This window comes from Ruegeria sp. H3 (genome assembly GCF_056533095.1).
On sequence record NZ_JBQFOD010000008.1, the window covers coordinates 1 to 54,628 of the forward strand.

General features: G+C 58.0%; 61 protein-coding genes. 37 read left to right on the forward strand and 24 right to left on the reverse strand.

Going from position 1 to position 54,628, the window contains the following annotated elements; genetic code table 11:
* Window positions 1-83: 83 nt before the first annotated feature.
* Window positions 84-1,325: a cytochrome-c peroxidase gene (locus ACR0JE_RS10725; protein WP_480864159.1), complete on the reverse strand. Its 1,242-nt coding sequence runs from the start codon at window positions 1,323-1,325 to the stop codon at window positions 84-86.
* Between the two features lie 42 nt (window positions 1,326-1,367).
* Here ACR0JE_RS10725 and ACR0JE_RS10730 point away from each other — a divergent pair, with 42 nt between their 5' ends.
* Complete coding sequence (locus ACR0JE_RS10730; protein WP_170430854.1) at window positions 1,368-1,838, forward strand: tetratricopeptide repeat protein; 471 nt, start codon at window positions 1,368-1,370, stop codon at window positions 1,836-1,838.
* A 31-nt stretch (window positions 1,839-1,869) separates the two neighbouring features.
* Here ACR0JE_RS10730 and ACR0JE_RS10735 read toward each other — a convergent pair whose 3' ends face one another.
* The 6 genes from ACR0JE_RS10735 to ACR0JE_RS10760 are packed head-to-tail and all read right to left on the reverse strand — an operon-like array spanning window position 1,870 to window position 7,446.
* Window positions 1,870-2,931, reverse strand: a complete 1,062-nt coding sequence (locus ACR0JE_RS10735) for a TRAP transporter substrate-binding protein (protein ID WP_170533639.1) — start codon at window positions 2,929-2,931, stop codon at window positions 1,870-1,872.
* Between the two features lie 24 nt (window positions 2,932-2,955).
* Window positions 2,956-4,245, reverse strand: coding sequence for a TRAP transporter large permease (locus ACR0JE_RS10740; protein ID WP_170533636.1), 1,290 nt, complete (start codon window positions 4,243-4,245; stop codon window positions 2,956-2,958).
* Window positions 4,246-4,833 (reverse strand): TRAP transporter small permease, encoded by a 588-nt coding sequence (locus ACR0JE_RS10745; protein WP_480543262.1) that lies wholly within the window; start codon window positions 4,831-4,833, stop codon window positions 4,246-4,248. It lies immediately after the preceding gene.
* 53 nt (window positions 4,834-4,886) lie between these two features.
* Window positions 4,887-5,402: a flavin reductase family protein gene (locus tag ACR0JE_RS10750; RefSeq protein ID WP_480864160.1), complete on the reverse strand. Its 516-nt coding sequence runs from the start codon at window positions 5,400-5,402 to the stop codon at window positions 4,887-4,889.
* The gene (locus tag ACR0JE_RS10755; protein WP_480864161.1) at window positions 5,402-6,292 is read right to left on the reverse strand and encodes an aldo/keto reductase; all 891 of its coding nucleotides are present in this window, start codon (window positions 6,290-6,292) and stop codon (window positions 5,402-5,404) included. The genes ACR0JE_RS10750 and ACR0JE_RS10755 overlap by 1 nt, the downstream gene beginning before the upstream one ends.
* Window positions 6,292-7,446, reverse strand: a complete 1,155-nt coding sequence (locus ACR0JE_RS10760; protein WP_480864162.1) for an LLM class flavin-dependent oxidoreductase — start codon at window positions 7,444-7,446, stop codon at window positions 6,292-6,294. Before ACR0JE_RS10760 ends, ACR0JE_RS10755 begins: the two co-directional genes overlap by 1 nt.
* Before the next feature lie 106 nt (window positions 7,447-7,552).
* Here ACR0JE_RS10760 and ACR0JE_RS10765 point away from each other — a divergent pair, with 106 nt between their 5' ends.
* The 5 genes from ACR0JE_RS10765 (at window position 7,553) to ACR0JE_RS10785 (ending at window position 13,194) form a co-directional block, all read left to right on the forward strand.
* The gene (locus ACR0JE_RS10765; protein ID WP_480864163.1) at window positions 7,553-8,263 is read left to right on the forward strand and encodes a GntR family transcriptional regulator; all 711 of its coding nucleotides are present in this window, start codon (window positions 7,553-7,555) and stop codon (window positions 8,261-8,263) included.
* A gap of 11 nt (window positions 8,264-8,274) precedes the next feature.
* A complete protein-coding gene (locus tag ACR0JE_RS10770; RefSeq protein ID WP_480864164.1) occupies window positions 8,275-9,372 on the forward strand; it encodes a Gfo/Idh/MocA family protein in 1,098 nt (365 codons plus the stop codon).
* A gap of 159 nt (window positions 9,373-9,531) precedes the next feature.
* Complete coding sequence (locus tag ACR0JE_RS10775; protein WP_480864165.1) at window positions 9,532-10,686, forward strand: phosphoserine transaminase; 1,155 nt, start codon at window positions 9,532-9,534, stop codon at window positions 10,684-10,686.
* A gap of 57 nt (window positions 10,687-10,743) precedes the next feature.
* Complete coding sequence (serA, locus tag ACR0JE_RS10780; RefSeq protein ID WP_480550594.1) at window positions 10,744-12,339, forward strand: phosphoglycerate dehydrogenase; 1,596 nt, start codon at window positions 10,744-10,746, stop codon at window positions 12,337-12,339.
* Window positions 12,340-12,456: 117 nt separating this feature from the next.
* On the forward strand, window positions 12,457-13,194 hold the full coding sequence (locus ACR0JE_RS10785; protein WP_480826334.1) for a metallophosphoesterase family protein: 738 nt from the start codon (window positions 12,457-12,459) through the stop codon (window positions 13,192-13,194).
* Here the strand turns inward: ACR0JE_RS10785 and ACR0JE_RS10790 are convergent.
* Window positions 13,181-14,698: a malonate--CoA ligase gene (locus tag ACR0JE_RS10790; RefSeq protein ID WP_480864166.1), complete on the reverse strand. Its 1,518-nt coding sequence runs from the start codon at window positions 14,696-14,698 to the stop codon at window positions 13,181-13,183. The genes ACR0JE_RS10785 and ACR0JE_RS10790 overlap by 14 nt on opposite strands.
* A gap of 157 nt (window positions 14,699-14,855) precedes the next feature.
* Here ACR0JE_RS10790 and serB point away from each other — a divergent pair, with 157 nt between their 5' ends.
* Genes serB through ACR0JE_RS10810 form a run of 4 tightly spaced genes read left to right on the forward strand, consistent with a single transcriptional unit; the run spans window position 14,856 to window position 16,866 of the window.
* Entirely contained in the window at window positions 14,856-15,734 is an 879-nt protein-coding gene (gene serB / locus ACR0JE_RS10795) for a phosphoserine phosphatase SerB (RefSeq protein ID WP_480864167.1), read from the forward strand.
* A gap of 43 nt (window positions 15,735-15,777) precedes the next feature.
* Complete coding sequence (locus ACR0JE_RS10800; protein ID WP_480543242.1) at window positions 15,778-16,107, forward strand: ArsR/SmtB family transcription factor; 330 nt, start codon at window positions 15,778-15,780, stop codon at window positions 16,105-16,107.
* Window positions 16,095-16,523: an SRPBCC family protein gene (locus tag ACR0JE_RS10805; protein ID WP_480864168.1), complete on the forward strand. Its 429-nt coding sequence runs from the start codon at window positions 16,095-16,097 to the stop codon at window positions 16,521-16,523. Before ACR0JE_RS10800 ends, ACR0JE_RS10805 begins: the two co-directional genes overlap by 13 nt.
* Before the next feature lie 22 nt (window positions 16,524-16,545).
* Window positions 16,546-16,866, forward strand: a complete 321-nt coding sequence (locus ACR0JE_RS10810) for a YciI family protein (RefSeq protein WP_480543238.1) — start codon at window positions 16,546-16,548, stop codon at window positions 16,864-16,866.
* Here ACR0JE_RS10810 and ACR0JE_RS10815 read toward each other — a convergent pair.
* A complete protein-coding gene (locus tag ACR0JE_RS10815; RefSeq protein ID WP_480864169.1) occupies window positions 16,863-17,867 on the reverse strand; it encodes an asparaginase in 1,005 nt (334 codons plus the stop codon). The two genes, ACR0JE_RS10810 and ACR0JE_RS10815, sit on opposite strands and share 4 nt — an antisense overlap.
* Before the next feature lie 182 nt (window positions 17,868-18,049).
* Here ACR0JE_RS10815 and ACR0JE_RS10820 point away from each other — a divergent pair, with 182 nt between their 5' ends.
* The 5 genes from ACR0JE_RS10820 to ACR0JE_RS10840 all read left to right on the forward strand — a co-directional run bounded on the left by ACR0JE_RS10820 (window position 18,050) and on the right by ACR0JE_RS10840 (window position 21,519).
* Complete coding sequence (locus tag ACR0JE_RS10820; protein ID WP_480864170.1) at window positions 18,050-18,583, forward strand: invasion associated locus B family protein; 534 nt, start codon at window positions 18,050-18,052, stop codon at window positions 18,581-18,583.
* A gap of 167 nt (window positions 18,584-18,750) precedes the next feature.
* Window positions 18,751-18,915, forward strand: coding sequence for a hypothetical protein (locus ACR0JE_RS10825; RefSeq protein ID WP_480864171.1), 165 nt, complete (start codon window positions 18,751-18,753; stop codon window positions 18,913-18,915).
* A 132-nt stretch (window positions 18,916-19,047) separates the two neighbouring features.
* Entirely contained in the window at window positions 19,048-19,425 is a 378-nt protein-coding gene (locus ACR0JE_RS10830; protein WP_480543234.1) for a lysozyme inhibitor LprI family protein, read from the forward strand.
* A gap of 93 nt (window positions 19,426-19,518) precedes the next feature.
* Entirely contained in the window at window positions 19,519-20,706 is a 1,188-nt protein-coding gene (gene rlmN, locus ACR0JE_RS10835) for a dual-specificity RNA methyltransferase RlmN (RefSeq protein ID WP_480864172.1), read from the forward strand.
* 189 nt (window positions 20,707-20,895) lie between these two features.
* Window positions 20,896-21,519, forward strand: a complete 624-nt coding sequence (locus tag ACR0JE_RS10840; protein ID WP_480864173.1) for a cytochrome P460 family protein — start codon at window positions 20,896-20,898, stop codon at window positions 21,517-21,519.
* A gap of 8 nt (window positions 21,520-21,527) precedes the next feature.
* Here ACR0JE_RS10840 and ACR0JE_RS10845 read toward each other — a convergent pair whose 3' ends face one another.
* Both ACR0JE_RS10845 and ACR0JE_RS10850 read right to left on the reverse strand, forming a co-directional pair.
* Window positions 21,528-21,866, reverse strand: a complete 339-nt coding sequence (locus ACR0JE_RS10845) for a hypothetical protein (protein ID WP_480864174.1) — start codon at window positions 21,864-21,866, stop codon at window positions 21,528-21,530.
* Entirely contained in the window at window positions 21,863-22,783 is a 921-nt protein-coding gene (locus ACR0JE_RS10850; protein ID WP_480864175.1) for a DnaJ C-terminal domain-containing protein, read from the reverse strand. Before ACR0JE_RS10850 ends, ACR0JE_RS10845 begins: the two co-directional genes overlap by 4 nt.
* Window positions 22,784-22,942: 159 nt before the next feature.
* Between ACR0JE_RS10850 and ACR0JE_RS10855 the strand changes: the two genes are divergently transcribed.
* Window positions 22,943-23,326 carry a hypothetical protein gene (locus ACR0JE_RS10855; protein ID WP_480543224.1) on the forward strand — a complete coding sequence of 128 codons (384 nt, stop codon included), beginning with the start codon at window positions 22,943-22,945 and terminating at the stop codon, window positions 23,324-23,326.
* Here ACR0JE_RS10855 and ACR0JE_RS10860 read toward each other — a convergent pair whose 3' ends face one another.
* Together ACR0JE_RS10860 and ACR0JE_RS10865 are read right to left on the reverse strand one after the other, a co-directional pair.
* A complete protein-coding gene (locus ACR0JE_RS10860; protein ID WP_480864176.1) occupies window positions 23,327-24,424 on the reverse strand; it encodes a cystathionine gamma-lyase in 1,098 nt (365 codons plus the stop codon).
* 3 nt (window positions 24,425-24,427) lie between these two features.
* Complete coding sequence (locus ACR0JE_RS10865) at window positions 24,428-25,270, reverse strand: LOG family protein (RefSeq protein ID WP_170533568.1); 843 nt, start codon at window positions 25,268-25,270, stop codon at window positions 24,428-24,430.
* Between the two features lie 79 nt (window positions 25,271-25,349).
* Between ACR0JE_RS10865 and ACR0JE_RS10870 the strand changes: the two genes are divergently transcribed.
* From ACR0JE_RS10870 to ACR0JE_RS10885, 4 genes are all read left to right on the forward strand, one after another.
* Window positions 25,350-26,261: a threonine/serine dehydratase gene (locus ACR0JE_RS10870; RefSeq protein WP_480864177.1), complete on the forward strand. Its 912-nt coding sequence runs from the start codon at window positions 25,350-25,352 to the stop codon at window positions 26,259-26,261.
* A gap of 108 nt (window positions 26,262-26,369) precedes the next feature.
* Window positions 26,370-27,197 (forward strand): 2,3,4,5-tetrahydropyridine-2,6-dicarboxylate N-succinyltransferase, encoded by an 828-nt coding sequence (dapD, locus tag ACR0JE_RS10875; RefSeq protein WP_480550613.1) that lies wholly within the window; start codon window positions 26,370-26,372, stop codon window positions 27,195-27,197.
* A gap of 108 nt (window positions 27,198-27,305) precedes the next feature.
* The gene (locus ACR0JE_RS10880; protein WP_480864178.1) at window positions 27,306-27,932 is read left to right on the forward strand and encodes a LysE family translocator; all 627 of its coding nucleotides are present in this window, start codon (window positions 27,306-27,308) and stop codon (window positions 27,930-27,932) included.
* A gap of 52 nt (window positions 27,933-27,984) precedes the next feature.
* Window positions 27,985-28,332 (forward strand): hypothetical protein, encoded by a 348-nt coding sequence (locus ACR0JE_RS10885; RefSeq protein ID WP_353008923.1) that lies wholly within the window; start codon window positions 27,985-27,987, stop codon window positions 28,330-28,332.
* Here the strand turns inward: ACR0JE_RS10885 and ACR0JE_RS10890 are convergent.
* Window positions 28,329-29,387, reverse strand: coding sequence for a transporter substrate-binding domain-containing protein (locus tag ACR0JE_RS10890; protein ID WP_480864179.1), 1,059 nt, complete (start codon window positions 29,385-29,387; stop codon window positions 28,329-28,331). The genes ACR0JE_RS10885 and ACR0JE_RS10890 overlap by 4 nt on opposite strands.
* Before the next feature lie 209 nt (window positions 29,388-29,596).
* On the opposite strand from ACR0JE_RS10890, the gene dapE reads away from it, so the two are divergent.
* Genes dapE through rnr form a run of 3 tightly spaced genes read left to right on the forward strand, consistent with a single transcriptional unit; the run spans window position 29,597 to window position 33,631 of the window.
* A complete protein-coding gene (gene dapE, locus ACR0JE_RS10895) occupies window positions 29,597-30,736 on the forward strand; it encodes a succinyl-diaminopimelate desuccinylase (RefSeq protein WP_480864180.1) in 1,140 nt (379 codons plus the stop codon).
* A gap of 3 nt (window positions 30,737-30,739) precedes the next feature.
* Complete coding sequence (locus ACR0JE_RS10900; RefSeq protein WP_480864181.1) at window positions 30,740-31,315, forward strand: TIGR04282 family arsenosugar biosynthesis glycosyltransferase; 576 nt, start codon at window positions 30,740-30,742, stop codon at window positions 31,313-31,315.
* Between the two features lie 57 nt (window positions 31,316-31,372).
* Entirely contained in the window at window positions 31,373-33,631 is a 2,259-nt protein-coding gene (gene rnr / locus ACR0JE_RS10905; protein ID WP_480864182.1) for a ribonuclease R, read from the forward strand.
* Here the strand turns inward: rnr and ACR0JE_RS10910 are convergent.
* A complete protein-coding gene (locus ACR0JE_RS10910) occupies window positions 33,622-34,008 on the reverse strand; it encodes a DUF1801 domain-containing protein (RefSeq protein ID WP_480864183.1) in 387 nt (128 codons plus the stop codon). The genes rnr and ACR0JE_RS10910 overlap by 10 nt on opposite strands.
* Complete coding sequence (locus ACR0JE_RS10915) at window positions 34,005-34,703, reverse strand: glutathione S-transferase family protein (RefSeq protein ID WP_480826345.1); 699 nt, start codon at window positions 34,701-34,703, stop codon at window positions 34,005-34,007. The genes ACR0JE_RS10910 and ACR0JE_RS10915 overlap by 4 nt, the downstream gene beginning before the upstream one ends.
* Before the next feature lie 83 nt (window positions 34,704-34,786).
* Between ACR0JE_RS10915 and ACR0JE_RS10920 the strand changes: the two genes are divergently transcribed.
* The 3 genes from ACR0JE_RS10920 (at window position 34,787) to ACR0JE_RS10930 (ending at window position 37,354) form a co-directional block, all read left to right on the forward strand.
* Window positions 34,787-35,500 (forward strand): helix-turn-helix transcriptional regulator, encoded by a 714-nt coding sequence (locus ACR0JE_RS10920; RefSeq protein ID WP_480543202.1) that lies wholly within the window; start codon window positions 34,787-34,789, stop codon window positions 35,498-35,500.
* A gap of 90 nt (window positions 35,501-35,590) precedes the next feature.
* Window positions 35,591-36,883 carry a lytic murein transglycosylase gene (locus ACR0JE_RS10925; protein ID WP_480864184.1) on the forward strand — a complete coding sequence of 431 codons (1,293 nt, stop codon included), beginning with the start codon at window positions 35,591-35,593 and terminating at the stop codon, window positions 36,881-36,883.
* Between the two features lie 39 nt (window positions 36,884-36,922).
* Window positions 36,923-37,354 carry a 1-deoxy-D-xylulose-5-phosphate synthase gene (locus tag ACR0JE_RS10930; protein WP_480864185.1) on the forward strand — a complete coding sequence of 144 codons (432 nt, stop codon included), beginning with the start codon at window positions 36,923-36,925 and terminating at the stop codon, window positions 37,352-37,354.
* Window positions 37,355-37,460: 106 nt separating this feature from the next.
* On the opposite strand, the gene ACR0JE_RS10935 is transcribed toward ACR0JE_RS10930, so the two are convergent.
* A complete protein-coding gene (locus ACR0JE_RS10935) occupies window positions 37,461-38,858 on the reverse strand; it encodes an aspartate aminotransferase family protein (RefSeq protein WP_480864186.1) in 1,398 nt (465 codons plus the stop codon).
* Window positions 38,859-38,929: 71 nt separating this feature from the next.
* Window positions 38,930-39,577 carry a GntR family transcriptional regulator gene (locus ACR0JE_RS10940; protein ID WP_480864187.1) on the reverse strand — a complete coding sequence of 216 codons (648 nt, stop codon included), beginning with the start codon at window positions 39,575-39,577 and terminating at the stop codon, window positions 38,930-38,932.
* Window positions 39,578-39,753: 176 nt separating this feature from the next.
* On the opposite strand from ACR0JE_RS10940, the gene ACR0JE_RS10945 reads away from it, so the two are divergent.
* The 5 genes from ACR0JE_RS10945 (at window position 39,754) to ACR0JE_RS10965 (ending at window position 45,036) form a co-directional block, all read left to right on the forward strand.
* Window positions 39,754-40,839, forward strand: a complete 1,086-nt coding sequence (locus tag ACR0JE_RS10945; protein ID WP_480543178.1) for a polyamine ABC transporter substrate-binding protein — start codon at window positions 39,754-39,756, stop codon at window positions 40,837-40,839.
* 66 nt (window positions 40,840-40,905) lie between these two features.
* Window positions 40,906-42,033, forward strand: coding sequence for an ABC transporter ATP-binding protein (locus tag ACR0JE_RS10950; RefSeq protein ID WP_480543176.1), 1,128 nt, complete (start codon window positions 40,906-40,908; stop codon window positions 42,031-42,033).
* The gene (locus ACR0JE_RS10955; RefSeq protein WP_480864188.1) at window positions 42,033-42,923 is read left to right on the forward strand and encodes an ABC transporter permease subunit; all 891 of its coding nucleotides are present in this window, start codon (window positions 42,033-42,035) and stop codon (window positions 42,921-42,923) included. Before ACR0JE_RS10950 ends, ACR0JE_RS10955 begins: the two co-directional genes overlap by 1 nt.
* A complete protein-coding gene (locus tag ACR0JE_RS10960) occupies window positions 42,920-43,738 on the forward strand; it encodes an ABC transporter permease (protein WP_480550639.1) in 819 nt (272 codons plus the stop codon). The genes ACR0JE_RS10955 and ACR0JE_RS10960 overlap by 4 nt, the downstream gene beginning before the upstream one ends.
* A complete protein-coding gene (locus ACR0JE_RS10965; RefSeq protein ID WP_480864189.1) occupies window positions 43,735-45,036 on the forward strand; it encodes an NAD(P)/FAD-dependent oxidoreductase in 1,302 nt (433 codons plus the stop codon). The genes ACR0JE_RS10960 and ACR0JE_RS10965 overlap by 4 nt, the downstream gene beginning before the upstream one ends.
* A 7-nt stretch (window positions 45,037-45,043) precedes the next feature.
* Here ACR0JE_RS10965 and ACR0JE_RS10970 read toward each other — a convergent pair whose 3' ends face one another.
* From ACR0JE_RS10970 to ACR0JE_RS10980, 3 genes are read right to left on the reverse strand one after another with little or no spacing between them, the layout of a single operon-like run.
* A complete protein-coding gene (locus ACR0JE_RS10970; protein ID WP_480864190.1) occupies window positions 45,044-45,910 on the reverse strand; it encodes a phosphotransferase in 867 nt (288 codons plus the stop codon).
* 58 nt (window positions 45,911-45,968) lie between these two features.
* Window positions 45,969-46,631 carry a flagellar hook capping FlgD N-terminal domain-containing protein gene (locus tag ACR0JE_RS10975; protein ID WP_480543168.1) on the reverse strand — a complete coding sequence of 221 codons (663 nt, stop codon included), beginning with the start codon at window positions 46,629-46,631 and terminating at the stop codon, window positions 45,969-45,971.
* 2 nt (window positions 46,632-46,633) lie between these two features.
* Complete coding sequence (locus ACR0JE_RS10980) at window positions 46,634-47,866, reverse strand: flagellar hook-length control protein FliK (protein ID WP_480864191.1); 1,233 nt, start codon at window positions 47,864-47,866, stop codon at window positions 46,634-46,636.
* Between the two features lie 113 nt (window positions 47,867-47,979).
* On the opposite strand from ACR0JE_RS10980, the gene ACR0JE_RS10985 reads away from it, so the two are divergent.
* The 6 genes from ACR0JE_RS10985 to ACR0JE_RS11010 all read left to right on the forward strand — a co-directional run bounded on the left by ACR0JE_RS10985 (window position 47,980) and on the right by ACR0JE_RS11010 (window position 51,702).
* Complete coding sequence (locus ACR0JE_RS10985) at window positions 47,980-48,249, forward strand: rod-binding protein (RefSeq protein WP_170533505.1); 270 nt, start codon at window positions 47,980-47,982, stop codon at window positions 48,247-48,249.
* Window positions 48,239-48,598, forward strand: coding sequence for a flagellar biosynthesis protein FlgN (locus ACR0JE_RS10990; protein ID WP_353008959.1), 360 nt, complete (start codon window positions 48,239-48,241; stop codon window positions 48,596-48,598). The genes ACR0JE_RS10985 and ACR0JE_RS10990 overlap by 11 nt, the downstream gene beginning before the upstream one ends.
* A 209-nt stretch (window positions 48,599-48,807) precedes the next feature.
* Window positions 48,808-50,058, forward strand: a complete 1,251-nt coding sequence (locus ACR0JE_RS10995) for a flagellin N-terminal helical domain-containing protein (RefSeq protein ID WP_170533499.1) — start codon at window positions 48,808-48,810, stop codon at window positions 50,056-50,058.
* 77 nt (window positions 50,059-50,135) lie between these two features.
* Window positions 50,136-50,510 carry a flagellar biosynthesis regulator FlaF gene (gene flaF, locus ACR0JE_RS11000; RefSeq protein WP_480543164.1) on the forward strand — a complete coding sequence of 125 codons (375 nt, stop codon included), beginning with the start codon at window positions 50,136-50,138 and terminating at the stop codon, window positions 50,508-50,510.
* Complete coding sequence (flbT, locus tag ACR0JE_RS11005; protein WP_353008964.1) at window positions 50,510-50,911, forward strand: flagellar biosynthesis repressor FlbT; 402 nt, start codon at window positions 50,510-50,512, stop codon at window positions 50,909-50,911. The genes flaF and flbT overlap by 1 nt, the downstream gene beginning before the upstream one ends.
* Window positions 50,908-51,702, forward strand: coding sequence for a DUF1217 domain-containing protein (locus ACR0JE_RS11010; RefSeq protein WP_480543162.1), 795 nt, complete (start codon window positions 50,908-50,910; stop codon window positions 51,700-51,702). The genes flbT and ACR0JE_RS11010 overlap by 4 nt, the downstream gene beginning before the upstream one ends.
* A gap of 113 nt (window positions 51,703-51,815) precedes the next feature.
* On the opposite strand, the gene ACR0JE_RS11015 is transcribed toward ACR0JE_RS11010, so the two are convergent.
* From ACR0JE_RS11015 to ACR0JE_RS11025, 3 genes are all read right to left on the reverse strand, one after another.
* The gene (locus ACR0JE_RS11015; RefSeq protein ID WP_480543160.1) at window positions 51,816-53,387 is read right to left on the reverse strand and encodes a DUF427 domain-containing protein; all 1,572 of its coding nucleotides are present in this window, start codon (window positions 53,385-53,387) and stop codon (window positions 51,816-51,818) included.
* Window positions 53,388-53,494: 107 nt separating this feature from the next.
* Complete coding sequence (locus tag ACR0JE_RS11020; RefSeq protein WP_480864192.1) at window positions 53,495-54,196, reverse strand: winged helix-turn-helix domain-containing protein; 702 nt, start codon at window positions 54,194-54,196, stop codon at window positions 53,495-53,497.
* Window positions 54,168-54,455 carry a hypothetical protein gene (locus tag ACR0JE_RS11025; RefSeq protein WP_480864193.1) on the reverse strand — a complete coding sequence of 96 codons (288 nt, stop codon included), beginning with the start codon at window positions 54,453-54,455 and terminating at the stop codon, window positions 54,168-54,170. Before ACR0JE_RS11025 ends, ACR0JE_RS11020 begins: the two co-directional genes overlap by 29 nt.
* Window positions 54,456-54,628 lie beyond the last annotated feature (173 nt).

Below are 54,628 nucleotides of genomic sequence, written 5' to 3' on the forward strand. Positions count from 1 at the left end.
CCGAAACCTCATCTGCACATGCCCACCCATGACCGAATACATGGAAGCCGCAGAGTAAAAACACCCCCCCAAGGGGGGGCACTTTACGGCTTGAAATCTTTGGGCACACCAAAAGGCGGTGTGTCCACGTTCGTGCCTGTTAGGGCGTTCAGGAACGCAATGAGTGCGTTGATTTCCGTGTCGGTAAGAACCACCGGGGAAATGTCGATTGTGTTGCGCACCCGCTGCATTTCGAACCGGTCTTGCCAGACGACAAAATCCGCTTTTTGCAGCCAAGGAACCTCGGGCAGGGCCGCCGAGTCCGGCATCCAGTTGGAAAGGCTGGCCTGCGGGTTCAAATGGTGGCGGATCATCGTGTCCAGATCTGGAAAAGCCCCGTTATGGCCATAGGGTGCGGTCAGCGTGACGTTGCGGAGCATCGGGGTGCGGAAGCGATAAGCATCCTCGATCCGATTGCTTTCGCCCATGCGGCCCACGTCGCGGGCGTATGGGTCCCATTGGCGGGTTCGTCCAGGGCCAAAGGGAGGCAGGCCCAAAGCGTGAAATTGCTGATCCGTCATGAAAGGGCCGGAATGGCAGGTCGCGCAATTGGCCTTGCCATAGAACAGGCTCATACCGTCTTTCTGAGCGTCCGTGAGCGCCGTGGCATCACCCGCCAGGTACCGATCAAACGGGCTGTCGGTGCTGCGCCATTCGATGGCCATGAACGCGGCCAGAGCATTTGCAATCTGTGTGATCGTGATGTCTTCGGTATTTTCGACTTGGTCGAATGCCTTAATCATAGCCGATCCGTAACGCGGATTGGTGCGGACGCGTTTGGCCAGAATGGGCCAGCCCAGATCGATCCGGTCGGCCACCGCTCCGGTCACCTGATTTTCGCCGACATTCCCGGCCATCTCGAATTGCGACGTCAAGGGAAACAGCGCCTGCGCAGCGAGTAATGAGTTCAACCCTTCGGGCAACCATTCCTGCGCCGGTGAATTGAAGCCGTTGCCGTAGACATCTGATATGCTCAGGCGGCCATCGTGAAACACTGTGTGGATGTCCTTAGCGCCGAGGTTCCACAGCCCAGGTGAATTGCGGGGAATGCGCTTGCGGATTCTATCGATCCCAGTGCCGGGTGTGCGATCCGGGCCCAGACCCTCACCACCTTCGCCTATGCCTAAAGACAGCCCATCCGAGGTACCGAAATCTGGGTGATGGCAATGGGCGCAAGAGATGTTCTGGTTGCCCGACAGAATCGGATCGTAAAACAGTTGATGACCAATAGCGGCCTGTTCCATATCAAAGGGTATGAAATCAGCATCCGTCAGCGGGCGCGGCAAATCCTGTGCCGCTGCAGCCCCGGCCAGAAGGAAAGCAACCCCATGCGTCAGTTTGTATATGCCCTTTGCCTGTTCGCATCCCCGGCGTTGGCCGAGTTGGAACAGGCGCGCGACATGATGGAAGCTGGGGAATTTGAGGCCGCGCGTGAGGAGCTGTTGCCAGCGGCGCGGTCCGGCAATGCCGAGGCGGAGGAATTGATCGGCGTGATGTACGGGTTGGGGCTGGGTGTCGAACAAGACTATGAACGCGCGTTCGAATGGTATCTGCGCGCCTCGATGAAGGGGCATCCGGGGGCACAGTCGGGTGTTGGCTGGTATTACGAACTGGGTCTGGGCATGCCTGCGCCCGATCTGGTGCGGGCCTATATGTGGTACACGCTCAGCGCCATTGGCGGCGATCCCGATGCCGCGATCAGCCTTGAGGAAGTGGTCAAGAAGATGTCGCCGGAGCAGATCGAAAGGGCGCATGTGCTGGTGAACGACTACAAGGGTTGGATGTACCCGTTTCGGTGAGGGCCGGGCCTTAGGGGCCCGACCCGTTAGCTTAGTTCAGGTCCGCATCGCGCGATGCGTTGACATCGGCCTCAGCCGCTGCAACTGCATCGGTCAGCGCAACAAAGATCTCATCACCGCGGGCAACGTTGGACTGGAACCAGTCATAAACCGGAGTAGCGGCTTCTTTGAACGCGGCCTTCTGGTCGGGTGTCAGAACATAGAGGTCACCGCCACCGGCGACGAAGTCTTCATAGGCCTGAATCGACTTGCGCTTGGGCGAGGCAAAAGTGGCCTGTTGCAGCGCATAGAAGCCGTCAACGACGACGCGGCGCATATCCTCGGGCATCTCCTGAAACTTCGCGTTGTTCATCCACCAAAGGGCGCCCATATAGGCGTGGCCGTCCAGCGTGACATATTGCAGGCCCGCATCCGGGAATTTCATGCCCATGATATCAGTGATGCCGTTTTTAGAACCCTCAACAACGCCAGTCTGGAAGCTGGTGAACAGTTCAGGCCACGGGATCGGGGTGGGCGATGCACCCAGCGCCTTGACCAGTTCCTGCGGCAGGTCGGCAACCACGGTGCGGATTTTCAGACCGTCCATATCGGCAGGTTCAGCGATGCGGCGCTGCGTGTTGGCAAAGTTGCGCCAGCCGCCGGTGTTGCCGATGGTCATCAGACGGATCGCGCCGCCGGAATCCTCCAGCGCCATGTCACGCATGGTACGGGTGAAGTCGCCGGACAGGACATGTTCCGCAATGCGGTCATCGGCCATCAAATAGGGCAGGTCCAGAACCTGCACGTAAGGAAAGATGCCGGACGCGCCGCCCGAAGTTGAGATATAGATATCAATGGTACCGTCAGCCACACCTTGCAGGCATTCCGCACCGTTCGAACACAGCTGCGTGCCGATGAACAGTTCCACTTCGATGGCGCCGTTTGATGCGGCCTCGACATAGTTTTTGAAGACGACCAGACCGTCATAGTCCTCATCGTTTTCGTTCGAGTTGGCCGTGGCACGCAACGTGTAATCGGCTGCGGTTGCCGCTATGGCAGATGCCGCCACCAGTGACGTGGCCACCGCTGCGGTTTTGATGAAGTTTCTGAGCATGCGTTTCCTCCCTATGGGTCTCAGTTAGTTTGCAAATCCCGTTATCCTCGGGATCGTCATGGATATTGCGGGGATATAGGTGATCAGAAAGATCACGATGATTTCAACGGCCAGGAACGGCAGAATGGCCTTGGCGATGGTCTCGACCTTCTCGCGCGATACGGCAGCGGCCACGAACAACACCAGCCCCATAGGTGGCGTGGCCAGGCCAACCGTCAGATTGACGCTCATGATGATCGCGAAATGGATCGGATCGACGCCGAGGCTGGTAAAGATGGGGCCAAGGATCGGACCAAGAATGATGATCGCCGGGCCGGCATCCAAGAACATGCCGACGACAAACAGAAGCAGGTTGATCAAGAACAGCAGGATCAGTGGATTCTCCGACAGGCTGAGGATCAGCGAGGCCAATTGTTCTGGCGCGTGGCTGAGGCTGACAACGGTTTTGAACGCCATCGCGGCACCAACCAGCAGCAGCACAACGGCCGAGGTTAGACCGGCATTGCTGAGGATCTCGGGCACCTCTTTCAACGTCAACGTTCGCAGGACAAAAAAGCCGATGATGAAGGCATATCCTACAGCCACGGCGGCGGCCTCGGTCGGGGTGAAGATACCGCCCAGAATTCCTCCCAGAATGATCACCGGAGTCAGCAGCGGGAAAAACGCTTTGAGGCTGGCCTGACGCCGTTCACCCCAGGTGTATTTGCGGCTGGCGACGGGGAAGTCATACTTGTCGGCCATGAATTTGATCATCAGCATCAGGCCGACGCCGACCATCACGCCCGGCACAATACCGGCCAGGAACAGTGCCGCGACGCTTTCGCCCATGACATAGGCGTAGATGATCATGATGCCCGAGGGCGGGATGATCGGGCCGATCACAGAACTCGCCGCTGTAATTGCTGCGGCGAATTTGCGGGTGTAGCCCTGTTTTTCCATCGCTGGGATCAGCATCGACCCAAGGGCCGAGGTATCAGCCACCGCCGATCCGGAGAGGCCCGCGAACAGGATCGAACTCAGCACGTTCACATGTGCCAGACCGCCGCGCAGATGGCCCATCAGCGCCTGGCTGAACTCGACCAAGCGGATGGTAATGCCGCCGCGGTTCATCAACTCTCCGGCCAGCATGAAGAAGGGGATCGCCATCAGCGGAAAGCTGTCCATGCCATTGTAGACATTGCGATACAGCAGCGTGATGTCGTTCGTCTGGCCGTTTAGCCAAAGCAGGATGCCAGGTGCGGCCAGCAAGGCGAAGAAGACCGGCAGGCCGATGATGAGGAAAACCAGGAATGTGGGCAGGAACCAGATCAGCATTTATTCAGCCCCCGCTGGCGCATCAGGAATTTCAGGCAACAGATGTCCGCCACCCATGAGGGTCACGACTGAACGCAGGACCAGCTCGATATTTACAGAAATCAGCAGGATGATCCCCACCAGCAGTGAGGCCATCATCCAGCTGCGCGGGATGCGATACCATTCGTCGAACCCGAGGGAGGTGGGCAGGTACAAAGCAGCAGTCGCGAATTTGCCGCCAAATCCGGTGACCTCGGACCATCCGATATTAACGGCGACCAGCAACACCGCCAGTGAGACCACCAGCAGGAACAGGGTCAGCACCTGCCCGACAACGCGCGGCAGCATCAATGGCACCATGTCGATGGCTACAAAGCCACCGCGCCGAAAGGCGGTGGGGGCCATCAGGCCGGTCATCCACAACATACAGAATCGCGCGGCTTCATCCGGCCAGGGCAGAGCATTGCCCAGCACGTATCGAAAGAACACCTGAATCAGGATCGCGATCACCATCAATGCAATCGCAACGACGCCAACCGCGCGGCCCAGGCGCAGCGCGGTTTCGTTCACGAATGCAATCGGCGCAAGCACCGATGCCAGTCCGCCCATGCGGATCCTCCCTTGTGCAGCCGCAGGTTTCTCCTGCGGTCGTCAGATCGCGCTTAGTGTTGCGCGAATTGGCCGAGTTTCCCGGCATAGAAGGTCAGCGCGTCTCCATCGCTCATGCTGGCCTTCAGGACTTTGCCCACCACGATCACATGATCGCCCGCATCGTGATAGGCATGTTGTTCGCATTCAAACCGCGCCAGGCAATCCGACAGCAGCGGCGTACCATTCTCGCAGCGCTCATGTTCGATCTCACGCAGGGCGTGGGCGTCTTTGGAGCACCCAAAGCACAGCTCTGCCTGTTCGGACGATAGCACATGTACGGTGAAATGGCGGGCCTTGTGAAAATAGGGAAAACGGCGTGAGTTGCGATCGCCTGCCCACATGATCAGCGGCGGGTCCAGTGACAGGGACGAAAAGCTGTTCGCGGTGATGCAGACCGGGCCATCCGCGCTGTCGCAGGTTACGATGGTGACGCCCGTGGCAAAGCGGCCAAAGGCGTCGCGCAGGGTGCGGGTGTCGTCCTTGTGGGGAACGAATGTGCGGGTCATGTCCTTTGAGATGGCGTTCATCATGGTACCTCATGCCCCAGCGCCGCCTCATAGAGGCGATACCAGCTTTCACGATCCAGTTTAACTTTCAGAGCGTCCGAGATGGTTTTGATGCGACTCAGGTTATTGGTGCCCAGAACCGGCAGGATATTTGCCGGATGAGCCAACAGGAACGCCACGGCCACGGCAGCGCGATCCACGCCGAACGCGGCTGCGATCTCATCCGCGACGACACCGACGGGCGGGTTCCCGGCCATCAGAAGACCGCCACCCAGAGGCGACCATGCCATGATTGGTTGCCCATGCTGCTGGTGAAAGGCCAGATCGCCATTGGTGAAGGGGCTGATCTCTCCCAGAGAGATCTCGATCTGGTTGGTGACCAGTTGTGTTTTCATCGCCGATTGCAGCAGCGACCAGTCCCAGGGGCGGAAGTTCGACACGCCGACCGCGCCGACCTTGCCGCTGGCAACAACTTCATCTAGCGCGGCGCCGGTCTCATGGTGGTCCATGAACGGGTCGGGGCGGTGGATCAGCAGCAGGTCGATATGATCAATCGCCATTTCTGTCAGCGATGTGTCGACTGATTTCAAAATATGGTCACGCGATGTGTCGTAATATTTGACCTTGGCATCCGCATACCGGCCCATCGGCGCGATGATGTCGCACTTGGTGACGATTTCCATCCGCTTGCGCAGGCTGGGATTGGCGCGCAAGGCATTGCCCAGAACAGCCTCAGCAGCGTAGCCGCCATAGATGTCAGCCTGATCAAAGGTGGTGATGCCCTGATCCAGACAAGATTGAATCTTAGCCTCGACATGACCCACGGACGTATCGCTGTCATCGCCCAGCCGCCACATGCCATAGACAAGGCGGCTCATTTCCAGCGTGTCGGATAGTTTCACACGTTGCATCAGCGACGAACTCCGTTGCCCAGCGGGGTCGCCGGGGATGTTGCAGGCACGCGCCCATAGGCTTCGGGCAGCGAGCAGGTTTTCAGGTTGGGCATCACGCGGGCACCAAAATGCTTGGCTTCGTCCATGTGCGGATAGCCTGAGAAGATGAAAGCGCGGATGCCCATCTTCTGGTATTCTTCGATCTTGCTCATCACCTGATCGGTCGAGCCCACCAGAGCCGCGCCACAGCCGGAACGTGCCCGGCCCACGCCCGTCCACAGACCCGGCTCGACATAGCCATATTCGTCCGCCAGATCGCGGTTCTTGGCCTGATGCGCCACGCCCAGCGAGGTGGAATCCAAGGCCCGTTCCCGGATCGCGCGACCATATTCGTCATCCAGCTTTGAGACAATGTAATCCGCATATTCCTGTGCCTCGGCCTCGGTATCGCGGACGATCATGTGGACGCGCAGGCCGTAATCCAGCGTCCGGTCGTAATTTTCGGCGACCGCGTGAACGGCCTTCATACGCTCGGTCAGCTGGTCCTTGGTTTCGGGCCACATCAGATACACATCGCAATGCTCGCCACACAGATCCAGCGCTGACGGAGAATACCCTCCGAAATAGAGCAGCGGCCCGCCAGTCTGATACGGCTTGGCCGGATCGGTGGTCAGGCCCGAGAAGTTATAGACCTCACCCGCATGATTGATCTCATCCTGCGTCCAGGCCTGTTTCAGGATCTCGACCACTTCGCGCGAGCGCTGATAGCGGAACGCGCTACCGGCTTTCTCACCGGGGAAATCTGAGGAGATGATGTTGACCGTCAGCCGACCCTTCAGCATGTGGTCCAGCGTCGCAATGGTACGGGCCAGCATGATCGGCTGCATCTCACCGCACCGCACGGCGGCCAGCAGGTTGATCTTTTCGGTGATCGGGGCGCAGCCGGCGACGAAACTCAGCGTGTCCTGACCGACCTGATAGGACGAGGGGCACAGGATGTTGCGGAACCCCTGCGCTTCGGCCTCTTTGACGATGCCGGAACAATGATCCCAGCTCGAACGTAGATTGCCGTCAGGTACGCCAAGAAACTGGTAGTCATCCGAGCAAAGTGCTGCAAACCACGAAACCTCGGCCGCATCCAGATCGGGGGATGTGATGGGGACGATGGTCATTTGATTCACACTCCGTACATCTTTGACTTTCCTCTTGCGTAGCAAGCGCATTGATGTAGATCAATAGTGTATCAATTTTTCCTGCGACCCAGTGAAGCGCGCGCAAGTGACCACGACCAACCGAAACCCCAATGCCTTGCCGATCTATGTTCAGATCGCAGAGCTACTGATCCGCGAAATCGCGGCAGGTCGCATGATTGATGGCGAGCGTCTGCCGCCGGAACGGGACATGGCGGCCGAGCTAAAGGTTTCGGTCGGGACGTTGCGAAAATCGCTCGCCGAGCTTGAGAAAAAAGGCATGCTGGAGCGGATACAGGGCTCGGGCAACTATGTGCGTGAGACGGGAACGCAAAATAGCGTTTACGCAATGTTCCGGCTAGAACTGCCCGAAGGTGGTGGCTTGCCGCGCGCGGATATCCTGTCTGTGGATCAGGTGGAAAAGCCCGCCGATCTGCCCGAATTCGGGGCATCAAGCCGAGGCTCGCGCGTGCGGCGGATGCGCTATCTGAATGACACAATCATCGCGGTCGAGGAGATCTGGCTGGACGAATCAGCCGGTCGGATCGATCGAAGCCTGCTGTCAGACTCGCTCTATCGTTATTATCAGCACCAGCTTGGGTTCTGGATCACGCGGGCGGAAGACAGGGTTTCGGTCGGGAAACTGCCCGGCTGGACGCCCGAGACTTTCACCAAACCTGCCGGGGAAACGGTGGGGTATATCGAGCGGTTCAGCTGGTCGGAAAAGGCGGAACCCGTCGAGTTTTCAAAAACATGGTTCGATCCGGATCGGGCCACCTATGTCCAACGTCTGAAGTAAAAGGAAAACGCATGACCCGGACCATCCACTACGGGCTGATCGGATGCGGCATGATGGGGCAGGAGCACCTGCACAACATAGCGCTGTTGGACGGCGCGCGCGTTGCCGCGATCTATGAACCCGACCCGGATATGGCCCAAGCGGCGCAAACCATTGCGCCCGATGCGGCCATTGTGGCGTCTGTGCAAGAGCTGTTGGCGGTCGAGAATTTGGATTGCGTTGTCATTGCCAGCCCGAACCATCTGCATGTGGACCAGATCTGTGAGATTGCAGAAACGCGCCCTCTGCCATTGCTGGTCGAGAAACCCTTATTTACCAACCCGGCGGATGCCGCGCGGCTTGAGCAGGTGCAGCGGGACTACCCCCATCCGATCTGGGTGGCGATGGAATACCGCTATATGCCGCCCATCGCCGCCTTGATTGATCAGGCGGGTGTGACGGGCGGCGTTCAGATGCTGTCGATCCGTGAACATCGCTTTCCGTTTCTGGGCAAGGTCGGCAACTGGAACCGGTTCAACCGAAACACCGGCGGGACCTTTGTTGAGAAATGTTGCCACTTCTTTGACCTGATGCGTTTGATATTGCATTCCGATCCAGTGCGGATCACCGCCAGTGGCGGGCAGGCAATAAACCACTTGGATGAAAGCTACGACGGTGAGACGCCCGACATTCTGGACCACGGCTATGTGCTGGTCGATTTCGCCAACGGGGCGCGGGCGATGCTGGAACTGTGCATGTTCGCCGAAGGCTCACGCTATCAGGAAGAGGTCACGACCATTGGCCCCAAGGCCAAGATCGAGGCGTTGGTGCCCGGCCCGGGTCGGTTCTGGCCTGATCATTTGGGTGAGCCCCCGGTGCCACAGCTGATTGTCAGCCCGCGTGATCCGAAAGGACCTGTGTCAAAAGACATCCCGGTTGACCCCAAGTTACTGGCGGCTGGGGACCACAATGGCTCGACCTTCTATCAACATCAGGGGTTTCTGGAACTTGTGCGCGGCCAACGTTCTGCGCCGGATGTGTCGCTTCAGGATGGGCTATGGGCGGTGCGCATGGGACTGGCGGCGCAGCAGGCGCTGGCCACAGGAGAGACTGTCCGCTTCGATCTGTGATGCCGATAGGAAACCTGCGTTCCCGATAAACGCGATTTCCGGTGTCGTTTTTGGCATTGGAAAGGTCTTTTTCGCTTGCTGAGAGGTTTTTGAGGCAATAGCTCTGCCCGTGGGACACCCCTCCCCAACGAGGGGCGTGTATCTGGAAGGGTAATACAGATGAGCATTGAACAACCGGCGACGCGGCCGGCTAATCCGCGTTTTTCCTCGGGCCCTTGTGCCAAACCCCCCACATTTGATCTGTCCAAACTGGCCGATGCCGCGCTGGGGCGCTCGCACCGCGCGGCTGTTGGCAAGGACAAGCTGAAGGCGGCCATCGAGGGCACGCGCGAACTGTTGGGCATTCCGGCAGACTACAAGATCGGCATTGTTCCCGCCTCGGACACCGGCGCGGTTGAGATGGCGCTTTGGTCGCTGCTGGGTGAACGCAAGGTCGAGATGCTGGCCTGGGAAAGCTTTGGTGCCGGTTGGGTAACTGACGTGGTCAAGCAGTTGAAGATCGACGCTGAGGTCAAGACTGCAGAATATGGGCAGATCGTTGATCTGACTTCGGTCGATTTCGCCAATGACGTGGTGTTTACATGGAACGGCACAACCTCTGGCGTGCGCGTTCCCAATGGCGATTGGATCGCCGATGACCGTCAGGGCCTGACAATCTGTGATGCAACCTCGGCAGCGTTTGCGATGGACCTGCCGTGGGACAAGCTGGATGTGACCACCTTCAGCTGGCAAAAAGTGCTGGGCGGCGAAGCGGCCCACGGGATGCTGATCCTAAGCCCGCGCGCAGTCGAGCGGCTGGAAAGCTACACCCCGGCCTGGCCGCTGCCGAAGATTTTCCGCCTGACCAAGGGCGGCAAGTTGATCGACGGGATTTTCACCGGCGCGACCATCAACACGCCCTCGATGCTGGCGGTTGAGGATTACCTGTTCGCGCTGGACTGGGCGCGCTCGGTTGGCGGGTTGCAGGGGTTGATCGCCCGGGCCGATGCCAATGCTGGTGCGCTGCATGCGTTTTGCGACCAGAATGGCTGGATTGCCAACCTGGCCGAGGATGCGGCGACGCGTTCGAACACATCCGTGTGCTTGAAGTTCACCGATGCCCGCATTCGAGACGGTGCAGCATTCGCGAAAGCCGTGGCCAAACGGCTTGAGGCCGAGAACATCGCATTGGACATCGGAGCTTATCGCGATGCCCCTGCGGGCTTGCGTATCTGGTGCGGCGGTACGGTCGATACTTCGAACATCGAAGCGATGCTGCCTTGGCTGGCATGGGCTTTTGAGGCCGAGATTGCGGCGCAGTCTGAGGCTGCCTGACTTTTCACCGGGCCGTCCAAGGCCCGGACCTTCCATACAATTCAAGGACCAGAGAACATGGCCCCCAAAGTACTCGTATCTGACAAGCTCAGCGAAACCGCCGTGCAGATTTTCCGCGATCGCGGTATCGATGTGGATTTCATGCCCGATCTGGGCAAGGACAAAGACAAACTGGCCGAGGTGATCGGTCAGTATGACGGTCTTGCTATTCGTTCGGCCACCAAGGTCACACCGACCATTCTGGAGAAGGCCGACAAGCTGAAAGTGATCGGTCGTGCCGGGATTGGTACCGATAATATCGATAAGGATGCGGCCTCGAAAAAGGGCGTGATCGTCATGAACACGCCGTTCGGCAACATGATCACTACGGCAGAGCACGCGATTGCGATGATGTTTGCCGTAGCGCGGCAAATCCCCGAGGCCAGCACCTCGACCCACGCGGGCAAATGGGAAAAGTCCAAGTTCATGGGGATCGAGCTGACCAACAAGACCCTTGGCGTGATCGGGGCGGGCAATATCGGCGGTATCGTCTGCGAGCGTGCGCTTGGTCTGAAGATGAAGGTTGTGGCCTATGACCCCTATCTGGGCGAAGAGAAAGCCGCGCAGATGGGTGTGGAGAAGGTCGAGCTGGACGAGCTGCTGGCGCGTGCTGACTTCATCACTCTGCACGTGCCGCTGACCGACCAGACGCGCAATATCCTCAGCCGTGAGAATCTCGCTAAGACCAAGAAGGGTGTGCGCATCATCAACTGTGCCCGCGGCGGTCTGGTCGACGAAGACGCGCTGGCTGAGGCGCTGCAATCCGGACATGTTGCAGGGGCGGCCTTTGACGTGTTCAGCGAGGAACCGGCCAAGGAAAACGCCCTGTTCAACCTGCCCAACGTGGTCTGCACGCCTCACCTTGGCGCGGCAACGACCGAGGCGCAGGAAAACGTGGCCCTGCAGGTGGCCGAGCAGATCTCGAATTACCTGCTGACCGGTGCTGTGGAAAACGCGCTGAACATGCCCAGCGTTACGGCTGAAGAGGCCAAGGTCATGGGCCCGTGGATCAAGCTGGCCGGACATCTGGGCAGCTTCATCGGCCAGATGACCGATGAACCGATCAAGGCGATCAACATCCTCTATGACGGTGTGGCGGCTGAGATGAACCTGGCTGCGCTGAATTGCTCGGTCGTTGCCGGGATCATGAAGAAGTTCAACCCCGAGGTGAATATGGTCTCGGCCCCCGTTGTGGCCCGCGAGCGGGGTATCCAGATTTCGACCACCAATCAGGACAAATCCGGTGCGTTTGAGGGTTACATCAAAGTGACCGTGGTGACCGAAAAACGCGAGCGTTCCATCGGCGGCACGGTATTCAGCGACGGCAAGCCGCGGTTCATCCAGATTAAGGGCATCAATATCGATGCCGAAATCGGGGCGCATATGCTCTACACCACCAACGAGGACGTGCCGGGCATCATTGGTGCGCTGGGCCAGACCATGGGCGCGAACGACGTGAACATCGCGAACTTTACCCTAGGCCGGTCCGAGGCGGGTGGGGAGGCCATCGCGCTGCTTTATGTCGACGAACCGGTTCCGGCTGAGGCGCGCGCCAAGCTGGCCGAGACGGGTCTGTTCACTCAGATCAAACCGCTGGAATTTGACGTCGCCTAGCGTGTGTTGAGTTTCTGAGACATCCTTTGCCCGCGCCGCCCAAGGCGCGGGTGTTTTCTTTAACAGGCTCTCAATTATAGAGAGCTCGCAGGGTATTCGTTTATACAAGGGTTTTCTATGACTTCCCCGATCTACGCCATTGGTGACATTCACGGGCAGTTGGGCATGTTGCAGTTAGCACTTTCCCGCATTGAGGCAGATGGCGGGCCTGATGCAAGGGTTGTGTTCCTCGGTGACTATGTCGATCGCGGCCCTGACAGCAAAGCTGTGCTCGACCTATTGATCGACGGACAACGCGCGGGTCGGAACTGGATCATGGTCAAGGGAAACCACGACCGCATGTTTGCCCGTTTCGTGCAGGATTGCGAGATCGCAGACAAACATCTGCCGATCACGCTCAGTTGGTTGCACCCGCGTTTGGGCGGACGAGAAACGTTGGCCTCCTACGGTGTTGAAGTCGTCGATAATGACCGCATCTTTCAGGTCAATGAACGTGCTCGCGCGGCGGTCCCGCCCGCGCATATTGATTTCATCAATACCTTGCCGCTGTACCATCAGGAAGGTGAACTGCTGTTCGTCCACGCAGGCATCCGCCCAGGCATTTCACTCGAACAACAATCCGAAGACGATTTGGTCTGGATACGGCGAGAATTTCTGATGGAAACCGAACCTCACCCTTGGCTGGTCGTACATGGTCATACACCGGTTGATGCAGCCGAGCATTGCGGCAACCGGATCAATCTGGATGCAGGTGCGGGTTATGGCCGGTCTCTAGCCGTTGCGGTGTTCGAAGGTCGTCAGTGTTGGCTACTGACTCAAAACGGACGCGTACCTCTGAAACCTATCTTTGGCTGAACCTGTCCTTGAAGTGTTCCCGCAGGGCGTTTTTCTGCACCTTGCCCATCGTATTGCGCGGCAGAGCGTCCATCAGGATCAACTCGCGCGGGTGTTTGAACCGGGCGAGGTCGTTCTGAACCGAGGCCATGATTGCGGTCAGGTCAGGCGACTGGCCGGGCAAAGGCACGATGATGCCCAAAACCGTCTCGCCGAAATCCGGGTGCGGTACGCCGATCACAGCACTTTCCAGCACGCCGGGCTGGTCGTCCAGCAGCAGTTCAAGCTCTTTTGGATAGATGTTGAACCCGCCCGAGATGATCAGGTCCTTGCCGCGCCCGACGATATGGACATAGCCATCCTCGTCCACCCGACCCAGATCTCCGGTGATAAAGAACCCATCGCCGCGCAGTTCGGCTGCGGTTTTTTCAGGCATCTGCCAGTAGCCGCTGAACACGTTCGGGCCGCGCACCTCGATCATGCCGATCTCACCCTGCGGCAGGGTCTCGCCGATGTCCGGATCTGTCACTTTCAACTCGACATCCGGTAGGGGAAACCCGACCGTCCCCGCGCGGCGTTCGCCATCATAAGGGTTCGAGGTGTTCATGTTGGTCTCGGTCATGCCGTAGCGTTCCAGAATACGATGGCCGGTGCGGGCCTCGAATGTCTCATGGGTTTCCGCCAGAAGAGGGGCTGAGCCCGAGATGAACAGCCGCATATGGCTGATCAGATCGCCATTGAATCGATCATCGCCCAGCAAGCGGGTGTAGAACGTCGGCACGCCCATCATCGACGTCGCCTGCGGCATCAGGCGTAGCATCTCATCCAAATCAAATTTCGGCAGAAAGATCATCGATCCGCCCGAGGCGAGGATCACATTCGTTGCCACGAACAGCCCGTGCGTGTGAAAGATCGGCAGCGCGTGCAACAGCACATCTTCGCGCGTGAACCGCCATTCCCGGACCAGCGTTTCGGCGTTTGACAGCAGATTCGCCTGCGTAAGCATCGCCCCCTTTGAGCGTCCGGTGGTGCCCGAGGTGTAAAGGAATGCGGCCAGATCATCCTCAGCCCGGTTCACTGTCTCGAAATGGGTTGGCATGGTCTGTGCGTTTCGCATCAGACTGCCGCTGCCATCCCCGTTCAGTGTTTCTACCTTGGCATTCTGCGCGCTCGCGACAGGGGCTAGCTCAGTCTTATTGACCGCGTCGCAGACAACCAAAGATGCGCCGCTGTTTTCGATGAAATAGGTCAGTTCCGCCGTTTTATATGCGGTGTTTAGCGGCAGGAAGATCAGCCCGGCCTGCGCGCAGGCGGCATAGAGCGCCAGCATCTGCGGTGACTTTTCAACCTGGACCGCAACCCTGTCACCCGGTTTCAGCTCAAGTGCCGTCAGCGTATTGGCGATTTGTGCGGCCATGTTTAGGAATGCGGCATGTGTGATGGTGTGGCCATCGGGCAGGTGTAGAAATGGCGTCTCTTTCCCCGCATGGATGCCGAACAAACGATCGTAAAGCGGGTTGGTCATTGTTTAGTCCCTTCGGTGCGCTGCGCCCTGAACCTGACCGGGAAATCCAAGGCGGACAAGACCCGATACCCGGATATTTCCAGGGCGAAGGCCCATCCAACTCTGGCGAAAATGCTGCACCTGCGATATGCGCAAGGCAGTTTGCCGGAGACCTGAGATGTTTGTTGCCACTTTGCTGACCAACCCCGCTGCGCCCGCGCTGGATACTGCGATGGTCGAGTCTTTGCGAAATGCGTGGGGCGGCGAAGATATTGTCTGGCTCAGCCCCGATGAAGCGGCTGAATTTGGTCTTCCAGCCCGCCCCGACAATCAATGGGAGGTCTGGGCAGACTTGCAGGCCATGGGCGTGGATCTTGTCGTGCAGCCTGTGGCTGGGCGGCGCAAAAAGATGCTGCTGGCCGACATGGACAGCACGATGATCCAACAAGAATGCATTGATGAACTGGCCGACGAGGCCGGTGTCGGCGAGCGCGTCAAAGACATCACCGCCCGGGCCATGAATGGCGAACTGGATTTCGAAGGCGCTCTGATTGAACGGGTTGGCCTGTTGAAAGGTCTGGACGAGGCGGTGATCGATCAGGTCTTGAACACTAGGATCACCTTGATGCCCGGTGGGCGCGCCCTGGTGGCAACCATGCGTGAAAATGGTGGATATGCCGCGCTGGTCTCGGGCGGGTTCACGGCCTTTACCGCGCGTGTGGCCGAGTTGATCGGGTTTGACGAAAACCGGGCCAACACGCTTCTGGCCGCGGATGGCAAACTGACAGGAGAGGTTCAGCGTCCGATTCTGGGGCGCGAGGCCAAGGTTGAATCGCTGGAGCGGATCACTGCGCATTTGGGCATCGCGGAATCGGATGTTCTTGCCGTGGGTGATGGGGCGAATGATCTGGGCATGTTGCATCGCGCCGGAACAGGTGTGGCGCTCCACGCCAAACCCTCGGTCGCAGCAGAGTGCGAGGTGCGGATCAATCATGGGGATCTGACGGCGCTGCTGTACCTGCAGGGCTATTCGCGCGCAGAGTTTGCCGATTCGTAGAACTGAGCTTTCTTTTATTTAACAGATATGTTAAATAGTGGTCATGAACACGCTTCTGACCGCCTTTTCCGCTTTATCCGACGCCACGCGGTTCTCGATTGTCGAGCAGTTGATGGCCGATGGGGAATTGCCTGCCGGTGATCTGATCGACGGCAAAGGCATGTCGGGTGCCGCAATCTCACGCCATCTGAAAGTTCTGCGCGAGGCAGGGCTGATTCAGCAGCGGGTGCAGGGCACGCAGCGTCTGTATTCGGTGCGACCCGAAGGCCTGCGAGCGATTGCGGATTGGACAATCTCGAAACGGCAGTTCTGGGAGAACAGCCTGGATCGTTTGGGCGACATTTTGGAAAGGGAAACCTCATGGCCGACCTGAAACTCGAACGGGAGTTTCCCGTTGACCCCGAAACTCTGTTCGCGTGGGTCTCGGAGGGGGCGAAGCTGTTGCAGTGGTGGGGCCCCGAGGGAATGCATGTGCCCGAGCACAATCTGGATTTCTCGCGCACCGGGCCCTGGTATTCGGTGATGCAGAATGCCGAGGGTCAGCAATACAAGGTCTCGGGCCATGTTACCCATGTCGATCCCCCAAACTCGGTCGGGTTCACCTGGGGCTGGCATGACGATCAGGATCAGCGCGGGGCCGAAAGCCATGTGACCTTCTCCGTCACCGCCTCTGGTACCGGATCACGGCTGGTTCTGGATCACCGCGAACTGGCTGATGCCGAGGCCGCCGCAAACCACAACAAAGGCTGGACATCGTCGCTGCGCAAACTCGAAGCGCAGTGCAAATAGGATTTCATCAGGGAGGAGCGATATGCCCCAATATTTGTTTGTCTACCACGGCGGTGCTGCGCCGCAGTCTCAGGCCGAAATCGACGCCACCATGGCTGCATGGGGCGCCTGGTTTCAGGACATGGGACCGGCGGTCAAGATACCAGGCAACCCGGTCGGGCAGTCCTATACTGTCAGCGCGTCAGGCGTTGCCGAGGATGGTGGCGCAAATCCTGCTTCGGGATTTAGCGTGGTCATGGCCGACACGGTCGAGGCGGCGAATGAAATGGCCAAGGGCTGCCCCATGGTCGTCAGTGGCACCGGCTCGGTCGAGGTGGCTGAGATCCACGAATTCGAGGCTTAAGCTGGCCCGGGAAAACCCGGTGCAGGCCGGATCACGCCACATTCCAGCCCACGGCGGCTGTATTGGATGGCATTCATGAACTTGCGGGTGGCCGGGTGATCGGCCTCCAGTACACCAAGACCGACAAGGATGGCTGCAATCGCGCATTCACTGGCGCGGGTTGTGCCATCGGCTATCTTCAGGGCCACGCCCATCCTTTTCTCGGGGATGATGGCCACAAACACGGCCTCGGCCCCGGTTTTGATCGCGGCGCGGCCATCCATGGCGCGCATCAGCTCGGTGCAGGCACGCGTTTCGCCCGCAACCAGATCCGGATGCTGGATCATGGCCGCCGTCAGCTTCTGCGCGGCATCGCTGGACCGATCCGAGCGATCAGCAGCGGATGCAAACCAAGCCATGGAACGGGCAAGACCCACCAGCGATGTGGCAAAATTCGGCGCCGAGCAGCCGTCAATCCCATAGCCGGGGCTGGTTTCCCCTGTGGTTTCTTCGAATGCAGCCAGGCTGGCCTGCTGAACGGGATGATCGATTTCAAGATATTCTGGCCCGGCCCCCATATGCTGTGCCAAGGTCAGAAACCCGCAGTGTTTGCCCGAACAATTGTTGTGTATCTGACAGGGTGTATCGTCGGCCAATATCAGCCGGTCGCGTGCGGCCTTGTCCGCCGGTTCCTGCGGGCCGCAGCGCAGATCGGGCTCAGACAGTCCTAGATGATCCAGCCAGGCGGTCACGCGATCCGTGTGAATGGCAGCCCCGTTGTGTGACGCGCAGGCCAACGCCAGATGCTCGGAACTCAGCCCGTATTTTGCCGCCGCACCCGACGTGATCAAGGGAAGTGCTTGAATCATCTTGGCGGATGAGCGCGGATAGATCACCGCGTTCGGGTCCCCCCAGCTTTGCACAATCTGGCCGGTATCGTCGCAGATGACAGCGTGGCCCAGATGCAAGCTTTCCAGCAAAGGACCGCGCCACAGTTCTGTCATCGGGATAGGCTGCGTCATCGGGACCTCCGGTTTTTTGCGCAAAATTCTGCCAATCGCCCTTTCGCCTGTGGCGAAACCTGCGTTAGTGTGTGTATGTCGGCAATCATCGGAATGCGCAACTTTCGTAAAGACGAACCGGCAGGGTTCGCGGGGCATTCCGGTGGGTATGAGGTAAAAGGTCGAGCTAGGAGGCTGGACAAATGGGATCAATGCTCGTCCGCGTGATCGCGGGCCTGTGTGTGGCGGGGATGACCACAACTGCAATCGCTCAACAAGCGACAAGCACAAATCGCGTAGCGGCAAAAACCGATTGGAGCGTTTTTGTCGAAGACGATCCCACCGAATGCTGGAGCGTTTCTGCCCCTAAGGAAACCGTGAACACGCGCGGCGGTCGTGTTGTTTCGGTTCGGCGCAGCGATATCCTGTTGTTCGTATTCTATCGCCCCAATGCCGAGGTCAAAGGTCAGGTCACCTTTACCGGCGGCTATCCTTTCGCATCCGGATCGACCGTGAACCTGAATGTGGATGGCAGTGAGTTTGAGCTGTTCACCGAAGGCGAATGGGCTTGGCCGGCAACGGCTGCAGATGACGCTAAGATCGTCACCGCCATGAAACGCGGGACCGAGGCGGTGCTGACCGCACGGTCCGAGCGTGGAACGCAGACCAAAGACACGTTTTCGCTGCTGGGCTTCACGGCGGCCATCGAAGACGCCGAGACGCGCTGCACTAATTAAGTTTCCACCTGCGCGTGTAAGGCCCCGTCATCTGGCGGGGCTTTGTCGTTTTGGCGACCCGTTAGCGTCTTTACGTAATGTCAGCTTTGAATTTGATCCGTATCAATGTCGCGGCCTTCAGAATCTGAACTAATCGGTTCAAGAGAAACGAAGGAGTGAAAGATATGATGAACAAGTCTCTGGTCGCGTTGATGATGGTGTGTGGGGTTCTGTTGACGGCCTGTGAAAACAACGAAGAAACCTATCCAGTTACCGGTGAAGAATGTGGTCCAGATGATCCGGTGAAAAAGCTGGATGCAGCAGACTGCCTTGTTCCACCCTCAGGTGTCTGACACTGCACCGATATTCTCCAGCTAAACGACTGACCGCAGCAACGCCTTTGCTGCGGTCGAATTCAATCGAAGGCTTTCAAAAAAACATGTTAACCTGACCTCGTCCGTTATGAACAGATCGGAGAGGTGGTTATGCGTTTTGTTTTTGTTGCCCTGCTTTTTCCTACTGTCGCGATTGCTGACCCGACACTGGAGTGTTCCAGCGCGAGTTCACAGGTTGAAATCGGATCCTGTGTTGCGGAGATGGAAGACAGGGTCAACGTTGCGCTTGAGATAAGTTATGAACTGGCTGCAGAGGCCGCCCGTGAATTAGACGAGGTCACAGGGCGTGTTGAAGCAAAGCCTGCTCTGGAAACTGCCCAAACTGCATGGGCAAGGTATAGGGACGCGCATTGCGATGCCGTAGGCGCTTCATTCGGTGGTGGATCAGGTACGGGTATCGCAATTACATCGTGCCGGGTGATATTGGGTCGTGCACGTGTTGATGAACTTTTGCGCTTGGCAAATTGATTGGTACGATTCCTTTTGATCTTTGCACGCATTCCTATATAGAGGCGCATCCCAAGCCAGATTCTGCATAGATACGCCCCAAAAGGTACCAGCATGTCGCCCAAAGCGCCGATCACGCAAGACGTTATGACCATTCCCCGCAAACTGCCTGAGGGGAAAGTGAATCTGGTGGGTCTGTCGCGTGATCGCCTGCGTGAGGTGCTGATTGAACATGGCACGCCTGAAAAACAGGCCAAAATGCGCACCGGGCAGATCTGGCAGTGGATTTACCAATGGGGTGTGCGGGACTTTGCCGAGATGACAAATCTGGCCAAAGCCTATCGCGCACAGTTGGCTGAGAATTTCGTTATCGAGATCCCCGAAGTTGTTACCCGTCAGATCTCGGAAGATGGAACTCGCAAGTATCTGTGCCGCATTGCAGGCGGCCACGAGGTTGAGGTTGTTTACATCCCCGAAGAAGATCGCGGCACTTTGTGTATCTCGTCTCAGGTGGGTTGCACGCTGACCTGTTCTTTCTGTCATACCGGGACACAGAAACTGGTGCGCAACCTGACAGCGGCGGAAATTGTTGGTCAGGTGATGATGGCTCGCGATGATCTTGAGGAATGGCCAACCCCCGGTGCCCCTAAGGACGAAACGCGGCTGCTGTCGAACATTGTTCTGATGGGCATGGGCGAGCCGCTTTATAACTTCGAAAACGTCCGTGATGCGATGAAGATCGCCATGGACCCAGAAGGCATTTCGCTGTCGCGCCGCCGGATCACCCTGTCCACGTCTGGCGTGGTGCCTGAAATCGCACGGACTGCCGAAGAAATCGGCTGCCTGCTGGCGATCTCATTCCATGCCACCACGGATGAGACCCGCGACGTACTGGTCCCCATCAACAAGCGCTGGAATATCGAGGAGTTGCTGCAAGCGCTCGCGAGCTATCCCAACGCTTCGAATTCCGAGCGGATCACCTTCGAATATGTGATGCTGGATGGCGTCAATGACAGCGATGAGGATGCGCATCGCCTGATCGAGCACATCAAGCGCCACAATATCCCGGCTAAGATCAACCTGATCCCGTTCAACGAATGGCCCGGCGCGCCGTACAAACGCAGCTCGAACAACCGTATCCGGGCCTTTGCGAACATCATCTATCAGGCAGGCTATGCCTCACCGATCCGCAAAACACGCGGAGAGGACATTATGGCCGCCTGTGGCCAGCTGAAATCGGCCTCCGAACGCGCCCGCAAGTCGCGCAAGCAGATTGAGGCCGAGGCTGGGCTGAACGGCTGAGCTACACTGCCAGCGCCTGTTTTCTGAACTCAAAATTTGTTATATTTGGCCTGTTCGGTTCAGGTCAGGCTCACCTTTGTGCACAAGGCTGTGAGAGGAATGGGTCGTTGTGAACCACAAGCTAAATCCTTGACAATGTCCTGCGCGCGGACCGAACGCAGGCAAACTGTTTTCAGATGGGCCAATACCATGAGCACGATTTTAAAAATTAGTTTCAAAACAATACTCACCGCCTCATTCTCGCTTCTTTTCCATATCGGAGCCGCGAAGGCCGATGACCGCGAGGCACACATCACAATCGAGAACCCTGCTGATCTCAGTAAAGACGAGGCCGAAGAGATTTATCAATCGCTTAGCCGACGTCTGGCACGCGGCTATGCCGGGGCGCGACTTGACCTGATCCGGAATTATCAAAGCTGGGCGCTGTTCAATGACTCGCCTTATGTGTCGGCGACCCACGGTCAACGATATGTGAACAGCTACGCCAATCGCATGGCCCATAACTACGGAGCCATGCAGGACGGAGACGTGTTGCCAGCGGGGTCGGTTCTGGCAAAGGACAGTATGACGGTTACCGATGAGGGTAAGATCTTTCCGGGTGCGATGTTCGTGATGGAGAAGTTGCCGCAGGGCACCAACCCTGCAACGGCTGATTGGCGTTACATCATGGTGCTGCCTGACGGGTCGCTTTATGGCGACACCACAGGATCACGCCCCAATCAGGTTGTTTATTGCCACGAATGCCACGAACAGGTGGCTGAGCGTGATTATACCTTCTTCGTGCCCGACGAGTATCGGATCAAAGCCGAATAGCAGTCAGACTATCCGCGTTGGAAACGCGCCGTGCCGATCACTTCGATCATTTTTTGGCGGACGGGTTCGGGTTGTGCTTCGACAGCATTCAGAACCTCGCGCAGTTCGGCGCGCAACCCGTGCATTTGGTCGATCAGAGAGATCATCATCGACAGGGCATCCGCCTCCATATCGTATTGCTCATGCAACTCGCAGGCCAGTTCCAGCCGGGCGACGTCGATGCTGTGATAGACGACCCCTTGATCCGATTGCTTGGGGATCACGATCTCGGCGGCCAGATATTCGGTCAGACGATCCGAGGTCAGGCGGGTGATGGTGGCGATCAGTTCCTCTTCGGTCAGGGTCATGACGGCATTCCTTTCCGAGGATCATAGCGATGAGCGTCGCGCCATGTTTCCATGAATTGCTTGAGGTCGTTGTCGATCTGGTCGGGCAGGGCGATGGTGAGTTCGATCAGTTGATCCCCGCGTTCAGATGAGCCGCGTTTTTTGACCCCCTTGCCCCGCAGGCGCAAGGTTTTGCCGCTGCTGGTTCCCGCCGGAACGGTGACGTTGACGCCGCCGTCGATCGAGGGCGCGCGGACTTTGCCGCCCAGAATGGCCTCATCAATGCTGATGGGCAGGGTGATGTGGATGTTGTTGCCCTGGCGGTCGAACACCGGATGGTCCGAGACAGAGATCGTGACCAGCGCGTCGCCCGCCGGCCCCTCGCCATAGCCCGGAGCGCCCTTGCCTCGCAGCCGGATGGTCTGGCCCGTGGTGATGCCCGCCGGTATCTTGACCTCGATCCGGTTGCCGTCGGGCAGGGTCAGTTTCTGGCTGGCGCCAAACACAGCATCCAGAAAGCTGATCTGCAGCGAGTAGTTCAGGTTGTGACCCGGCGCGTGGAATTCCTGCGCGCGCTGACTGCCAAACCCACTGCGGCCACGCATGAATTCAGCGAAGATGTCTGACATATCATCCGGGTCCGCCTGCCGCCCGCGATAAGGGTTGCCTGCGGCCTCGGCATAGTCACGATAGTATTGCTGTTGCGGGCGCTCCTGACCCGAAGCGTCGATCTCACCATTGTCATAGCGCGCGCGGGTTTCGGGGTCTTTCAATAGGTCATAGGCTGCTGCGGCGGCTTTGAACTTTGCCTCTGCCTCGGCATCACCGGGTTTCAGATCCGGATGGCATTCTTTTGCGATGCGCCGATAAGCTTTCTTGATATCGGCAGCACTGGCGTCTTTGGCGACGCCAAGGACGGAATAGGGATCGTCGCTCATCTCACCTCTCGCGGATGTGGGTCGGTCTGATCTTTATGAATGTGTTTTATCATGCGATTTCAACCGGCCGAAAGGAAGAGGCAATTGAATTGCTTCGTAAAATCTGGCGGGTCTGGTAGTATCTACTTGATCTCAGATGTTCTTTAACGGAGGCCCCGCATGTCACGCAGATTTAAATCCGCTTTGGCCTTGCTGGCCGGGAACGCAATCGGGTTGATATTGGCCGTGCTGCTGCTGACCGGTTTTGCGATCAAGCCTTTGTCCTTTGTGGTCGTGGTGATTGTCTTCACCGTTGTTCAAGTGATCGCAGAGCCGTTGATCCTGAAGATCGGAGAAAAGAAAGCGCCTGCACTCAAAGGTGGGATCGCCCTGATCGTGACTTTTGTGGGTCTGCTGGTGACCGAATGGATCACAGCCGGACTTGTTATCGGAGGGGTGGCAAATCTGTTGGCCGCAACGCTGCTGGTCTGGCTGGGCGCTTTGATCGGCAGTATTGTTCTGCCGATCTATGTGTTCCCTGAACTGCGTGCGCCGAAGAAGTAGCTACAGTGCGTTCAGGCTGGCCTCGATGGCTTGCCATAGTTCCTCAACAGGTTCACATCCAACAGACAGGCGGATGAAACCGGGGTCAACATCATCGCCCCAGCGGGCGCGACGCTCGGCCGAGCTGTGGACGCCGCCAAAGGATGTCGCAGGGCGCAACAAAGGGCATCCGTTAATAAACGCCTCTGCCATGTCCTCATTGTCCAGCGTCAGGGACAACAGAAATCCGAACCGTTTCGTCTGAGCCTGCGCAAGCGCATGCGCCGGATCGCCAGGCAGCCCCGGATAGCGCAAATGCCTGACTGCGGAATGGGTAGCCAGCCGTTCGGCCAGCACCTGCGCTGTACTGCACATTCGGTCGTAGCGCACTTCCAGCGTTTCCAGCCCGCGATGTAGCAACCATGCCTCATAAGGACCGGGGATCGCGCCTGAGACGCGTCGCCATTCCTCGACCCGTTCCATGATCTGGTCGTTGCGGCTAGCCACATGGCCCATCAGCAAATCTGAATGCCCGCCCATTGCCTTGGTGTCGGAGGACACCACGACATCGATCCCCAGATCCAGCGGGCGCTGGCCCAGCGGGGTCAGGGTTGTGTTATCTGCAATTGTTACCCCTCCGGTAGCGCGCACTTGTTCAGCAACGGCGGCCAGATCGATCATATCCAGGCCGGGGTTCGAAGGGCTTTCGACGAACACCACGTCAAACCCCTCGAAACCACCCTCGGCAAAGGACGTTGTTGCGCGTTCCTCAACCTCGACCCCGAGACGCGAGAGGAACCGATCCGACAGCAAGCGCGTCACATAGTAGCCGTCCGACGGGATCAACAGGCGTGATCCGGCCTGAAGCGTGGCAAACAACGCCGCTGAGATCGCCGCCATACCCGATGGAAAGCTGAGGCTCGGCGCGTCTTCAAGATGTGACAGCATATGTTCCAGCTGCACCCATGTCGGATTGTCGACGCGGCCATAAGTGGCCAGACCATCCGTTGCGCCCGGCAGGTGGTACATGCTGCTTTGGGTCAGCGGCAGGGCCACTGGTTCACCTTCGTTCAAGGAATTGCCACGCAGGTGCAGCATCTTTCCGATCTTGGGGGCCATGGTTCAGCGCCCCGGAATGGCGTCGCGGGGCGGGGCGGGTTCCCAATTCTCGATGATATCGACCGCTTCTTGCGCAGTATCGACAAAACGGAACAGGTCAAGGTCTTCGTCCGAGATCGTGCCCGCATCGGCCAGTGCCGCCCAGTTGATGACTTTCTCCCAGAACTCACGACCAAACAGCAGGAAGGGCACACGCTCCATCCGGCCTGTCTGGATCAGGGTCAGGGATTCGAACAGTTCATCCATTGTGCCGAAACCACCGGGGAAGATGGTGATGGCGCGGGCGCGCATCAGGAAATGCATCTTGCGGATGGCGAAGTAATGGAAGTTGAAACTAAGATCGGGTGTCACGTACAGGTTTGGTGCCTGTTCGTGCGGCAGCACGATGTTCAACCCGATGGAGCAGCCATTTGCATCTTGCGCGCCGCGGTTCCCGGCCTCCATGACGCCGGGGCCACCGCCGGTGACGATCACGTTTTCACGTCCACCGGTCTCGTTGGATTTTTCGGTCATAAGTCGCGCGAATTCGCGGGCTTCATCGTAGTATTGAGATAGACCTGCCAGCGTTTCGGTCCGTGCAGTGTGCTTTTGCGACGGCTCTGGAATACGCGCGCCGCCGAACATGACGATAGTCGAGGTGATCTCACGCTCGCTCATGATCATCTCGGGCTTGAGCAGCTCCAACTGCAGACGCACCGGGCGCAGCTCATCCCGGCACAGGAATTCTTCGTCGGCAAACGCAAGGCGATAGGCAGGCGAGCGGGTCTGCGGCGTATCCGGCACCTCGCGCGCGGTCGAGCGATCTGTTTGTGCGTCGCGGAACGGGCTGTGACGGTCTTCTCTCATGGGTGATCGATCCCTGCTTGCGTGTTTTTCAAACAGCTATAGGGTTCGCGGACAGAGCGCCAGTCACGGAAAGACAAGAATGAATTGGAAGAGCGAAATATTAGCCGCCCAGCATCGCATTTCGGGCTATGCGCAGGTCACACCCGTGATGACCAGCAAGATACCGGGCTATCCCATCGAACTGAAGCTAGAGCAGATGCAGCATACCGGCAGTTTCAAGGCGCGGGGGGCATTCAACACCCTGATCAGTTCCGACGTCCCCGAGGCCGGAGTGGTGGCGGCTTCTGGCGGTAACCACGGCGCAGCCGCCGCCTATGCAGCGCAGGCGCTGGGCTACCCGGCCAAGATTTTTGTGCCCGAGCTTGCGGGGCCGTCCAAAATCGCATTGATCAAGCAAACCGGTGCGGACCTGAGCGTTGTCTCGGGTGAGTATGCCAACGCGCTGACGGCCGCGCAGGCGCATGAACAAGCTACTAGCGCGATGCAAATCCATGCCTATGACGCGCCCGCAACGGTGGCTGGGCAGGGGACGTGCTTTGCCGAGTGGGACGCTCAGGGGCTGGAAGCCGATACTGTTCTAGTTGCGGTTGGTGGCGGTGGTCTGATTGCGGGCGCTCTGGCGTGGTTTGACGGCGCGCGCAAGGTTGTGGCGGTCGAACCCGAGACCTCTTGCGCCTTGAATGCGGCGCTGAAGGCGGGTGAGCCTGTGGATGTGTCCGTGTCCGGCATTGCAGCGAATGCGTTGGGTGCCCGGCGGATTGGCCAGATTTGCTTTGATCTGGCGCAGGGTATGAGCTCGGTTCTGGTGAGTGATGAAGCCATTGCAGAAGCGCAGCAGATGCTTTGGCAGGCGCATCGAATTCTGGTGGAACCCGCAGGGGCCGCAGCGCTGGCGGCGCTGACCTCGGGGGCCTATCAGCCCGAACCGGGTGAGCGTGTCGCGGTCCTGATCTGCGGTGGGAATATCGCCCCCGACCCGCTTGCCGGGTGAATGATCGTTGCCCAGACGTAAACGGAACCGTGTTCGTCGCATTGCGCCATGAGTGTCACTTGCGTATAGGCCAAACCAACACGAACAGATTCTGTAGGGAGACGCCCAATGTCCAACGCGCAATTGGAAGCCGCCATCGAAGCCGCCTGGGACGCGCGCGATACGATCACACCAGCAACCACGGGTGAGCAGCGCGAAGCCATCGAGGATACCCTGAACGCGCTGGACGGCGGGTCATTGCGGGTTGCCGAGAAGCAGGAGAGCGGTGACTGGCATGTGAACCAATGGGCGAAGAAAGCGGTTCTGCTGGGCTTTCGCATCAAGGATATGGAAACGCAAACCGGCGGCCCGCAGGGCGGCGGCTGGTGGGACAAGGTCGACAGCAAGTTCGCAGGTTGGGGTGACAACCAGTGGAAAGCCGCTGGCTTCCGCGCGGTTCCGAACTGCGTTGTCCGCAAATCTGCCTTCATCGCACCGGGCGTCGTTCTGATGCCGTCTTTCGTGAACCTGGGTGCCTATGTGGACGAAGGCACCATGGTTGATACCTGGGCCACTGTTGGGTCCTGTGCGCAGATCGGCAAGAATGTACACCTGTCCGGCGGCGTTGGCATTGGCGGTGTGTTGGAGCCGATGCAGGCGGGCCCAACAATCATCGAGGACAACTGCTTTATCGGCGCGCGTTCCGAAGTTGTCGAGGGCTGCATCGTGCGCGAAGGCTCGGTTCTGGGGATGGGCGTGTTCATCGGCAAGTCGACCAAGATCGTGGATCGTGAGACCGGCGAGGTCATGTATGGCGAAGTACCGCCTTATTCAGTGGTTGTCGCCGGATCGATGCCGTCCAAGAACAACGTGAACCTCTATTGCGCGGTTATCGTGAAACGTGTGGATGAGAAAACCCGTTCGAAAACCGGGATCAATGAGCTGCTGCGTGACTGATCCAAACGTAGCGTGAATGACAAAAGGCCGTGGATAGGCTCCGCGGCCTTTTTTGTAAGAACATCATGCTGCTATACCGGGCGCTGCTGCACAAGAAGAGGAAGACCCATGATCCCAATCGATATAGCCATCTTGTTCATGGGGGCTGCGATTGCGTTGGCCGCTGTTCCGGGGCCGGACAATATCTTTGTGATGACGCAATCGGCACTCTATGGCCGGATGTCAGGGTTGGTTGTGACGCTGGGACTGGCCTCTGGGCTTATCGTGCACACCACCGCGGCGGCTTTGGGCGTGGCCGTCATTTTCCAAACTTCACAAACTGCCTTTGCGGCGCTGAAATACGCAGGTGCGGCTTATCTGGTCTATTTGGCGTGGAAGGCGTTTACTGCAGCAGGGACTGCGCTTGACGGCGGTGATGCGCCGGAGATCCCGACGCGCAAGCTCTATCTGCGTGGGTTGATCATGAACATCGCCAATCCGAAGGTGACGATTTTCATGCTGGCCTTCCTACCGCAATTTGTTGATCCGCTGAACGGATCGCTGATCGGGCAGTTCTATCAACTGGGCGCACTGATGTTCATGGCGACGGTTGTGGTGTTTGGGGCCGTGGCCCTGGCTGCCGGTACGTTGGGTAGCTGGCTGAGGGGTTCGCCTTCGGTTCAGCTGTGGATGAACCGCGTTTCGGGCGTGATCTTTGTTGCGCTGGCCCTCAAACTGGCCACGGCCGAGCGCTAGGGGCCGGACCCTAAGCTTGACCAATTCAGGCCGCAGGGCTAAGGCCCGTGCCATGGAAAAGCAGAAAAAACCCTCGCGCCAGCAAGTCTATACCCTTCTTGTTCAGATCGGACGGAAGGATGGGGATGGTTTGCCTGACGGGGCAACAGGTGCGGCGTTGATCTGTTATGCCAGTGGCGTGGATGAGGCCGAGGCCGTGCGCGAGACCGTGGCGATCCTAAAGCAGGCAGATACCGCGCCTTTGGATGTCACCGGTTACGGCACGTTGGCTGAGCGTGAGGCGCAAGGCCATGACATCGATGCGGATGAACGTACCCTGATGCAGCGAGCGCTGGACGAAAACGCGGTAATCGTGGCGCAGATGACTCCGTTTTTTGAAGACGAAACCTCAGCCTCTTAGTTCTGCGATCCGAACCATTTGCGGTGTAACTCGTCATAGGTCCCGTCCTCACGCAGGGACAGCAGCGCCTGATTGACCTCTTCCACCAGTGGCGAGCCGGTCGGGAAGGCAATGCCATAGTTTTCTCGCAGGAAGATGCTACCCGTCATCGTTGCAATCCTGCGTCCCTCATGCGCCGCGAAGTAGGACAGGATAGGCGCGTCGAACACGACAGCGTCCAGATCTTCGGCTTTAAATGCCTCAAGCATCTGATCGAGCCCCGGATAGCCCGCATATTCGATTTCGCGCCGGTCCAGGAAGCTGGCCGCAGTTGAACCTGTAATGGTGCCGACATTCTTGCCATAGAGATCATTCACCGAGTTTACATTGCCGGTGATCGCATCCACCGTCATGACACTGGTGATGCGGGCGGTGAAGACCGATACAATGAACAGCGAGGATACCACGAGCACCACGCCCAGAATGCGGCCAAATGGCGTGCGGGGCATCCGTTCTTCAAAACCGCCATTTACGACCAGATTCAGCGCCCACCAGAAGGATGGGAACCATGCCTCGTTGAGCTTGCGGTCGAAATAGGGCTGCGCACGTCGTTCGAACCCCCACATCAGCATGCCGCCGCCCAAAAGGATGGCGAAGGCCAAGCCAATGGCTAGAAACAATTCGGTGGACAGCAGCGCCTGCAACAGCGACGGTCTGCGCACCGCATCCGATGGCACCATGATCTGCAAGCCCGCCTCAAAAATCGGCTGGCTAAAATCCATCTGTGTTTCGCGCGATGCCGTGATCGAGATATTGGCGATGGCTAAATCGGCCGATCCGTCCTCGACCGCGCCCAGCATCTCGGCAAATGACTCCACGCGCTGGACAGAGTATTCCCATCCCAAAGCCTCAGAAAGAGCCCCCAGCAGGTCCATCGAGAATCCGGTTTCGGCACCGTCCTCAACATAGGAAAACGGCGGGCGTGTCACTGTCGTGACATTTAGCGTTTGTGCCAGGCTTTGCTGTGCGAGAACGGCGAAAGTCAGGCTGATCAATGCGTAGAATGCGCGCTTCATGGTCAAGTCACCCGTTTCGCGGCCCTGTAACGCGAATGTATATGCGTGGGCAAGGTGGCCGCCGGGTAAATCGACATGTTTTGTCGCGCTCTCAGGCTGATACTTTGCCTGCTCAGTGCAATAAATTTTGTGGATTGGCCTTGGCAATCCGGTCAATTCGTTGAATCTGTGCACGAACCTGAGCGCAAGACCAACAGCGAGGCCCACATATGACCGATGCAGTTCAACTGACGGCAGACCTGATCCGTTGCCCATCGGTCACACCTGATGAGGGCGGTGCGCTTGTCCTGCTGCAGGAAATCCTAACGGACGCAGGGTTCGAATGTGCTCGGGTGGATCGCGGTGGCATCAGTAACCTGTTCGCCCGTTGGGGGGCCAAGGGGCACGCGCGGACATTTGGGTTCAACGGCCATACGGATGTGGTGCCTGTGGGGGATCAGGCGGCCTGGACCAAACCGCCCTTCGAGGCCGAGGTTCACGACGGTTTGATGTATGGGCGCGGCGCGACGGATATGAAATCGGGCGTTGCCGCCTTTGCAGCTGCGGCGATTGATTTCGTGTGCGACACCCCACCCGACGGGGCGATTATCCTGACCATTACGGGCGACGAAGAAGCTGACGCGTTGGATGGCACAACCGCCCTGCTTGATCATATGGATCAGCTTGGCGAAAAGATGAGCGTGTGCCTGGTCGGTGAACCCACTTGCCCGAACCGGATGGGCGAGATGATGAAAATCGGCCGACGCGGGTCGATGACGGCGTGGTTCACGGTGACGGGCGTGCAGGGCCATTCCGCCTATCCGCATCGGGCCAAGAACCCTGTGCCCGCGATGGCCCGGCTGATGGACCGGCTGGCCAGTCATGAACTGGACCAGGGCACCGATCACTTCGATGCGTCCACACTGGCCGTCGTCACCATCGACACTGGTAATCCCGCGACAAATGTCATCCCCGCGCAATGCAGTGGCACCGTCAATATCCGCTTCAACGACACGCATACCGGTGCGAGCTTGAGTGACTGGCTTAAGGCTGAAGCCGCTCGCGTAGCCGATGAGTTTGGTGTTCAGGTTGATGCAAAGATCAAGATCTCGGGCGAAAGTTTCCTGACCCCGCCGGGCGCACTGTCCGATTTGGTGGCGCAGGCGGTTGAGGCCGAGACGGGCGTGCAACCCGAATTGTCAACAACTGGCGGCACGTCGGACGCGCGGTTTGTTAAAAACCACTGCCCGGTGGTCGAGTTCGGGCTTGTCGGACGCACGATGCATCAGGTCGATGAATGCGTCGAGGTGGCCCAGATCGAGCAGTTGAAGGCGATTTATACGCGTATTCTGACTGACTATTTTGCCTGAGCGATGCAGCGCACTCTGGTCATCATGGTCAAAGAGCCTCGTCCGGGCCGCGTCAAAACCCGACTGGGGCGCGATATCGGTATGGTAGGTGCTGCATGGTGGTTCCGGCACCAGACCCGGTCGCTGATCCGGCGGCTGCGCGATCCGCGTTGGCAGATTGTGTTGGCGGTTTCCCCTGACGCAGAAGGGCTGACCAGTCGGATCTGGCCCGCCGATCTGCCACGCGCAGTGCAGGGGCGGGGTGATCTGGGCGATCGAATGGGGCGGATGCTGCGCGGGATGCCCAAAGGGCCTGTCTGCCTGATTGGGGCGGATATTCCTGGCATCACGCGCCATCATATCGCGGACGCGTTCAAGGCATTGGGTCGTTCGCAGATGGTGTTCGGCCCGGCCCCGGATGGCGGCTATTGGCTGGTCGGTGCGCAACGCTATGGCGCGTTGCCCTTGGGCTTGTTTCGGGATGTGCGATGGTCGACAGAACATGCGCTGGCCGATACGCTGGCGTCTGTTCCCGGCAGTCGTGTCGCCCTGTTGAACGAACTGCGTGATGTGGATACCGTCGCTGATTTGCGCGGCTGAGCCGAATGGACACTTTTTGGTCATGACGCGGTTGCATGCGCGTGCTAGGCCAAAGACATGAGTCGCATTCCCAGCAAGCAGGAGGTCCTCGACTGGATCTCAGCGAACCCCACCCTGACCTCGAAACGTGATATCGCCAAGGCCTTCGGCATCAAGGGCGCGGATCGGATCGATCTGAAGCGCATCCTTAAGGAGCTTGAGGCCGAGGGACATTTGGAAAAGCGCAAGCGCAGCTACCGGGACCCGGATCGACTGCCTCCGGTCAGCGTTTTGCAAGTGAAGGCCCCGAATGAGGATGGCGATCTGTTCGCGCGGCCCTTGGAATGGCATGGCGAGGGGGTCGAGCCCATCGTTCTGCTGATCACCCGCGCCAGCGATCCGGCGCTGGGGGAAGGCGACCGCATTCTGGCGCGCCTGACCGTGGTGCAGGAAGAAGACCACAATTACGAAGCCCGCCTGATCCGCCGTATCGGAACCAACCCGCGCAAGATCGTAGGTATCTATCGCAAAGGGGCCGAGGGCGGGCGGATCGTGCCCATCGACAAAGCCAGTTCGACGGAATGGTTGGTGCCCGAAGGCGCGGTGCATGGGGCCAAGGATGGCGAACTGGTCGAGGCCGAACAGGCCGGACCCAAGACCCGTATGGGGCTGCCCCGTGCGCGTATCGTTGAACGTCTGGGCGATCCGACCGCCCCCAAGGCTGTCTCGCTGATTGCCATTCACCAGCACGGTATCCCGGATGATTTCCCCGATAAGGTTATTGATGAGGCGGATAAGGCCAAACCCGTTGGTCTGAAGGGCCGCGAAGACTTACGGGACATGCCGCTTCTGACCATCGACCCCTCGGATGCGCGCGACCATGATGACGCCTGCTATGCCCATGCCGATGACGATCCCAACAACCCCGGCGGTCATGTGATCTGGGTCGCCATAGCTGATGTTGCCGCCTATGTTCAGCAGGGTACCGCGCTGGACCGCGAGGCGCGCAAGCGGGGCAATTCCAGCTATTTCCCCGACCGAGTGGTGCCGATGCTGCCGGATCGCCTGTCCGGTGATCTGTGTTCCCTGCACGAAGGTGTCCCGCGTGCTTGTATCGCCGTGCGGATGCAGATCGACGCCGAAGGCAACAAGATCGGGCATCGCTTCGTGCGCGGTCTGATGCGCTCGGCAGCGTCGCTGCATTATGCCGAGGTGCAGGAGGCCATCGACGGCACCCCCAACGACCGCACCGGACCGCTGCTAGAGACGGTACTGAAACCGCTTTACGCCGCCTATGCGGCGCTGAAAACCGCGCGGGCCGCGCGCCAGCCGCTGGAGCTGGACCTGCCGGAGCGTAAGATCGTCCTGTCCGACACGGGTGAGGTGACCAGCGTGGCGTTCCGCGACCGCTTGGATGCACATAAGCTGATCGAAGAGTTCATGATCCTTGCCAATGTCGCGGCGGCTGAAACACTGATTGCGAAACGTCGGCCCTTGCTATTCCGCGTCCACGAGGAACCCGCACCTGAAAAGCTGGAGAGCTTGCGTGAAACGGCGCAAGCCGCTGGCTTGAACCTGGCCAAGGGTCAGGTTTTGCAAACCCGTCATCTGAATGCCCTGCTGAATGCGGCTGCGGGTACCGAAGATGCGGAATTGATCAACCTGACCACCCTGCGGTCGATGGCGCAGGCCTATTACAACCCCGAGAATTTCGGACATTTTGGTCTGGCGCTGCGAAACTACGCGCATTTCACCTCGCCCATTCGTCGCTATGCTGACCTGATTGTTCACCGCGCGCTGATCACGGGCCACGGTTGGGGTGATGACGGTCTGACCGAGGAGGAAATCGCCCGACTTGATGAAACCGCAACGCATATTTCGGACACTGAGCGTCGCTCGATGATGGCTGAACGCGACACGACCGACCGCTATCTGGCGGCCTATCTCAGCGAACGCGTGGGCAATGAGTTCACGGGCCGGATCAGCGGCATCGCCCGGTTCGGAGCCTTTGTCAAAATGGACGAAACCGGGGCCGATGGTCTGGTGCCCGTGCGGTCCCTGGGGCGTGAGTTCTTTCATTTCGACCGCGAGGCCGGAACCCTGATGGGGTCGGATACCGGGTTGATCATCGCCATCGGCCAGCGCGTCACCGTGCGCCTGACCGAGGCAACCCCGGTGACAGGTGGGCTGGAGCTGGAACTGCTGTCCATCGACGATCAGGCCTTACCGCGCGGGCGCGGCCCCACCAAACGGGGCGTGCGGCGCAAGGCGGTCAGCACTAAGCGCAAGAAGGATAAAATCAAGCGCAAGGTCGAACGTAAGCGTCGTCAGAGATGATAGGTTAACGCCCGCGCGATCAACCAGCCATGGCGGGTGGCGTCGATCTGATCCACATCGTCGAACAGCACCGCCCTGTTGCCTTCAATCCGATCCTCATCGGGAAAGGCGGTCGTGAAGTCCCCCATCAAACGGCTTTGGCAGTGTACGAACAGGGCAAATGGCGCGGACTTATGTCCACCCAACCGAATGGTTGAGCCTTTGGGGGCCAGATATGCGGGCTGACCCCAGCGCAGCGCCTCTTGCAGCGGTTGGGCACTGGGCAGTGCGCTGGCGGTCTCAAGGATCAGATCACGCAAGGCAAGTGCTCCGGCACGCGTGTCCGGGGGCAACGCCGCAAAGGCGGCCGCTACGGCGGGATCTTCAATCTGAGTCATGACAGGGGTACTGTCTGTTCCATCCGGTCTACGTAACTGTTGAGCAGGTTATCCTGTTTGATGCGGCGGGTCAGCGGTGTTTCGACGGGTGTCGCACGCATCGCGGCCAGCATGGGGCCAACGCTCATATCCGCAGCGGTCGGGCGTTCGCCCAGCAGAAACGGTGATTGCCACAGATAGGCCGAGATCGCCTCAAGGTCGCGCTCGACCCGGTCCAGACGTTCATTCTGGGAAAAGCGGCCGATGCCCTGAGCTTTGATGCCCTTCAGAACTGATTTGCGGATTGCATTAGAGGCCGGTTTGCGGATTAGGGCTGGAATGCTGTTAAAGAACATCTCGCGCAGGATGGGCCAGACCTCATCATTGCCCCAGCGATCCAGAACGATGTGGAAATAGAGATGCTCCTCGGCCATACGGATTAAGGCGCGGGATTGCGCCTTTTCAACATCCGACAAGCCCGCGTCGAAGTCGGCCCCTTGCTGTTCCAGCCAATCGCGGATCAGATCGCTGTCCGGGACCAAACGCTCGGGCGTACGTAGCACAGGCAGCTTCTGGTGCGGCATCTTGCGAGGGTCCAAAATGTCGGATCGCTGCCAGGTCTGGCCGGATTTTTGCAGCATCAGCGCGGTTTTCACGCAGAACGGGCTGGCGCTGAACAAGCCAAAAGCAGATGGGTAAGTGAGAAGAGTCAGCATCAGGGGCTCCATCATTGGGGATGGCCGGACCTTAAACACGTCTGATGACATTTTCTGACATTAGGGGTAAGCTAATATCCGATATGTCCCGCACCGCCCGCCTGTTCCAATTGATGCAAGCCTTACGCTCTGGCCCGTCACCGAAAACTTCGGTTCAACTGGCTGACGACCTCGGCGTGTCTCCCCGTACGATCCACCGCGATATCGATGCGCTGCGCGGCCTTGGCGCGGTTATTGATGGTGAGGCCGGGTTCGGGTTCACGTTGATCGAAGACGCAACCCTGCCGCCGCTGGGATTTACCGATGATGAGCTTGAGGCGCTGGTTCTGGGACTGCGCGAAGTGCAGGTGATCGGCGATCCTGCACTGGCTGACGCTGCCAGCGCGGCACTGCGCAAACTTCAAGGACGGCTGCCGCCGCGCCAATCCCACCGACTGAGTCACGCGGTGCTGGCTGCAACGCGATTCAACCGCCCCCCTGCGCCGACCATCGAAGTTGCCGATCTGCGGCAGGCCACATGGGATGAACGCACAGTCGAATTCGCATATACCGACGCCAAGGGAGATGAGACCCGCAGGCGGGTGGACCCCTTGAGCATCGTCTACATGGACCGCTCGAATGTCTTGCTCAGTTGGTGCCATCTCAGGCAGGATTTCCGCGTCTTCCGGTTGGATCGCATGCGGGAAATGTCGGTGACAGATCAAAGCTTTCGTCCAAATCGTATACCAATGCTGCGCGATGTTATTGCCCAGATTCGTGCAAAGCGTGCCGCACATGAGCAGGATGAAAACACCTAAGACCTTTGAGAATTGCCGATTTTGCACTATCCTTGGGGTTGAGCAGTACTCAGGAAAAAAATCGGAATGCATAAATGCATAGGTGGCGTCATGACCGCCGCATTATGGGCATCCATCGTGCAGGCGTCAGCGGCAGAACACGCCCCCAGGCCCGAGCTTCGGCCTGTGGGTGGCGAAATTCAATTGGCATCGGCGGATGTTACAACATCCCTGCGACCGGTGCCTCGGCCCACGGTTGAGGTCGTGCGAGCGTCCTCGGCAGGAAACGCCCGGTTTCAGGCCTGGCTTGGGGCGTTTGAAGACCGGGCGCGGGATCAGGGTATCTCGCAATCTACGCTGGGCCACGCCTTGGCGGACCTGTCCTATGATCTGGACGTTATCAAGCGGGATCGCAATCAGGCTGAATTCTCAAAGCCGATTTGGGAATATCTGGATGGCGCCGTCTCGGATACACGCATCGCAAATGGTCGTGCGGCGCTGGATCGGCACCAAAAGGTCCTAAAGCGGATCGAGGCTCAATACGGCATCGAGAAAGAGGTCGTAACCGCGATCTGGGGGTTAGAGACATCGTTCGGAACCTATCGGGGCAGTAACCCGACGATCCGGTCTTTGGCGACACTGGCCTTTGATGCGCGGCGCGCATCCTTCTTTGAAACCCAGCTGATTGCGGCTTTACAGATCATTCAGGCAGGCGATGTCAGTGCGGGCCGGATGATCGGCAGTTGGGCTGGGGCGATGGGGCATACGCAGTTCATGCCGACCTCGTACCTAGATCATGCGGTTGATTTCGACGGCGATGGGCGGCGCGATATCTGGTCGGACGACCCAACCGACGCGCTGGCCTCGGCGGCGGCCTATCTGGCCCGGCACGGCTGGACCAAGGGGCAGCCTTGGGGTGTCGAAGTGCGCCTGCCCGAGGGGTTCGACTATGCCACGGCCAAACGGGATTACACCTTGATGCCGTCGGAGTGGGCGACACTAGGTGTGGTTGGACGCGATGGTAAACCTGTTGCCGATCACGGGCAGGCCGCGATCCTTCTACCCGCTGGCGGGCAGGGCGTAGCGCTGATGATCTTCGATAATTTCAGTGTGATTGAGAGTTATAACGGGGCAGATGCCTATGTCATCGGCATTGGTCACCTGTCCGACCGCCTGGCAGGCCGCGCACCGTTTCAGGCCCCTTGGCCACGCGGCGACCGGGTGCTGAGCTTTACCGAGAAGAAGGAACTACAAACCCGACTGACCAAAGCTGGATTTGATACGCAAGGCATCGATGGGCGGACAGGACCAAAAACCATAAACGCTGTGAGGGCGTATCAACTGGCGCAGGGACTGTTGCCGGACGGGTACCCAACGTTGAACCTGTTGGAGCGGTTGCGGTGATTGGGTAGATGAACGATTTTAGTTGCTGCGGGGTCTGCAATGCGGACTTTGTTGTCGTTCGAACTTCTTGCTATCTGCGCAACTGCACGAACTGTGAAATGGAACTTCTTAATGCGACATGCCGATCATTGGAAAGAAAAGCTCGATCAGGATGCGGCGCTTCCGAGCGAGTTTCGGCTAACCAGGTCACGAATTATGTACATCGAGTCCAAGTCCGAAGGACTTGAGGGAGATGCTGTTATCGGCCGTGTGTATCTCTCAAAAACTGGCAAAACCCTTTATTACAAGGGGCTTCGCTTCCAAAGCCTCAAGGGTGCCGGTTTCAAGGCAAACTACTTCGAAACTGAGAGCGGTGATTTCTATTGGATATCTGGGCCTCGTAAAGATCAGAACGATAGGCTTTATGGTGGCAACGAAGGCGTCTTGGTCGATGACGATGTACGAGACGAGTACGAGGCGCTTATCCGTTAGGATAGCGATGTAGGTTTGGGTTCGTAGCTTACCCTGTCATGGGGCCAAATCCCCAAGAAAAAGGCGGCTGTCAAAGCCGCCTTTACTACAACCCAAGAAAAGCCGACTAAGACGCCGCCTTCATCAGCCCTTGCGCATGAATCTCAGCCTGTGCCTCATCCAGCGATTTGTGGATGCGTATGAACATCTCGTCGATATCCGCCGGAGTCAGGATCAGCGGTGGGGAGATGATCATCCGGTCGCCAACATGGCGCATGATCAGGTTGTTGGCAAAGCAACGGTCGCGGCAGATATACCCCACGGTTCCGGGGGCCGAGGCGAATTTGGCGCGGCTTGCCTTGTCGGGCGTAAGTGCGATCGAGGCCATCATGCCGACGATCTTAGCCTCACCCACCAGCGGATGATCGGCCAGAGCCTCCCATTTTTTCTTCAGATAAGGCGCGGCGACGTCGCGGACGTGCTCGACGATCTTTTCCTCTTCGAGGATGCGTAGGTTCTCCAGCGCCACCGCTGCAGCCACCGGATGCCCGGAATATGTGTAACCGTGGTTGAACTCGGTTCCGCCGATCACCTCGGCGATCTCGTCATTGACGATTGACCCGCCGATGGGTGCGTAGCCCGAGCTGAGGCCCTTGGCGATGGTCATGATATGGGGCTTGATCCCGACGGTTTGCGACCCGAACCAGTTGCCGGTACGACCAAATCCACAGATCACTTCATCGGCGATCAACAGGATATCGTATTTGTCACAAATACGCTGAACTTCGGGCCAATAGGTATCCGGCGCGACAATGACCCCGCCAGCGCCCTGAACGGGTTCAGCAATAAAGGCGGCGACGCGGTTTTCACCCAGCTCCAGAATGGCCTCTTCCAACTCACGTGCACGGGCCAGGCCAAAGTCTTCGGGCGTCATGTCGCCCCCTTCGGCCCACCAATTCGGCTGGTTGATGTGGTGGATATTCGGGATCGGAATGCCACCCTGTGCGTGCATTCCGGCCATACCGCCCAGCGAAGCAGAGCCCACCGATGAACCATGGTAAGCGTTGTGGCGGCTGATAAAGATGTTCTTGTCGGGCTGGCCTTTTTCGGCCCAATAGGTGCGCACCAGACGAATGTTGGTGTCATTTGCCTCAGAACCACCGGCCGCAAAGAAGACGTGGTTCAAATCACCCGGTGCCAGTTCGGCAATCTTGGCCGCCAAGGCAATGGCGGGCACGTGGGTTGTTTTAAAAAACGTGTTGTAATAGGGAAGCTCGCGCATCTGACGCGCGGCGACGTCGGCCAGTTCGTCGCGCCCATAGCCGATGTTCACGCACCACAGACCGGCCATCGCGTCGAGGATTTCTTCTCCCTCACTATCAGTCAGGTAGACCCCTTTGGCGCGGGTGATGACACGCGCACCCTCCTGCCCCAATGCACCATTGGCTGAGAATGGGTGAAGGTGATGGGCCGCATCCAGGGCCTGCAACTCAGCGGTGGGCATGTGGTTGGTAATGGTGGACATCCTGAAACCTCCTCAAGCAGTTGCACGCCACAATATGATCAAATTTTTTGCTGTCAATCGAATCACGTGATTCAGGCTGAAGCCAGAGCGCCGATCATTAGCTCCATCCCTTGCTCAACATCCTGTGCAGTGGCCAGAGCGGCTTTGTTGGCATCTCCTTCGCGAAGCGCTGCGATGATGTCTTTGTGCCGGTCAGGCATGCTTTGCGTACCGAATCGCCCGCTGACAACCCGCAGCGATGGGCCGAATCTGAGCCATAGCCGCTCGGCCAGGTCACGCAGAATCGGGGCTTGGGCATGGGCGTAAAGCGCTTTGTGAAAAGCATGGTTCAAGCGAAGATAGCCGTTGATGTCGCCGTCTTCGATCATACTGTCGAGACGCTGGTCAATTCGCTCCAGCTCATCAATATCAGCGGGGCTTAGATTGGGAGTCGCACGTCTTGAAAGTTCTGATTCTATTGAACTTCTGGCGAATTTCATCTGGTCAATATCCGAATCAGAAATCAGTGGAACACTGACACGTCGATTCCCCTGAAACACCAATGCCCCATCAGATATCAGCCTGCGAATCGCTTCGCGCACTGGTGTCATTCCAACACCCAATGCATCGGCCAAACCCTGAATTGTGACCGGTTGCCCCGGAACCAAATCGCCAAACAGGATTTGCGATTTGAGTGTGTGGTAGACCTGTTCATGCACGGGGCTTTTGGTGTCGCTCATCTGTACTGTATTTGCCTTATTTTTGATCAAATCCAATGGGCTGGTTCCAGTTTCGCTACCTGCGGCTTGCGGGGTCAGACCCTTCGTGGAACCATAGTCGGTACCATCGAAAAACGCAAAACTTGATCAAATCTGAAAAACCGGGAAAATACCCGGACATTTGCAGGGAGAAAAAAATGACAATCAAAACGCTGACGCTGACAGCGGTCATCGCATTGGGGACTTCGGCAGCCTTTGCCGAAGAGGTGCGTGTTTACAACTGGTCCGACTATATTGACGAGGACCTGCTGGCGAAGTTCGAAGAAGAGACCGGCCTGACGCTGATCTATGACGTCTTCGATAGTAACGAGGTTCTGGAAACCAAGATGCTGGCCGGTGGTTCAGGCTATGACGTGGTGGTGCCGTCGGGCACGTTCTTGCAGCGTCAGATTCAGGCTGGAGCATTTCAGGAACTGGATGCTGCCAAACTGGCCAATTCCGGCAACCTTTGGGACGTGATCCAGGATCGCACTGCAGGCTATGATCCGAACAACGCCTATTCCATCAACTACATGTGGGGGACGACCGGCATCGGTGTGAATGTTGGCAAGGTCAAAGAAGCTTTGGGCGACGACGTGGCCCTGAACAGCATGGACCTGGTTCTGAAACCCGAAAATATGGAGAAGCTGGCCTCTTGCGGTGTGCATTTCCTGGATGCGCCTGCCGAGATGATACCGATGACCCTGCAGTATCTGGGTGAGGACCCTGACAGCCATGATCCGGATGTCATCGCCAAGACAGAAGAAGTACTGACGGCGGTGCGCCCATACATTCAGAAATTCCACAGCTCGGAATACATCAATGCGCTGGCCAATGGCGATATCTGTGTGGCCGTCGGCTGGTCGGGTGACATCCTTCAAGCGCGGGACCGTGCGGCCGAGGCCGACAATGGTGTCGAGATTGAATACCATCCCTTCGCTGAAGGGTCGCTGATGTGGTTCGACCAGATGGCCATTCCTGCCGATGCGCCCAATCCTGAAGGCGCACACAAGTTCCTGGACTTCATCTTGGACGCCAACAACATGGCTGCTGCGTCGAACTATGTGTACTACGCAAACGGCAACAAGGCTTCACAGGAGTTTCTGGAGGAAGACGTGATCGGCGATCCGGCGATCTATCCGGATGATGCGACGATGCAGAACCTCTATATCACGACGCCCTATCCGTCGAAAACACAGCGGGTCGTGACCCGTTTGTGGACCAAGATCAAGTCAGGCACCTGATCTTGCAGCGCGGGGCGAAACAACGCCCCGCGTTTTTCTTTACCGTACAGAAATACGGGGGCCGGTTTGAACGCTGATGTCTTTGCGCCTTGGGATGATCCACAGGCGAAACCACTGATCCAGTTCCAGAATGTCACCAAACGGTTCGGGGGCTTCACCGCCATCGACAACCTGTCGCTGGACATTTTCGAACGTGAATTCTTTGCCCTGCTCGGTCCCTCGGGCTGCGGCAAGACCACGATGATGCGGATGCTGGCCGGATTTGAGACCCCGACTGAGGGGCATATCATGCTGGGCGGGCAGGACATTGATCCGATCCCGCCGAATAAGCGGGCGGTGAACATGATGTTCCAATCATACGCGCTGTTCCCGCATCTCAGCATTTGGGACAACATCGCCTTTGGTTTGCGCCGGGACAACATGCCCAAGCATGATCTTGAGGATCGGGTCGAGGAGATGCTGCGCCTGACACGGCTGGAACAATTCGCCCGCCGCAAGCCGCACCAGATTTCGGGTGGGCAAAGGCAGCGGGTCGCGCTGGCACGGTCGCTGGCGAAGGCTCCGAAGCTGTTGCTGCTGGACGAGCCCCTTGGCGCGCTGGACAAGAAACTGCGACAGGACACGCAGTTCGAACTGATGGATATTCAAGAAAAAACCGGCACCACCTTTGTGATCGTCACCCACGATCAGGAAGAGGCGATGACCGTTGCCAGCCGTGTAGCTGTGATGGATCAGGGCAAACTGATGCAGGTTGCCACGCCGGATCGTATCTATGAAAATCCAAACTCGGTCTACGTGGCCGACTTCATCGGAGATGTGAACATCATCGAAGGTCGTGCAACATTGACAGGGGATGAGACTTATCAGATTGATTGGGCCGAAGGACAGGCACCCCTGACTGCGACATCGGGCACTGAGCTTTCGAATGGTCAATCCTGCCATCTGGCCATCCGGCCCGAGAAGGTAACAATCTCCACCGATCGCCCGGCTGAGGCGATCAACGCTGTGCAGGGCAAAGTGCTGGACATTGCCTATCTTGGTAACCTCTCGACCTATCACGTGGAACTGTCAAACGGCACGATCATCAAGGCGCAATCTGCCAACACGCGCCGTATCTCGCGCCGATCCTTTACTTGGGAAGACCCGGTCTGGCTGTCTTGGACAGCAACGGCTGCGGTTTTGCTGGCGAACTGATGCGTCGCGCCCTGCTGATCGCAGTTCCCTATGTCTGGCTGCTGGCGCTGTTCATGGTGCCGTTCTTCATTGTGTTGAAGATATCGCTGTCCGACACTGAACTTGCGATCCCGCCCTATACGCCGACGCTGGACCTGTCACAGGGGTGGGCTGGCATCCGAGATTTCTTCAGCCAGTTGGATTTCGAGAACTTTATCTGGCTGACCGAGGATGACCTGTATTGGAAAGCGTACCTGTCCAGCGTCAAAATCGCGCTGATTTCAACTATTCTCACGTTGCTGGTGGGCTATCCAATCGCCTATGGTATGGCCCGCGCGCCCGAAGAATGGCGGCCAACACTGATGATGCTGGTGATCCTGCCGTTCTGGACCTCGTTCCTGATCCGCGTTTATGCGTGGATGGGAATTCTGTCGAATGAGGGCTACCTGAACCAGCTTCTGCTCTGGACGGGTATTATTTCTACCCCGCTGACCATTCTGAACACCAATACAGCGGTCTATATTGGCATCGTCTACACCTATCTGCCTTTCATGATCCTGCCGATTTACTCGGCGCTGGAGCGAATGGACGAATCCCTGATTGAGGCTGCTGAAGATCTGGGATGTTCCCGTCTGCAAGCCTTCTGGCTGGTCACGATCCCCCTATCGCGCCCCGGTATCATCGCCGGTTGTTTCCTTGTGATGATTCCGGTGATTGGCGAGTTCGTGATCCCGTCACTCCTTGGTGGATCGGGTACGCTGATGATCGGCAAGGTTCTGTGGGAGGAGTTCTTCTCAAACCGTGACTGGCCCGTGGCCAGCGCTGTGGCCGTAGTCTTGCTGTTGATCCTTGTGATCCCGATTGTGCTGTTCCAGCGCAACCAGCAAAAACAGACGGAGGCCGAGCAATGAGCAAGCTAAGCTGGTTCAATGCCGTTTCGCTGACGATGGGGTTTGCGTTCCTGTATATCCCGATGATCATCCTGATCATCTTCAGCTTCAACGAAAGCAAGCTGGTCACCGTCTGGGCGGGTTTCTCGACCAAATGGTATGGCGAACTGGTCCAGAACGAGGCGTTTCTGGACGCTGCCTGGGTTACTGTCCGGGTTGCGGTGTTTTCGTCGACATTGGCGACAATACTTGGCACCGCTGCGGCCTACGTGCTGGTGCGTGGAGGCCGCTTCTTTGGGCGAACCCTGTTTTCGGGCATGATCTATGCACCGCTGGTGATGCCCGAGGTGATTACTGGCCTCTCACTGCTCTTGCTGTTCATCGGGATCGGTTTGGACCGGGGTATTCTGACCATCGTGCTGGCGCACACGACATTCTCAATGTGCTTTGTGTCGGTTGTCGTCTCGTCGCGCCTTGTGACATTTGATCAGTCTTTGGAAGAGGCCGCATTGGATTTGGGCTGTTCCCCTGCGCAGGCGTTTCGCCTTGTGACCTTGCCGATCATCGCGCCAGCCGTGATCTCGGGCTGGTTGCTGGCCTTTACCCTGTCGCTGGACGATCTGGTGATTGCGTCGTTCACATCTGGCCCATCGGCGACCACCTTGCCGATTAAGATATTCTCAGCTGTCCGGCTTGGGGTCAGCCCCGAAATCAATGCGCTTTCAACTATCATGATTGCGGTGGTCACGGTGGGGGTGATCACCGCATCGCTGGTCACCAAACGAGCGATGATGCGACAGCGGCAGGATGAAATGGCCGCTGCCCGCGCCGAATGAAACGCATCTATCCCGCCTACACCTACGGCCCCGGCCCGCGTGAGGGCTGTTGGTGGGATGAGACCTGCCCCAGCCCTGAGTGGCCGGAACTGAACGGTGATCAGAGAGTAGACGTCGCCATCATTGGCGGTGGTTTCACTGGAACATCTGCCGCGTTGCACCTTGCCAAAGCGGGAGCTTCGGTCGCCGTGCTTGAAGCGGAAATCCCAGGTTGGGGCGCATCGGGGCGCAATGGCGGTTTCTGTTGTCTGGGGGGATCAAAACTGAGCCACAGGGCCTTAGAGCGCCGCTTTGGGCAGGACAGTGCCGCCGCTTATGCACAAGCAGAATATGATGCCGTCGCGTTAGTGGCCGCCTTGCTTGAGGAATATCAGATCGCGGCTGATACGCATTCAGTTGGTGAGACCCAGCTGGCGCATTCGACACGCACGATGGCGAAACTGCGTCGTTCCGCAGACCAAAACGGCACCTTGCACGAGCAAGAGGATTTGCCGGGGTTGGGCCTGAATGGCCCGTTTTATGGCGGGTACACGACTCCGGTCGGGTTTGGATTGAACCCACGGAAATACCTATTTGGGCTTGCTCAATCTGCAACCGAATTGGGGGCAGTGTTTTATCAGACCAGCCCCGTGCGGAAGGTCGAAAAAACCTCATCGGGTTTTGAGCTTGAGCTGCCCAAAAGGTGCGTGCAGGCCGATCAGGTGCTGATCTGCACAAACGGGTATTCCAGCGAGGATGTTCCCGATTGGATGTCAGGCCGATATATGCCTGCGCAATCGACGGTTCTGGTCACACGGCCCCTCACCGAGGCCGAAAAGGCCGCGCAGGGCTGGACCTCGGACCAGATGTGTTACGATACGCGGCATCTTCTGCACTACTTCCGTCTCATGCCGGACGGGCGGTTTCTGTTCGGAATGAGAGGGGGGTTGCGATCTTCCAAGGCGTCCGAGAAGGCGATCAGGGACTTGGTGCAGCGGGATTTCAGACGGATGTTCCCGGCATGGTCCGAGGTTGAGATCACCCATATCTGGTCGGGTATGGTGTGCCTTTCCCGTTCGCTGTTGCCCTATGCAGGTACCATTCCGGGATATCCCGGAATGTTCGCGGGGTTTGCGTTTCATGGCAACGGTGTTGCGATGGGCAGCTATTGTGGCCGTGCGTTGGCGCGATTGGCTTTGGGGCAGGCGACGGGTCTGCCACAGCCGATAACGCATACTCCCGCTCGGTTCCCGTTAGGGCGCATGCGGCGCGCTCTATTGCCGCCCGCCTATGCGGCTATGGCGGTTGCTGATTGGTGATGTGCAGCTAACGCAACGCCTCAACTTCAAGCCGGAACCCACGTTCATAATCCGGGGCACCATTTTCCATTCGCCACAGGCAATAGGCGGCCATGCGCCAGGCGAACCAAGGTCGAAGCTGTTCGTATCGAGACAGGATGTCGGGGTCTCCGTAAGCGCTTAAAAAGCGGTTTTCCTGATCTCCGTCCAAAGGCCCACCCCGATAGAGCAGTTGCATCGCCGGGGACAGGAACATTGCCAGGTCTTCACATGGGTCGCCCAATGCCGGGCATTGCCAGTCAATCAGCGTCAGCCCGGATGCAGCGACCAGAATATTGCCGGGCACCGGGTCGCCGTGAATCAAGCATAGGTTTGCTGTTGGTGCGACTGCGTGATCTGGCCTCAGGCTCAGCAGTTTGTTTCGGGTTTCGGGGGCACAAAGTTCCAGGATGTCTTGACCATGTCGCGCAAGATCGGCACTCCCGTTACAGCCTGTTGGCGCTGCTACTCTGACCGCTGACTGATGCAATTGCCGGAGCAACAATGCAACGGGCGCGGGATCATCGTCCCAAGGGGTGCCGGGCGCATGATCGTACAGAACCCAATGATCTGCATGATAGCCACCGGCAGCGCATAGACGTGGCACAAACCCCGTAGGTTCCAATGCGGTAAGGCATCGTGCCTCTAGCGCGGCGTCGTTGCGAAACAGCGGGTTTTGCAACGACGTACGATAGAGTTTCAGAACGCGGTCGCTGTCTCCGCCCAGAACCTTCCAGACCTGATTGGTCCGCCCGCCGTAAAGGGTTTCGAAACGCGCATCGTTTTGCACCAGCTTTTGGTCGGAAAGCTGTTGAACAAGATCAGGCGGTGGTGAGGAAAAGTTTGGCAGGGTCAAAACCAGTTCTAGGGGCGAATCGCGATCCGCCTAGGTTTGGCCTGCGTGTCTGATCAGATCAAGCGCCTGATCGAACCCCGCTCACCTGATGTGTGGGAACAATCTGCCCGCCTTCGAGGGTCAGCAAGATCGAATCCGTGCCAATCTGCGCTTCAACAACCCGGCCGTATGAGGCGACAGGTGTTTCAGACAAGCGCTCTCCATCCTGATAGCTGCTGAGGGTTGCGGTATAGTTCCCCGGCGGCAGCGGGTTGCCATCAGAATCGGTGCCGGCCCAGGTAAATTCGGTTTGATCAAGCGGGACATCCGAGGTGGAAACCACTTCTCCATCCGCGTCCCGCACGGTCAGCGTAGCTTGATCCGCAGCTTCATGCGGAGCCGCAAACAGCGTCACCGGTTGGCTATCGAAGCTGAACCCGGATGTTGACCGGACATCCATGCCGACCCAATTCGCCAGTTCACCCAGGTTCAGGCTGCCCATGCTGGATGTGAGTGACGCCAGCAGATCATTGGTCTGAACTTGCTGTTCCACCATCGAAAATTGCGCAAGTTGCGAGGCGTATTCGGCCGAATCCATCGGGTCCAGCGGATCCTGATTCTGGGCTTGCGTCGTCATCATCAACAGAAAGGTCTCAAAATCCGAGGCGATGGCACTGGTCTTTGACCCCGAGGTTGCTTGCGACTGAACCGATGTCTGAGCAGCCTGTGTTGGATTGATCATGTTCAAAGCCTCATATCTATGCCCCGGCCCGGGGCGGTGTTCTTTGGAAACGGTGCAGCCTGCGCACCATGGTCCTGGGGCGTCAGGTCGAAGCTGTGAGCCTGTTGGTGATCGAGCGGATTTTGCTGCGAATCCGAGGAATTCCCGAGATCAAATGACAGGTCGCCATAACCCAATTTCTGAAACTCCTCGGATAGTACAGCGATATGGCGGCGCATCAGGTCCAGTGTCTCGGGCCGTTCAGCCGCAATTGTCAGGTGAAACCCGTCCTCGCGACCATTCAGAACAATGGAAACGCGCCCCAATTCTTCGGGGTTCAGGGCAATCTCGATTGCGCCCGAACCAGGCCGCGCCTGTATGGCTGCGGCCATTTGGCCCGCGATTGCCCGCGCAACCTCGGCCCGCGCCGCCTGTGCAGGCGCGCTGAGCGGTGCTGCCGAATCGCGGGCTGATTGCAACACGGGCTCCTCACCCAGGGCAGCAGTAGGTTCGCCGGTATCGACTTTTAGAGCCTGTTCTGCGTCTCGCTGCCGGGCAGTGGCGCTCAATTGCAATTGCGCGACGCTGATGCCGACTGCCCCGGGGGGCACAGTTTGTGCTGGCTTCTGCTGTTGCGTGGCGGTGGGATTCGTATCCGGGGCTTTGTCAGCAGGCACCGCATCGATCTGGACGGACCTGTCTTTTGCTTGCGTTGTAGCGGTGTGTACTGCGATCACACTGGTGTCGGGACGATTGGCCACATCCTTTTGAGCCACGAGGGTTTCCCCTTGTGGCTTTGGGTGAACTTGCTGCGCTGGGTCTGCAGGCCCGATCCTCGATTTGGGCATCACGCTATGTGCCGATTCTGGCGGAGTATCCACCCCGCCACGTCCCTGCAGCGGCTGCCAGATAGCCTCATTCCCCGGCTGTGTTTGTGTCGCGGCGATTGCGAGTTCCGTTTTCCCAACCTCAACAATGTTTTGAGTTTCGAGACGCGGGGTCGGGTCAGATGCGACAACATCCGGGTCCAAAGAATCACCTTTGACCGGGCGGATATCGGTTTCGGCCGCCACCGGAGCATCTTGATCCTCTGGCAGATCTTCGGACGAGATTTCCAGCTCAGGTGGCGCGTCCTGTTCATCAAGAATATCCTGAAACTGGCTCCCGGCTTTGTTATGGCGCGCTTTCTCTGCGCCCGCCTCGGGTTTGACGGTCGAGGTTGTGGCAGCTGTCATCAGTGTAAGCGGGTTGGGCATTTTGCTCCGGGCTCCGTCATGTCTGATCAGAAATCTGCCCGCAGGAAGTTACGTTTATTTTAACTGCTTTCACCTTTGATCGAGAAAGTTCGATGTAAATTTCGGAGAAAGCGATGAAGGTCACGGCGCTGCCCCAACCGGTTCAAACCAACGCAGATAAGCTGCAGGCCGCAGCGGTCGAGCTTGAGGCGACATTTCTGGCTGAGATGCTGAAATCCGCAGGGCTGGGTGAATCGCGCGATTCCTTCGGTGGGGGTGCAGGTGAGGATCAGTTTTCATCTTTCCTTGTCCAGCATCAGGCCCAGCAATTGGCCCAGTCGGGCGGTGTCGGTCTGTCCGAAATTCTGTTCAATTCAATGATGGAGAAATTCAATGACGGCTGAACCAAGCATGACGCTCATTAAATCTTTGGAAGAGATTCTGGATCTTGAACGCACTGCGCTGGTGGATGGCGATCTGGACCGCCTGACGCATATGGTGCCGGAAAAAGAGAAACTGATCGGCGCGATCAATGATCTGCAGGTACGCGACAGTGCCGATCTGATTCGGGTTCAGCAAAAGGTCGAACGTAACCAGGCCTTGTTAAACAGCGCGGCAGATGGCATCCGCGCCGTTGCCGCCCGCATGGCCGAACTGCGCCGCGTACGGCAGGAGTTCAGCACCTATGGGGCCGACGGGCAACGCAGCGGCTTTGCAGTTCGCAGCCACGCAAAGCTCGAAAAACGGGCTTAGTGCCGTGTTAATTCAAATCTGAAGTTTCGGGATCGGACATCTTAGCACTCCGTTAGGGGATCAGCGCCAAAAGTGTCCTTGCACCTGAAATCAGCAGGTGGCGCGAATGGCCACAGGGCGCATCGCACAGGTCAGAAAGACAGCCAAGCCTGCAGTTCTCTGCGGGGTGAACATGGGCGCAAATCGCCCGAAGTGAAAGGATGACAGCAATGTCCAGCATTCTGACAAACAATGGCGCAATGGTTGCGCTGCAGACCCTGAAGTCGGTCAACAAAAACCTGGCGATGACGCAGAACGCTATTTCAACAGGTAAGGACGTCGCAACTGCCAAGGATAACTCGGCGGTCTGGGCGATTTCGAAAGTGATGGAATCGGATGTCAAAGGCTTCAACGCGATTAAAGACAGCCTTGCTTTGGGTGAGTCGACTGTGGCGGTTGCGCGGAACGCATCTGAAACTGTGACCGATCTTCTGACCCAGATGAAAGGCAAGATCGTCGCCGCGCAGGAAGGTAACGTTGATCGGGCCAAGATCAATGATGACGTGACAGCGTTGCGGGATCAGATTGCATCGGTTGTTGGTGCTGCACAGTTCAATGGTTTGAACCTTGTGGATGGTTCTGCGGGTACGGTTTCGATCCTGTCTTCGCTGGACCGTGATGGCACTGGTGCAGTCAACTCGGCGTCTATCTCGGTCGCAAGCCAGGATCTGTCCATCGGTGGTTATACCGCCAAAGGCGTGCTTGCAGGTTCGGATGGTGCGACCACCGATAACGATGTGGCTGGGTTCACCATGGACCGCACAGCCGGCACCGGCGATATCTTGATCGACAGTTCCACTGACAACTTCGAAGTTGGCGACCGGGTCTCGATTCGGGTCGGCGATCAAGAAGTGTCTTACACCATCCAGGACAGCGATCTTGATCCTTCTGGAACATATGACGAGAACTATACCGACGCATTGGTGGCGGTTGGCCTGAAGAACGAGATTGATGCGCTTGGCATCACTGGATTGGCGGTTGACTACGACTCGTCGGGCGCTCCGAATACACTGTCCTTCGCAACAGGTACGGCGGCTGCCGGGGCTGACGCGGATCAGGATATTTCGGTATCTGCTCAGTTCTCAAATGCCGGTTCGGGTGGTCTGGGTGCGCTTAGCTCGATTGACGTATCCACCGATGCAGGTGCCGCTGCTGCACTTGGCACGATTGAATCGCTGATCGACACGTCGATTGACGCAGCAGCTGCTTTTGGTTCGGCCCAGGGTCGGATCGAGACCCAGCAGGATTTCGTGTCCAAACTGACGGATTCCTTCAAATCCGGCATCGGCGCGATGGTTGATGCGGATATGGAGGAAACCTCGGCCCGTCTGCAGGCGCTGCAGGTCCAGCAGCAGTTGGCGACCCAGTCGCTGTCGATTGCCAACCAGGCACCGCAGTCGATCCTGTCGCTGTTCCGCTAATCCCGGAGCTTGGCCGGGGCGCGGTTTTCGCGCCCCGGTTCTGACCGCCTGAAGACGGCCAATTGGAAGGATTTCAAGTGACCCCGCAAATGCTTGCTCACAACGCTTATGCGCAAACTGCCGCTCCTATTCGTACACCACGAGACACTGAATTCGAGGCGATCTCGAAAATCACACGCCGCCTGAAAGCGGCTGCAGCCAGCAAGACAACAGATTTCGCCGCGTTTGTGCAGGCCGTACATGAAAACCGTCGCTTGTGGACGGTTCTGGCGACGGGCGTTTCAGATTCCGACAACGCCTTGCCCAATGAATTGCGCGCGCGGATATTTTATCTGGCAGAATTCACGGAACACCATAGCAGTCAGGTCCTTGGCAACAACGCCACCGTGGAACCATTGTTGGAGATCAATACGGCGGTCTTGCGCGGCCTGCGACAGGGTGGGGCGGCATAATGGGGGGCCTTGTTCTGAAACTCGCCCCGAAAGAGAGGGTTCTGATCAACGGAGTTGTGATCGAAAATGGGGACCGTCGCAGCCGGTTCTCGATCATGACGCCTCAGGCCAATGTTCTGCGGCTGCGAGACGCGATACACCCCGATGAGGTTAACACCCCTGTCCGGCGCGTGTGTTATGCCGCACAACTTGTTCTGTCAGGTGATATGGACCCTGTTGAAGCGCGTCAGCAATTGCTGCGCCGGGTCGAGGAATTGAGCCAGGTTTTTACTGACTCCGACAGCCGCCGTGTGCTGGGCGAGGCCACGGATGCATTGGTAGGCGAGCAATACTACAAATGCCTCAAATCCCTTCGCTCACTCTTGCCGCGGGAAGAGCGTTTGATGGCCTATCAGCAATGACATTCCAACCCGTCATACCAACGGGTGGATTGGTCGGATGGCGTTTCCTCCAGCGAACTTATGAGTCGCAGTTTCAGGCTTTTTCGAGCTCGAACATCAACGAGCGCGAGAACCGCTACTTCCTGGAAAACATCGGCAAGATTGAAACGGCCGAGCAGCTGGTCTCAGACCGGCGTCTGCTGCAGGTCGCGCTGGGAGCCTTTGGTCTGGAAGGGGATCTCGACAATCGGTTTTTCATTCGTAAGATTCTGGAAGACGGGACCAGCGCAGATGACGCTCTGGCCAATCGGTTGGCCGACAAACGGTACCGGGAATTCTCGGACGCGTTTGGGTTCGGGCCAGGTCAAGTACGGCGAACCGGCTTTGCATCTTTGATGGAACAAGTTGCTCAGGACAACATGACGGCCAGGTTCGAGATTTCGGTTGGTGAATCGGATGAGACCATGCGGATCGCCCTCTATGCACAACATGCGCTGACCGAGTTGGCGCAAAAAAATGTCAGTACCGACACCAAATGGTTCGATCTGATGGGTTTGCCTCCGCTGCGCAGCATGATGGAAACGGCGCTGGGGTTGCCCTCATCTTTTGGGCAGTTGGATATCGATAAGCAGTTGGTCGAATTCAAGGACAGGCTGCTTCGGTTGACCGGGTCTGATGATCTGGCGCAATTCACCGAAGAAGACGCGGTTACGAGATTGACCGACACCTATCTGGCGCGCAGTCAGATCGCACAGTTGCAGAACACTACCTCGCCAGCACAGACCGCGCTTATCTTGCTTGGGGCGGGATAGGCAGAACCTGGTACTCAACCACCAGAGCTTTCAGGCGTTCCACTCGGAAGATTGGCCAATGCCATGGTAATAGGCGAACCGCTCTGGCGACGAAGAAACCGCTGCCGGGCTTGCTAAGAATTCAGTATCTCATCCGCGGATGTGCGCAGGGCGTAAGAGTTAACAGGCTTTGACACATTGTGCAGGGCAACTGCACCCAAGGGTTGCGCATGGGCACAGGCAGGGGCGATATCTTCGGACACAACAATGCGATGGCCGACCGTTTTGCCAAACTCACCTAGTCGTGCTGCCACATTTGCTGCGTGGCCGATGACTGTAAAATCCAGCCTCTCGCGCGATCCGACATTGCCATAAGTCACGCGCCCATAGGCGAGCCCGATTGAACAATCGCAGTGAATATCGGTGCCCGATTGCCGCAACTCGCCCAACCGTTCGACGATATCAATCGCCGTGCGCTGCGCGCTTTCACGCGCGAGGTCTGGGTTATCCAACGCCGGGAAAACTGCAAGCACAGCGTCGCCGATGAATTTCAGCACTTCGCCACCGTTTTCATGAACGATTTCCGAGACAGTTTCGAAAAACTCATTCAAGAGATTGATATAGGCTTCACGCCCCAGCTGTTCCTCCAGACTGGTGGAGTTGCGCAGGTCACAGAACATGATCGCGGCGTCGATCTCATCGCCGTCACCACGCCGGATTTCACCGCCCAGAACCCGCGCGCCTGACCGTTTGCCCACATAAGTTTCCAACAGCACCTGCGCATTTTCGCGCTGCATGAACACTTCGTAATAGCGCGCGATGACCGATGAGCATTCAAACACCAGCCCCAAGTTTTCGGTGGTAAAGCCGTTGGGGTGGTCGCAGGTGAGGGTCAGAACATTCGTGCGCCCATCTGAGAAAGGCAGGGGCATCGCTACGTAGTCTGTCGCACCTTTCTCACGCAAATCTTCCATGATGGGAAAGCTGTTATGCGGGTTTTCATCATTCAACCGCTGGCGCACGCCACCGAGCCCGTTGGAAACGTGGCGCAACGGGCTGTTGATAAAGGCAGGGTGGTCATAGATTTCATAAGTTGGTGCGCGGGTCAGGATCTCCTCCTGATCCTTTTCCCATATAAAATGCTTCCCCGCGATCAGCGGGTGCAGAGACCAGGCAAGGATGCTGAGGCGTTGGATCGCGATCCCGTGTTCCAGCATTTTCTCGGCCAGAGCTTTGGTAAAAGCCTCGGGCGTCGTCGCGGCCGAGGCACCGCGCATCAACCAGTCGATCAACGGGCCGCTGATGTTTCCGTCATCGGGATCGCGCAGCTGGTTCGGACCCAGGTCGATATCGGTGTAAGCGCCCGGCATAAATCCGATATGGCCCTGAATGGCGATGCTTTCTGGCAAAGCCTCTTCATAGGCCCAGACGGAATTGGCCAGATACTCGCCTTGCACGGTGATATCATGGTAAGTCGCGGTGCCCTTGAACGGACAGAAGGTCTGCAGCTCGGTCTCGGCGCCCAGATCGACGCATAGATCATCGCGGGGGATGTAGATGGTCGGCGGCAGTCGAGTTTCATACATCACCTTGGCGTTGTGGCTTTCGGCCAACAATGTATCGTTCCGATAAATGGCAATCTTGCCCTTTAGCGGTTCAACCGAGATTCCATAGCCCGTGGTTCTTGGTGTGGCGTGGACGTTCATGATCGACCTCCCTTGCCATGGGTCCACAAAGAATGGGGCCTTACGCCTTTCATTCCAAGAGGGATCATGCAGATTTTATCGGCTGCGGGTCCGAGCCCCCCTTGATGTCAGACCATCTGAATGACATCTTTTTCGATCGACAGCATATAGCCCTTCTTCGCGATGTTTTTCACCAACAACTCGCTGACCATCTGATTGCCCAAGGCATCGCGCAGACGTTTGATCCGCGTGGCACCCGCTGCTTCATCACAATCTGACGCGTCCCGGCCTGAGATCATTCCTTCGATCTGCGCGCCGGACAGCACCTCATCATCCATGCGGGATTCGGCCAATACGGACAGGGTTTCCATCGCTGCCGGGGTCAGTTTGAAATCCATGTTGTTGAGGTAGACGGTGTTTTCCTCGCGGCTGATCAGCAGGGATGTGACCTGTATGCCGGTGCGTTCGATCTGCGCCATGCGGCGGTTCAGCAGCACCAGCATGACCAGAAACACAAACGCGGAAATTAACATCGCGCAGGAAAAGACCAACAAGACGTAGATCACCATCCGGTAGCTTGCCAGCGTGTCCGCAAATGCGGTGCCGGATTGAGCCAGAATCTCCAACAGCCGGATTTCTGCCTGCGAGGTCAGATCACTTTCGACGAACAGCCGTTCGACCCGTGCGTTGAAGGCGTTGGCATCGGGTAATGTCCACAGCAAAAAAGCGGCAGCGGTGACAAGGATGATCAGGATCGCGGCGATCCCTAGCCCAACTAGCCTTGTGCCAGACCGTCTTGCATCAGAAACGGAGATAGAATTTTCCGGCATTGGCCTTCCTTTGATCCAACCCTTCCGGCCCAAACACCGTCATTACATTCAGCAAGGTCCAGCCAGAGCCTTGCAGGCGTTGGGCGACCTCTTGCTGCGCCTGACCTTTGTCGCACGAGGTCACCTGCATCACACCGTAATGCAGGCGCAACGGGTTGTCCTGTTTTGCCTTGTAGTCCGCGTAGCAATCCGCTGCGGACGCGACTGAGCCCACCGATATCAGGGACGCCAGGGCCAAAGAAGAGATGATCTGTTTCATAGGCCGCATCCTGCGCATGAGTTGGCCCGATATTCAATAACGCAAGGGGTTTGCGCAGGCTGATATTGGATAGCAGAGGCCTGTTATTGCCTGTCTGAAAGGTGTGGGCCCAGTCTGGATGCATCGAATGCGCGGCCCTTCATGCGGTCGCATCCACATCCGAAAGGACAAGC

Bases quoted from the DNA above. Each gene is read 5' to 3' on its own strand.
- ACR0JE_RS10870 (WP_480864177.1), top strand. From the start codon at position 25,350: ATGAATTGGAAGAGCGAAATATTAGCCGCCCAGCATCGCATTTCGGGC.
- ACR0JE_RS10920 (WP_480543202.1), top strand. From the start codon at position 34,787: ATGTCCCGCACCGCCCGCCTGTTCCAATTGATGCAAGCCTTACGCTCT.
- ACR0JE_RS10740 (WP_170533636.1), bottom strand. From the start codon at position 4,245: ATGCTGATCTGGTTCCTGCCCACATTCCTGGTTTTCCTCATCATCGGC.
- ACR0JE_RS11025 (WP_480864193.1), bottom strand. From the start codon at position 54,455: ATGAAACAGATCATCTCTTCTTTGGCCCTGGCGTCCCTGATATCGGTG.
- dapE (WP_480864180.1), top strand. From the start codon at position 29,597: ATGACCGATGCAGTTCAACTGACGGCAGACCTGATCCGTTGCCCATCG.
- ACR0JE_RS10900 (WP_480864181.1), top strand. From the start codon at position 30,740: ATGCAGCGCACTCTGGTCATCATGGTCAAAGAGCCTCGTCCGGGCCGC.
- ACR0JE_RS10885 (WP_353008923.1), top strand. From the start codon at position 27,985: ATGGAAAAGCAGAAAAAACCCTCGCGCCAGCAAGTCTATACCCTTCTT.
- ACR0JE_RS11015 (WP_480543160.1), bottom strand. From the start codon at position 53,387: ATGAACGTCCACGCCACACCAAGAACCACGGGCTATGGAATCTCGGTT.
- ACR0JE_RS10815 (WP_480864169.1), bottom strand. From the start codon at position 17,867: ATGACGCAGCCTATCCCGATGACAGAACTGTGGCGCGGTCCTTTGCTG.
- rlmN (WP_480864172.1), top strand. From the start codon at position 19,519: ATGTCGCCCAAAGCGCCGATCACGCAAGACGTTATGACCATTCCCCGC.
- ACR0JE_RS10980 (WP_480864191.1), bottom strand. From the start codon at position 47,866: ATGCCCAACCCGCTTACACTGATGACAGCTGCCACAACCTCGACCGTC.
- ACR0JE_RS11020 (WP_480864192.1), bottom strand. From the start codon at position 54,196: ATGCCGGAAAATTCTATCTCCGTTTCTGATGCAAGACGGTCTGGCACA.
- ACR0JE_RS10745 (WP_480543262.1), bottom strand. From the start codon at position 4,833: ATGGGCGGACTGGCATCGGTGCTTGCGCCGATTGCATTCGTGAACGAA.
- ACR0JE_RS10810 (WP_480543238.1), top strand. From the start codon at position 16,546: ATGCCCCAATATTTGTTTGTCTACCACGGCGGTGCTGCGCCGCAGTCT.
- serB (WP_480864167.1), top strand. From the start codon at position 14,856: ATGTTTGTTGCCACTTTGCTGACCAACCCCGCTGCGCCCGCGCTGGAT.
- ACR0JE_RS10910 (WP_480864183.1), bottom strand. From the start codon at position 34,008: ATGACTCAGATTGAAGATCCCGCCGTAGCGGCCGCCTTTGCGGCGTTG.
- ACR0JE_RS10735 (WP_170533639.1), bottom strand. From the start codon at position 2,931: ATGCTCAGAAACTTCATCAAAACCGCAGCGGTGGCCACGTCACTGGTG.
- ACR0JE_RS10845 (WP_480864174.1), bottom strand. From the start codon at position 21,866: ATGACCCTGACCGAAGAGGAACTGATCGCCACCATCACCCGCCTGACC.
- ACR0JE_RS10770 (WP_480864164.1), top strand. From the start codon at position 8,275: ATGACCCGGACCATCCACTACGGGCTGATCGGATGCGGCATGATGGGG.
- ACR0JE_RS10880 (WP_480864178.1), top strand. From the start codon at position 27,306: ATGATCCCAATCGATATAGCCATCTTGTTCATGGGGGCTGCGATTGCG.
- ACR0JE_RS10785 (WP_480826334.1), top strand. From the start codon at position 12,457: ATGACTTCCCCGATCTACGCCATTGGTGACATTCACGGGCAGTTGGGC.
- ACR0JE_RS10960 (WP_480550639.1), top strand. From the start codon at position 42,920: ATGAGCAAGCTAAGCTGGTTCAATGCCGTTTCGCTGACGATGGGGTTT.
- ACR0JE_RS10830 (WP_480543234.1), top strand. From the start codon at position 19,048: ATGCGTTTTGTTTTTGTTGCCCTGCTTTTTCCTACTGTCGCGATTGCT.
- rnr (WP_480864182.1), top strand. From the start codon at position 31,373: ATGAGTCGCATTCCCAGCAAGCAGGAGGTCCTCGACTGGATCTCAGCG.
- ACR0JE_RS10865 (WP_170533568.1), bottom strand. From the start codon at position 25,270: ATGAGAGAAGACCGTCACAGCCCGTTCCGCGACGCACAAACAGATCGC.
- ACR0JE_RS10825 (WP_480864171.1), top strand. From the start codon at position 18,751: ATGAACAAGTCTCTGGTCGCGTTGATGATGGTGTGTGGGGTTCTGTTG.
- ACR0JE_RS10955 (WP_480864188.1), top strand. From the start codon at position 42,033: ATGCGTCGCGCCCTGCTGATCGCAGTTCCCTATGTCTGGCTGCTGGCG.
- ACR0JE_RS10760 (WP_480864162.1), bottom strand. From the start codon at position 7,446: ATGACCATCGTCCCCATCACATCCCCCGATCTGGATGCGGCCGAGGTT.
- serA (WP_480550594.1), top strand. From the start codon at position 10,744: ATGGCCCCCAAAGTACTCGTATCTGACAAGCTCAGCGAAACCGCCGTG.
- ACR0JE_RS10935 (WP_480864186.1), bottom strand. From the start codon at position 38,858: ATGTCCACCATTACCAACCACATGCCCACCGCTGAGTTGCAGGCCCTG.
- ACR0JE_RS10965 (WP_480864189.1), top strand. From the start codon at position 43,735: ATGAAACGCATCTATCCCGCCTACACCTACGGCCCCGGCCCGCGTGAG.
- ACR0JE_RS10850 (WP_480864175.1), bottom strand. From the start codon at position 22,783: ATGAGCGACGATCCCTATTCCGTCCTTGGCGTCGCCAAAGACGCCAGT.
- ACR0JE_RS10975 (WP_480543168.1), bottom strand. From the start codon at position 46,631: ATGATCAATCCAACACAGGCTGCTCAGACATCGGTTCAGTCGCAAGCA.
- ACR0JE_RS10915 (WP_480826345.1), bottom strand. From the start codon at position 34,703: ATGCTGACTCTTCTCACTTACCCATCTGCTTTTGGCTTGTTCAGCGCC.
- ACR0JE_RS10945 (WP_480543178.1), top strand. From the start codon at position 39,754: ATGACAATCAAAACGCTGACGCTGACAGCGGTCATCGCATTGGGGACT.
- ACR0JE_RS10860 (WP_480864176.1), bottom strand. From the start codon at position 24,424: ATGGCCCCCAAGATCGGAAAGATGCTGCACCTGCGTGGCAATTCCTTG.
- ACR0JE_RS10840 (WP_480864173.1), top strand. From the start codon at position 20,896: ATGAGCACGATTTTAAAAATTAGTTTCAAAACAATACTCACCGCCTCA.
- ACR0JE_RS10990 (WP_353008959.1), top strand. From the start codon at position 48,239: ATGACGGCTGAACCAAGCATGACGCTCATTAAATCTTTGGAAGAGATT.
- ACR0JE_RS10925 (WP_480864184.1), top strand. From the start codon at position 35,591: ATGACCGCCGCATTATGGGCATCCATCGTGCAGGCGTCAGCGGCAGAA.
- ACR0JE_RS10730 (WP_170430854.1), top strand. From the start codon at position 1,368: ATGCGTCAGTTTGTATATGCCCTTTGCCTGTTCGCATCCCCGGCGTTG.
- ACR0JE_RS10985 (WP_170533505.1), top strand. From the start codon at position 47,980: ATGAAGGTCACGGCGCTGCCCCAACCGGTTCAAACCAACGCAGATAAG.
- ACR0JE_RS10800 (WP_480543242.1), top strand. From the start codon at position 15,778: ATGAACACGCTTCTGACCGCCTTTTCCGCTTTATCCGACGCCACGCGG.
- ACR0JE_RS10855 (WP_480543224.1), top strand. From the start codon at position 22,943: ATGTCACGCAGATTTAAATCCGCTTTGGCCTTGCTGGCCGGGAACGCA.
- ACR0JE_RS10995 (WP_170533499.1), top strand. From the start codon at position 48,808: ATGTCCAGCATTCTGACAAACAATGGCGCAATGGTTGCGCTGCAGACC.
- ACR0JE_RS10755 (WP_480864161.1), bottom strand. From the start codon at position 6,292: ATGCAACGTGTGAAACTATCCGACACGCTGGAAATGAGCCGCCTTGTC.
- ACR0JE_RS10940 (WP_480864187.1), bottom strand. From the start codon at position 39,577: ATGAGCGACACCAAAAGCCCCGTGCATGAACAGGTCTACCACACACTC.
- ACR0JE_RS11010 (WP_480543162.1), top strand. From the start codon at position 50,908: ATGACATTCCAACCCGTCATACCAACGGGTGGATTGGTCGGATGGCGT.
- dapD (WP_480550613.1), top strand. From the start codon at position 26,370: ATGTCCAACGCGCAATTGGAAGCCGCCATCGAAGCCGCCTGGGACGCG.
- ACR0JE_RS10750 (WP_480864160.1), bottom strand. From the start codon at position 5,402: ATGAACGCCATCTCAAAGGACATGACCCGCACATTCGTTCCCCACAAG.
- ACR0JE_RS10930 (WP_480864185.1), top strand. From the start codon at position 36,923: ATGCGGACTTTGTTGTCGTTCGAACTTCTTGCTATCTGCGCAACTGCA.
- ACR0JE_RS10820 (WP_480864170.1), top strand. From the start codon at position 18,050: ATGGGATCAATGCTCGTCCGCGTGATCGCGGGCCTGTGTGTGGCGGGG.
- ACR0JE_RS10775 (WP_480864165.1), top strand. From the start codon at position 9,532: ATGAGCATTGAACAACCGGCGACGCGGCCGGCTAATCCGCGTTTTTCC.
- ACR0JE_RS10790 (WP_480864166.1), bottom strand. From the start codon at position 14,698: ATGACCAACCCGCTTTACGATCGTTTGTTCGGCATCCATGCGGGGAAA.
- ACR0JE_RS10805 (WP_480864168.1), top strand. From the start codon at position 16,095: ATGGCCGACCTGAAACTCGAACGGGAGTTTCCCGTTGACCCCGAAACT.
- flbT (WP_353008964.1), top strand. From the start codon at position 50,510: ATGGGGGGCCTTGTTCTGAAACTCGCCCCGAAAGAGAGGGTTCTGATC.
- ACR0JE_RS10890 (WP_480864179.1), bottom strand. From the start codon at position 29,387: ATGAAGCGCGCATTCTACGCATTGATCAGCCTGACTTTCGCCGTTCTC.